This is a genomic window from Leucobacter fengyongliangi, from assembly GCF_052386045.1.
The window spans coordinates 113,927-171,597 of the sequence record NZ_CM126356.1; the positions used below are offsets into that span (position 1 = coordinate 113,927).

The 57,671-nt window shown below is 63.7% G+C and carries 46 protein-coding genes (2 of these 46 running past the window's edge); 35 read left to right on the plus strand and 11 right to left on the minus strand.

Features of this window, described 5'->3' with window-relative positions; translation table 11 throughout:
- From ACTNFK_RS00600 to ACTNFK_RS00615, 4 genes are all read left to right on the plus strand, one after another.
- Positions 1-761 carry the 3' portion of a thiamine pyrophosphate-dependent enzyme gene (locus tag ACTNFK_RS00600; protein WP_435936424.1) on the plus strand. 418 nt of this gene lie to the left of the window's left edge, so 761 of the gene's 1,179 nt are visible here — the last part of the coding sequence; the start codon falls outside the window, past its left edge; the stop codon is at positions 759-761.
- Positions 761-1,747 carry an alpha-ketoacid dehydrogenase subunit beta gene (locus ACTNFK_RS00605; protein ID WP_435936425.1) on the plus strand — a complete coding sequence of 329 codons (987 nt, stop codon included), beginning with the start codon at positions 761-763 and terminating at the stop codon, positions 1,745-1,747. Before ACTNFK_RS00600 ends, ACTNFK_RS00605 begins: the two co-directional genes overlap by 1 nt.
- 26 nt (positions 1,748-1,773) lie before the next feature.
- Complete coding sequence (locus tag ACTNFK_RS00610; RefSeq protein WP_435936427.1) at positions 1,774-3,135, plus strand: dihydrolipoamide acetyltransferase family protein; 1,362 nt, start codon at positions 1,774-1,776, stop codon at positions 3,133-3,135.
- Between the two features lie 258 nt (positions 3,136-3,393).
- The gene (locus ACTNFK_RS00615) at positions 3,394-4,590 is read left to right on the plus strand and encodes an NAD(P)-dependent malic enzyme (protein ID WP_433645386.1); all 1,197 of its coding nucleotides are present in this window, start codon (positions 3,394-3,396) and stop codon (positions 4,588-4,590) included.
- A 254-nt stretch (positions 4,591-4,844) separates the two neighbouring features.
- Here the strand turns inward: ACTNFK_RS00615 and katG are convergent, their stop codons facing one another.
- The 5 genes from katG to ACTNFK_RS00640 form a co-directional block, all read right to left on the minus strand.
- The gene (gene katG, locus ACTNFK_RS00620) at positions 4,845-7,100 is read right to left on the minus strand and encodes a catalase/peroxidase HPI (protein ID WP_435936428.1); all 2,256 of its coding nucleotides are present in this window, start codon (positions 7,098-7,100) and stop codon (positions 4,845-4,847) included.
- Positions 7,093-7,578, minus strand: coding sequence for a Fur family transcriptional regulator (locus ACTNFK_RS00625; RefSeq protein WP_435936429.1), 486 nt, complete (start codon positions 7,576-7,578; stop codon positions 7,093-7,095). Before ACTNFK_RS00625 ends, katG begins: the two co-directional genes overlap by 8 nt.
- Positions 7,579-7,643: 65 nt before the next feature.
- Positions 7,644-8,681, minus strand: a complete 1,038-nt coding sequence (locus ACTNFK_RS00630; protein ID WP_435936430.1) for a cation diffusion facilitator family transporter — start codon at positions 8,679-8,681, stop codon at positions 7,644-7,646.
- A gap of 10 nt (positions 8,682-8,691) precedes the next feature.
- On the minus strand, positions 8,692-11,079 hold the full coding sequence (locus ACTNFK_RS00635; RefSeq protein ID WP_435936526.1) for a heavy metal translocating P-type ATPase: 2,388 nt from the start codon (positions 11,077-11,079) through the stop codon (positions 8,692-8,694).
- A gap of 223 nt (positions 11,080-11,302) precedes the next feature.
- Positions 11,303-11,512 carry a heavy-metal-associated domain-containing protein gene (locus ACTNFK_RS00640; protein WP_433645383.1) on the minus strand — a complete coding sequence of 70 codons (210 nt, stop codon included), beginning with the start codon at positions 11,510-11,512 and terminating at the stop codon, positions 11,303-11,305.
- Between the two features lie 192 nt (positions 11,513-11,704).
- Here ACTNFK_RS00640 and ACTNFK_RS00645 point away from each other — a divergent pair, with 192 nt between their 5' ends.
- Positions 11,705-12,442: a maleylpyruvate isomerase family mycothiol-dependent enzyme gene (locus ACTNFK_RS00645; protein ID WP_435936431.1), complete on the plus strand. Its 738-nt coding sequence runs from the start codon at positions 11,705-11,707 to the stop codon at positions 12,440-12,442.
- 67 nt (positions 12,443-12,509) lie between these two features.
- A complete protein-coding gene (locus ACTNFK_RS00650) occupies positions 12,510-13,739 on the plus strand; it encodes a glycosyltransferase (RefSeq protein WP_435936432.1) in 1,230 nt (409 codons plus the stop codon).
- A gap of 235 nt (positions 13,740-13,974) precedes the next feature.
- Here ACTNFK_RS00650 and ACTNFK_RS00655 read toward each other — a convergent pair whose 3' ends face one another.
- Positions 13,975-15,351 (minus strand): amidase, encoded by a 1,377-nt coding sequence (locus ACTNFK_RS00655; protein ID WP_435936433.1) that lies wholly within the window; start codon positions 15,349-15,351, stop codon positions 13,975-13,977.
- A 240-nt stretch (positions 15,352-15,591) separates the two neighbouring features.
- On the opposite strand from ACTNFK_RS00655, the gene ACTNFK_RS00660 reads away from it, so the two are divergent.
- The 23 genes from ACTNFK_RS00660 (at position 15,592) to ACTNFK_RS00770 (ending at position 46,622) form a co-directional block, all read left to right on the plus strand.
- The gene (locus tag ACTNFK_RS00660; protein WP_435936435.1) at positions 15,592-16,755 is read left to right on the plus strand and encodes a metal ABC transporter substrate-binding protein; all 1,164 of its coding nucleotides are present in this window, start codon (positions 15,592-15,594) and stop codon (positions 16,753-16,755) included.
- A complete protein-coding gene (locus ACTNFK_RS00665; protein ID WP_435936436.1) occupies positions 16,752-17,558 on the plus strand; it encodes a metal ABC transporter ATP-binding protein in 807 nt (268 codons plus the stop codon). Before ACTNFK_RS00660 ends, ACTNFK_RS00665 begins: the two co-directional genes overlap by 4 nt.
- 2 nt (positions 17,559-17,560) lie before the next feature.
- The gene (locus ACTNFK_RS00670; protein ID WP_435936437.1) at positions 17,561-18,421 is read left to right on the plus strand and encodes a metal ABC transporter permease; all 861 of its coding nucleotides are present in this window, start codon (positions 17,561-17,563) and stop codon (positions 18,419-18,421) included.
- Complete coding sequence (locus tag ACTNFK_RS00675) at positions 18,418-19,245, plus strand: metal ABC transporter permease (RefSeq protein ID WP_435936438.1); 828 nt, start codon at positions 18,418-18,420, stop codon at positions 19,243-19,245. The genes ACTNFK_RS00670 and ACTNFK_RS00675 overlap by 4 nt, the downstream gene beginning before the upstream one ends.
- A 142-nt stretch (positions 19,246-19,387) precedes the next feature.
- Positions 19,388-19,801: a Fur family transcriptional regulator gene (locus ACTNFK_RS00680; protein ID WP_435936439.1), complete on the plus strand. Its 414-nt coding sequence runs from the start codon at positions 19,388-19,390 to the stop codon at positions 19,799-19,801.
- A 595-nt stretch (positions 19,802-20,396) separates the two neighbouring features.
- Positions 20,397-22,196 carry an AAA-type ATPase lid domain-containing protein gene (locus tag ACTNFK_RS00685; RefSeq protein WP_504925789.1) on the plus strand — a complete coding sequence of 600 codons (1,800 nt, stop codon included), beginning with the start codon at positions 20,397-20,399 and terminating at the stop codon, positions 22,194-22,196.
- A 221-nt stretch (positions 22,197-22,417) separates the two neighbouring features.
- Positions 22,418-23,365 carry a C-terminal binding protein gene (locus ACTNFK_RS00690; RefSeq protein ID WP_435936441.1) on the plus strand — a complete coding sequence of 316 codons (948 nt, stop codon included), beginning with the start codon at positions 22,418-22,420 and terminating at the stop codon, positions 23,363-23,365.
- An 18-nt stretch (positions 23,366-23,383) separates the two neighbouring features.
- Positions 23,384-24,664, plus strand: a complete 1,281-nt coding sequence (locus ACTNFK_RS00695; RefSeq protein ID WP_435936442.1) for an aspartate aminotransferase family protein — start codon at positions 23,384-23,386, stop codon at positions 24,662-24,664.
- 19 nt (positions 24,665-24,683) lie between these two features.
- On the plus strand, positions 24,684-25,577 hold the full coding sequence (locus tag ACTNFK_RS00700; protein WP_435936443.1) for a fumarylacetoacetate hydrolase family protein: 894 nt from the start codon (positions 24,684-24,686) through the stop codon (positions 25,575-25,577).
- Between the two features lie 51 nt (positions 25,578-25,628).
- On the plus strand, positions 25,629-27,710 hold the full coding sequence (locus tag ACTNFK_RS00705; RefSeq protein ID WP_435936445.1) for a hydantoinase/oxoprolinase family protein: 2,082 nt from the start codon (positions 25,629-25,631) through the stop codon (positions 27,708-27,710).
- Between the two features lies 1 nt (position 27,711).
- Positions 27,712-29,475, plus strand: a complete 1,764-nt coding sequence (locus ACTNFK_RS00710; protein ID WP_435936447.1) for a hydantoinase B/oxoprolinase family protein — start codon at positions 27,712-27,714, stop codon at positions 29,473-29,475.
- A gap of 181 nt (positions 29,476-29,656) precedes the next feature.
- Positions 29,657-30,799, plus strand: a complete 1,143-nt coding sequence (locus ACTNFK_RS00715) for a Gfo/Idh/MocA family protein (protein WP_435936448.1) — start codon at positions 29,657-29,659, stop codon at positions 30,797-30,799.
- Between the two features lie 63 nt (positions 30,800-30,862).
- Entirely contained in the window at positions 30,863-32,380 is a 1,518-nt protein-coding gene (locus ACTNFK_RS00720; protein WP_435936449.1) for a PucR family transcriptional regulator, read from the plus strand.
- A 106-nt stretch (positions 32,381-32,486) separates the two neighbouring features.
- Positions 32,487-34,433 (plus strand): 3D-(3,5/4)-trihydroxycyclohexane-1,2-dione acylhydrolase (decyclizing), encoded by a 1,947-nt coding sequence (gene iolD, locus ACTNFK_RS00725; RefSeq protein WP_435936450.1) that lies wholly within the window; start codon positions 32,487-32,489, stop codon positions 34,431-34,433.
- A gap of 111 nt (positions 34,434-34,544) precedes the next feature.
- Positions 34,545-35,915 carry an aldehyde dehydrogenase family protein gene (locus ACTNFK_RS00730; protein WP_435936451.1) on the plus strand — a complete coding sequence of 457 codons (1,371 nt, stop codon included), beginning with the start codon at positions 34,545-34,547 and terminating at the stop codon, positions 35,913-35,915.
- Positions 35,908-36,918 (plus strand): inositol 2-dehydrogenase, encoded by a 1,011-nt coding sequence (gene iolG, locus ACTNFK_RS00735; RefSeq protein WP_435936452.1) that lies wholly within the window; start codon positions 35,908-35,910, stop codon positions 36,916-36,918. The genes ACTNFK_RS00730 and iolG overlap by 8 nt, the downstream gene beginning before the upstream one ends.
- Before the next feature lie 153 nt (positions 36,919-37,071).
- Positions 37,072-37,836 carry an SDR family NAD(P)-dependent oxidoreductase gene (locus ACTNFK_RS00740; protein ID WP_435936453.1) on the plus strand — a complete coding sequence of 255 codons (765 nt, stop codon included), beginning with the start codon at positions 37,072-37,074 and terminating at the stop codon, positions 37,834-37,836.
- A 54-nt stretch (positions 37,837-37,890) separates the two neighbouring features.
- On the plus strand, positions 37,891-38,853 hold the full coding sequence (locus ACTNFK_RS00745) for a D-2-hydroxyacid dehydrogenase (protein ID WP_435936454.1): 963 nt from the start codon (positions 37,891-37,893) through the stop codon (positions 38,851-38,853).
- A gap of 130 nt (positions 38,854-38,983) precedes the next feature.
- Complete coding sequence (locus ACTNFK_RS00750) at positions 38,984-40,444, plus strand: APC family permease (RefSeq protein WP_435936455.1); 1,461 nt, start codon at positions 38,984-38,986, stop codon at positions 40,442-40,444.
- A gap of 203 nt (positions 40,445-40,647) precedes the next feature.
- A complete protein-coding gene (locus ACTNFK_RS00755) occupies positions 40,648-41,520 on the plus strand; it encodes an ATP-binding cassette domain-containing protein (RefSeq protein WP_435936456.1) in 873 nt (290 codons plus the stop codon).
- The gene (locus ACTNFK_RS00760; protein WP_435936457.1) at positions 41,517-42,509 is read left to right on the plus strand and encodes an ABC transporter permease; all 993 of its coding nucleotides are present in this window, start codon (positions 41,517-41,519) and stop codon (positions 42,507-42,509) included. Before ACTNFK_RS00755 ends, ACTNFK_RS00760 begins: the two co-directional genes overlap by 4 nt.
- A 45-nt stretch (positions 42,510-42,554) precedes the next feature.
- Complete coding sequence (locus ACTNFK_RS00765; protein ID WP_435936458.1) at positions 42,555-43,526, plus strand: sugar ABC transporter substrate-binding protein; 972 nt, start codon at positions 42,555-42,557, stop codon at positions 43,524-43,526.
- A gap of 129 nt (positions 43,527-43,655) precedes the next feature.
- Positions 43,656-46,622, plus strand: a complete 2,967-nt coding sequence (locus tag ACTNFK_RS00770) for an FAD-binding and (Fe-S)-binding domain-containing protein (RefSeq protein WP_435936459.1) — start codon at positions 43,656-43,658, stop codon at positions 46,620-46,622.
- Between the two features lie 121 nt (positions 46,623-46,743).
- Here the strand turns inward: ACTNFK_RS00770 and trpB are convergent, their stop codons facing one another.
- Both trpB and ACTNFK_RS00780 read right to left on the minus strand, forming a co-directional pair.
- Positions 46,744-47,931: a tryptophan synthase subunit beta gene (gene trpB, locus ACTNFK_RS00775; protein ID WP_435936460.1), complete on the minus strand. Its 1,188-nt coding sequence runs from the start codon at positions 47,929-47,931 to the stop codon at positions 46,744-46,746.
- Positions 47,932-48,071: 140 nt separating this feature from the next.
- Complete coding sequence (locus ACTNFK_RS00780; RefSeq protein WP_435936461.1) at positions 48,072-49,832, minus strand: IlvD/Edd family dehydratase; 1,761 nt, start codon at positions 49,830-49,832, stop codon at positions 48,072-48,074.
- Between the two features lie 235 nt (positions 49,833-50,067).
- Between ACTNFK_RS00780 and ACTNFK_RS00785 the strand changes: the two genes are divergently transcribed.
- Positions 50,068-51,252, plus strand: a complete 1,185-nt coding sequence (locus ACTNFK_RS00785) for a Gfo/Idh/MocA family protein (RefSeq protein ID WP_435936462.1) — start codon at positions 50,068-50,070, stop codon at positions 51,250-51,252.
- A 680-nt stretch (positions 51,253-51,932) separates the two neighbouring features.
- Here ACTNFK_RS00785 and ACTNFK_RS00790 read toward each other — a convergent pair.
- Positions 51,933-52,712 carry an SGNH/GDSL hydrolase family protein gene (locus ACTNFK_RS00790; protein WP_435936463.1) on the minus strand — a complete coding sequence of 260 codons (780 nt, stop codon included), beginning with the start codon at positions 52,710-52,712 and terminating at the stop codon, positions 51,933-51,935.
- A 235-nt stretch (positions 52,713-52,947) separates the two neighbouring features.
- On the opposite strand from ACTNFK_RS00790, the gene rpmB reads away from it, so the two are divergent.
- The 5 genes from rpmB (at position 52,948) to ACTNFK_RS00815 (ending at position 56,410) form a co-directional block, all read left to right on the plus strand.
- Complete coding sequence (rpmB, locus tag ACTNFK_RS00795) at positions 52,948-53,184, plus strand: 50S ribosomal protein L28 (protein WP_433645345.1); 237 nt, start codon at positions 52,948-52,950, stop codon at positions 53,182-53,184.
- Positions 53,184-53,351, plus strand: coding sequence for a 50S ribosomal protein L33 (gene rpmG, locus ACTNFK_RS00800; RefSeq protein ID WP_433645344.1), 168 nt, complete (start codon positions 53,184-53,186; stop codon positions 53,349-53,351). The genes rpmB and rpmG overlap by 1 nt, the downstream gene beginning before the upstream one ends.
- Positions 53,352-53,353: 2 nt before the next feature.
- Positions 53,354-53,659 carry a 30S ribosomal protein S14 gene (rpsN, locus tag ACTNFK_RS00805; RefSeq protein ID WP_435936464.1) on the plus strand — a complete coding sequence of 102 codons (306 nt, stop codon included), beginning with the start codon at positions 53,354-53,356 and terminating at the stop codon, positions 53,657-53,659.
- A 286-nt stretch (positions 53,660-53,945) separates the two neighbouring features.
- A complete protein-coding gene (locus tag ACTNFK_RS00810; RefSeq protein WP_433645342.1) occupies positions 53,946-54,224 on the plus strand; it encodes an HU family DNA-binding protein in 279 nt (92 codons plus the stop codon).
- A 191-nt stretch (positions 54,225-54,415) separates the two neighbouring features.
- A complete protein-coding gene (locus ACTNFK_RS00815; RefSeq protein WP_435936465.1) occupies positions 54,416-56,410 on the plus strand; it encodes a bifunctional copper resistance protein CopD/cytochrome c oxidase assembly protein in 1,995 nt (664 codons plus the stop codon).
- Positions 56,411-56,538: 128 nt separating this feature from the next.
- On the opposite strand, the gene dcd is transcribed toward ACTNFK_RS00815, so the two are convergent.
- Both dcd and ACTNFK_RS00825 read right to left on the minus strand, forming a co-directional pair.
- Positions 56,539-57,129, minus strand: a complete 591-nt coding sequence (gene dcd / locus ACTNFK_RS00820) for a dCTP deaminase (RefSeq protein WP_435936466.1) — start codon at positions 57,127-57,129, stop codon at positions 56,539-56,541.
- Positions 57,130-57,152: 23 nt separating this feature from the next.
- Positions 57,153-57,671, minus strand: partial view of a TetR/AcrR family transcriptional regulator gene (locus ACTNFK_RS00825; RefSeq protein ID WP_435936467.1) — the 3' portion only. 129 nt of this gene lie beyond the right edge of the window; only the last 519 of its 648 coding nucleotides appear in the window; the start codon falls outside the window, past its right edge — the gene reads right to left on this strand; its stop codon occupies positions 57,153-57,155.

Sequence of the window (57,671 nt, forward strand, 5' to 3'; positions counted from 1 at the left end):
ACTTCCACCTCTATACCCTGGTGCTCGGGGCACAGACCCAGCATGCGACCGGCATGGCCCTCGGTCAGCTGCTCGACGCGAAGCGACGCGCGGGCGACACGACCCTCGACCCCGGCGAGCCCGGCACCGCGACCGGCGAGGCCACGATGGTCTTCTACGGTGACGGCACCTCCAGCCAGGGTGACGCGAACGAATCGATGATCTTCGCCGCCAGCTACCAAACCCCCGAGGTCTTCGTGGTGCAGAACAACCAGTGGGCGATTTCGGTACCGGTCGCGCGGCAGAGCCGCACCCCGCTTTACCGGCGCGCACTGGGCTTCGGCCTGCGCAGCGTACAGATCGACGGCAACGATCCGCTCGCGGCCTTCGCGGTGGGCAATCGCTTCCTGCGCGAGGCACGTTCGGGCGGCGGGCCGGGCTACATCGAGGCCCTCACGTACCGCATCGGTGCCCACACCACGAGCGACGACCCCACTCGGTATCGGGAAGATGCCGAGCTTGTGGCATGGCAGAAGCGCGACCCGATCCACCGCTTTGAGAACTACCTGCGCGCACTTGGCGTCGAGGAGGAGTTCTTCACGCAGGTGCGCGCGGAGTCTGAGGTCGAGGCGAAGCGCATGCGTGAGGAGATTCTGCACCTCCCCGCGCCCGAGCCCCACACCATGTTTGCCCACGTCTATAGCGAGCCGCACCCACGCATCGACGAGCAGCGTGCCTGGCTCGAACACTACGAGGCGTCGTTTAGCGAGGGTGCGAAGTAATGCTGACTGAACGAGAAACCCTGCCGATCGCCCGCGCGATCAACGAAGGGCTGCGCGCCGCAATGGCCGCCGACGAGCACGTACTGCTGATGGGTGAAGACATCGGGCCCCTGGGCGGCGTGTTTCGCGTGACCGACGGGTTGCACCGGGAATTCGGATCCGCCCGCGTGCTCGACACCCCGCTCGCCGAATCGGGCATCGTCGGCAGCGCGATCGGCCTTGCCATGCGCGGATACCGCCCGGTGATCGAGATCCAGTTCGAGGGTTTCATTTTTCCCGCGTTCAACCAGATTGTCTCGCAGCTCGCGAAGATCACGAGTCGCCATGATGGCAAAATTTCGATGCCGATCGTGATCCGCGTGCCCTACGGCGGCCACATCGGCGCGATCGAGCACCATCAGGAAAGCCCTGAGGCGTACTTCGCGCACACCCCGGGCTTGCGCGTGGTCTCGCCGTCGAACGCGCACGACGCGTACTGGATGATTCAGCAGGCCATCCAGTCGAATGACCCGGTGCTCTTCTTCGAGCCCAAGGCAAAGTACTGGCAGAAGGGCGAGGTGGATCCCGCAGCCCCAGCCGCAGACCTGCACCGCACGCGCATTGCCCGCCCGGGCACCGACTGCACAGTAGTTGGCTTTGGTGCGATGGTGACGACCCTCTTGCAGGCCGCCGAGGTCGCGCAGGGGGAGGGCACGAGCCTTGAGGTTGTGGATCTGCGCAGCCTCTCCCCGATCGACTACGAACCGCTGCTCGCCTCGGTGCGCAAGACGGGGCGACTCGTGGTGGCGCAGGAGGCTTCGGCGAATGCGAGCCTCGGCAGCGAGATCGCCGCCTACGTGGGGGAGCACGCGTTCTACACGATGCAGGCGCCCGTGCTCAGGGTGAGCGGATACGACGTGCCGTTCCCGCCGGCGAAGCTCGAGGGCCTGTTCCTCCCCGACGCGGATCGCGTGCTTGAGGCCGTCGACCGCACCATGAACTACTAGATCGTGACCGAGCCGAAGGAGCCCCGATGACCGAGCAGTCGTTCCCACTTCCCGATGTGGGCGAGGGCCTGACCGAGGCAGAGATCGTGACCTGGATGGTTGCCCCCGGCGATACCGTCGAGCTTAACCAGGTGGTGTGCGAGATCGAGACCGCGAAGTCGCTGGTCGAGCTGCCATCGCCTTTTAGCGGCGTCGTGACGGAGTTGCTCGCCGAGATTGGGCAGACCGTGCCGGTGGGGGAGCCGATTATGCGGATCCGCGCCACGGGTGATGCCAATGCCGATGAACCCGATGATTCGGCTGATCTCGCCGCGGACGCCGAGGCTGAAGCCGAGACGCATGATGTGGTCGCCGATGCCGCCGCGAGCGTGGAGCGAGAAGGAAACGGCGCTGACGAAAGCGCTGGAGGTGCCGTGCTGGTCGGGTATGGTGCCGCCGGCGCGGTGAAGAGCCGGAGGCGCCGCGGAGGCGAGCCGCTTCTCAACGGTTCCCCGACGAAGCTCGCCCCGCTGCCGGTCGCCGAGGCCGCACCCGTGATCGCGAAGCCGCCGATCCGCAAGCTTGCGAAAGACCTCGGGGTGGATCTCACCCGGCTCACCGGTTCGGGTATCGCGGGAGAGATCCTGCGCGATGACGTGGTGCGCAACGCCACGGAGGCCACCCTGTTCCGCAACATCGTGACTCCCGACGCGCCCGCGGCGCGCGAGGAGCGGATCCCGCTGAAGGGGATGCGCAAGCTCACGGCGGAGGCGATGGTCGCGAGCGCCTTCGACGCGCCCCACGTGGGCGTGTTCACCGATGTCGACGCAACGCGCACGATGGAGTTCGTGAAGCGTCTCAAGACGTCGACCGACTTTGCGGGCACCAAGGTGTCACCACTGTTGATCTTTGCGAAGGCGATGCTGTGGGCGATCCGCCGTAATCCCGAAATCAACTCGACATTCACTGAGACCGAGATCATCCACCACCATTTCGTGAACCTCGGCATCGCAGCGACGACGCCGCGCGGGCTGATTGTGCCGAACATCAAAGAGGCGCAAGACATGAGCCTGCTTGAGCTCGCGCAGGCGATCGAGCAGCTCACGATCACCGCGCGCGACGGCCGCACGAAGCCCGCCGACATGCAGAATGGCACCATCACGATCACGAACATCGGGGTGTTCGGCATGGACTTCGGCACGCCGATTCTGAACCCCGGCGAGGTGGCGATCATGGCGATGGGCACGATCCGCCAGAAGCCGTGGGTGGTCGATGGTGAGGTGCGCCCGCGCATGGTGACGACGGTGGGTGGATCCTTCGACCACCGAGTCGTCGACGGTGATGTGATTTCACGATTCGTCGCCGACGTCGCCTCGGTGCTGGAGGAGCCCGCGCTGCTGCTCGACTGAGTAATATCGGGGTTCTTCGAGGCCAGTTTGCCGCAAAGTCGAAATATATTTGAAATTTTCTCGGTATTTTCGCTTTACGGGTGAAAATGGGCTGTATCGTCGTACCTAGAGGACGCGGTGACGCGGACTGATCCCGCTCCCCATGAACGGCCACAAGCCACTGAACATGTACGGCCACAGGCCAAGCGACGTCCTTGCCAGTATTGACGGCGCTCTCTGAGTAGCGCTGTCTTCGTGTTGCCCTAAAGGAGAATCTCCGTGTCATCAGCGACTTCCCACGCCACTGCGACCAACGGCCTGTCGCAGGCCCAGACCATCACCCGAGAAGAGATCTTCACCGCGCACCTCGGCGGCAAGCTCAGCGTCGAACTGACGCAGCCGCTCGAGGATCGCCGCGACCTCTCGATCGCGTATACGCCCGGTGTCGCGCAGGTGAGCGCGGCCATCGCCGAAGATCCGGCTCTGGCCGAGTCGCACACCTGGGCCTCGCGCCTGGTTGCCGTCGTCTCAGACGGTACCGCGGTGCTCGGGCTCGGCAACATTGGGGCAAGCGCGTCGCTGCCCGTCATGGAGGGGAAGAGCGCTCTGTTTAAGCGTTTTGCTGGGCTCAACTCCATTCCGATCGTGATCAATACGACCGATGTTGATGAGATTGTAGAGACCATCGTGCGGATCTCGCCGAGCTTCGGGGCAGTCAATCTTGAAGATATCTCTGCCCCACGCTGCTTTGAGGTTGAGCGTCGCCTCATCGAGGCCCTCGACATGCCCGTCATGCACGATGACCAGCACGGCACCGCCGTCGTGGTGCTGGCCGCGCTCACCAACGCGGTGAAGGTCGTGGACAAGCAGCTGCGCGATCTCCGCATCGTTATTTCGGGCGCGGGATCCGCTGGCATCGCGGTCGCCGAGATTCTGCTCGCGGTCGGGGTCACCGACCTGATCGTGATCGACTCGAAGGGCACGCTGCACACCGAGCGCGACGACATCGAGCACATGAAGCTCGACATGGCGCAGCGCTCGAACCCCCGCGGTGTCTCCGGTGGTACCGAGGCCGCGTTGGCCGGTGCCGACGTGTTCATCGGGGTTTCTTCGTCGCAGGTGCCGGAGGCGCATATCGCCTCGATGGCGGAGGGCTCGATCGTGTTTGCACTCTCGAACCCGAACCCTGAGATCGCGCCTGACGTGGCGCAGAAGCACGCCGCGGTCGTCGCCACGGGCCGCAGCGACTTCCCGAACCAGATCAACAACGTGCTCGCATTTCCCGGTATCTTCCGCGGGTCGCTCGACGCGGGCGCGCGTCGCATCACCACCGAAATGAAGCTGGCGGCGGCGCAGGCGATCGCCGATCAGGTTCCGAACCCGGCGTTCGACGAGATCGTGCCAAATCCCTTCGCGCCCGGTGTGGCCGAGGCCGTCGCCCGCGCCGTGATGGGTGCGGTACAGCCCGGCGCGTAGCGCCAACTCCTCAGCACTTCACGACCTCAGTGCCCCGCGAAGTAGGGCGCAAGTGGTGCCTTCGGCGCTGTCGAAGCAACCACTTGCGCCCACCGAAAGTCTGGGTGGATCGCGATTCACCCACACCCCCTTCTTGTAGGGCGCAAAGGGCTGCTTCATCAGAGATGAAAGCGCCGCTAACGCCCTCTCTGAAAGAGGGGGGCACAGGAATGGCCCGCCCCCGGAGGGACGGGCCATACTGCTTCGTGTGGAGACTACTGTAGGTCGAAGCGGTCGAGGTTTGCGACCTTGACCCACGCCGCAACGAAGTCCTGCACGAACTTCTCCTTGGCGTCATCGCTCGCGTAGACCTCTGCGAGGGCGCGCAGCTCGGAGTTCGAGCCGAACACCAGGTCGGCGCGGGTGCCGGTCCAGGTCTGCTCGCCGGTGGCGTCGTTCGTGGCCTGGAACGCCCGCGATTCGCCGTCGAGCGGCTTCCACGTGGTGTTCAGGTCGAGCAGGTTCACGAAGAAGTCGTTCGTGAGCTGCCCTGGGTTCTCGGTGAGCACGCCGTGCTCCGAGCCGTCCCAGTTCGCACCCAGCACGCGCAGACCGCCCACGAGCACCGTCATCTCGGGGGCCGAGAGGGTGAGGAGGTTGGCGCGATCCACCAGCAAGTGCTCGGCTGGCAGGCCCAAGCTGCGCTCACTCTCGTAGTTGCGGAAGCCGTCTGCGGCGGGCTCGAGGAAGCCGAACGACTCGACATCGGTCTGCTCCTGCGAGGCGTCGGTGCGGCCCGGGGTGAACGGCACGTCGATGGCGACACCGGCAGCCTTCGCGGCCTGTTTCACGCCGGCGTTGCCCGCGATGATCACGAGATCTGCGAACGAGACCTGCTTGCCCGCCGCGGCCTGCGCGTTGAACTCGGCCTGAATGCCCTCGAGCACGCCGATGACGCGGGCGAGCTGCTCGGGCCTGTTCACCTCCCAGCTGCGCTGGGGTTCCAGGCGGATCCGGCCGCCGTTTGCGCCACCGCGCTTGTCGCTGCCGCGGAACGAGGCAGCCGATGCCCAGGCGGCGGAGACCAGCTCGGCAACCGAGAGACCCGAGGCAACGACCTTCTGCTCAAGCGCCGCGACATCGGCCGCATCGATGAGCTCATAGTCGCGCGCCGGGATCGGATCCTGCCACAGCAGGTCTTCCGCCGGAACCTCGGGGCCCAGGTAGCGGGCCTTCGGGCCCAGGTCGCGGTGCGTGAGCTTGAACCAGGCGCGTGCGTACGCGTCGGTGAACGCCTCGTGATCGTCACGGAACTTCAGCGAGATCTCACGGTAAATCGGGTCTTCGCGCAGCGACAGGTCGGTGGTAAGCATGCGCGGCTCGCGACGGCTCTCGCCCTGCGCCATCGGCACCATGTCGGATCCGCCACCGTCTTGTGGGCGCCAGTGGAAGTGTCCACCCTCGCCCGTGGTGAGCTCCCACTCGTACGCGAAGAGGATGTGGAAGAACTCGTTGTCCCAGCGCGTCGGGTGGTAGGTCCAAGTGACCTCGAGGCCGCTGCCGATCGTGTCATTCCCGTTGCCGGAGCCGAAGTTGTTCTTCCAGCCCAGGCCCTGCTGCTCCATCGGGGAGGCCTCGGGGTCTGCTGCGACGTGTCCCTCCTCGGGCGCGGCGCCGTGCGTCTTCCCGAAGGTGTGGCCACCGGCGATCAGCGCGACGGTCTCTTCGTCGTCCATCGCCATGCGTGCGAAGGTCTCGCGGATCTGGTGCGCCGCGAGCAGCGGGTCTGGGTTTGCCCGCGGGCCCTCGGGATTGACATAGATGAGGCCCATCATCGTCGCGCCGAGCGGCTTCGCAAGCTCGCCACTCTCGTCGAGTCGGTCCTCGTCGCCGAGCCAGCTCTTCTCCGAGCCCCAGTACACGTCATCGTCCGGCTCCCACACGTCGGGGCGTCCGCCGGCGAAGCCGAAGGTGGGCATGCCCATTTCCTCGTGCGCGACGTTGCCCGCGAGGATCATCAGGTCACCCCACGACAGTGACTTGCCGTACTTCTTCTTCACGGGCCACAGCAGGCGGCGCGCCTTGTCGAGGTTCACGTTGTCGGGCCAGCTGTTCAGCGGCGCGAAGCGCTGCTGGCCGGTGCCACCGCCGCCGCGACCGTCGAACACGCGGTAGGTACCGGCGCTGTGCCACGCCATACGGATCATGAGGGGGCCGTAGTTGCCGAAGTCGGCTGGCCACCAGGGCTGCGAATCGGTGAGCACGCTCGCGATGTCGCGCTTCACTTCAGCGAGATCCAGGGCCTCGAACGCGGCCTTGTAGTCGAAGTCGCCGCCGAGCGGGTTCGCCACCTCGGGGTTCTTCGCGAGGATCTTCAGGTTCAGGCGGGTGGGCCACCATTCCTTATTGCCGGTACCGGGGCCGGTGCCCTTGGCTTTGCCGCTCGGGAAGGGCTGTTCCTTCGGGTTTGCGCCACCAGCGGCGTGGGCGCCACCGCTGTGATCGACGGGGCACTTGTCCATATCAGACATGCTGATCCTTTCGTTGGGAGTGAGTAGGTGAAGTCAATGGGCCTGCGTCGCACGCAGCGCAGATACCGCGGAACGTGACTGAGGCCTCGAGCACTCGCATACCGTGCGCGTCATGCGGCGTGAGGCACGGAGCTTCGCCGACGACACAGTCGACGTCTTCGATGCGGTGGCACACGATGCACTGCACGTGGTGATGATTGTCTGCCGTGCGTGTTTCATACAGTGCGCTGCCCGAATCGGGCGTGTCGATGCGCTGCAGGATGCCGTGCGTGGTCAAGTCGTGCGTGATGTTATGCACGGATTGGGTCGACATTGAGGGCAAATCGTGCGCAAGCGCGGTGTGGATCTGCGCGACGCTCGAGTGGGGGTGAGCCTCAATGTGCGCGAGTGCCGCGAGGCGGCCGGAGGTCACGCGCAGCCCTGCCTCGCGCAGGAGTTCGCTCCAGCGCTCGGGGGAGGTGGTCTCGAGGGGGTGCATCAGCCCCAGTCTATCCTATTTTGAGTGGATCAAATCTAAAAGTTCGCGAAGCCGACGCGCGCTGTTTACCGGTGACGGTGCGGGCCGGCGCGCCGGTGGCCCTCGGGTTCGAGCTGCAGGGTCGAGTGATCCACCCCAAAATGTTCGCGCAAGCACGCCTTCGCCTCGTCGAGCACCCCGTGCACCGGCTGATCGTCCCAGGTCTCGCCGGTGAGGGTGACGTGCGCCGACAGGGCGAGTACCCCGCTCGTGATCGTCCAGGCGTGGAGGTCGTGCACCTCGACGACACCGGGAATCGCGCACAGGTGGGTGCGGATCTGTTCGGTATCGACCCCGCGCGGGGTGGCCTCGAGCAGTACCTCGACGACGTCGCGCAGGAGGCTCAAGGCGCGCGGCAGAATCAGAACGGCGATCAGGATCGACGCGGCCTGATCCGCCCATACCCAACCGGTGCCCCAGATAATGAGGGCGGCCACAATCACCGCGACCGAGCCCAGCAGGTCGCCGAGCACCTCGAGATACGCGCCCCGCACGTTGAGGTTCTGCTTCTGCCCCTTCCGCAGGATGAGAAGCGACACTAGGTTCGCGACCGCACCGATGACCGCGGCAATGAGCATGATGCCGGGATCCACCTCGACCGGCTGCCCCAGGCGACGCAGCGCCTCGACAAGTACCACCACCGACACGACGCACAGGATTAGGCCGTTGACGAGCGCCGCGAGCACCTCGACGCGCAGATAGCCGAAGGTGCGGGCGGCCGTGGCGGGCAACGCTGCGAGGTAGCTGGCACCGAGCGCGATCGCCACCCCCGCGGAGTCCGTGAGCATGTGCGCGGCATCGGCCAGCAGCGAGAGCGACCCGGAGAGCAGCGACCCGATGACCTGCACCGCCACCACCGTGAGCGTGACCACGAGCACGATCACAAATCGGCGCCGGTGGAACTCGCTCGCGGTGGAAATGGGAAGCGCGTGGGCGGCTCCGTGCGTATGCCCGCGGTGCCGGGGTGGATGCTCGGGTGAATCCGGGTGGTCAGCGCTAAAGCCGGGCGCGCATGCGTTCGAGGCGTCGGGGCGCTCTCTTGCCCCGTCCTCGTTGCCGGTCACATCGGCCAACTCAGGAACTCGCCGTTGGCTCGCTGGAGGCACTCCGGAAGCGCCGCAGCAGCAGGCTGTTGCCCACCACGAACACGCTCGAGAACGCCATCGCGGCCCCGGCGATCATCGGGTTCAACAGGCCCAGGGCAGCAAGCGGAATCGCCGCGACGTTGTAAGCAAACGCCCAAAACAGATTGCCCTTGATCGTGCCGAGGGTTCGGCGCGAGAGGCGGATCGCGTCGCTCGCGCTCCGCAAATCCCCGCGCACCAGGGTGATGTCGGCGGCCTCGATGGCCGCGTCGGTGCCGGTACCCATCGCCATGCCAAGATCAGCCTGAGCGAGCGCCGCCGCGTCGTTCACCCCGTCGCCGACCATCGCAACCACGCGGCCCTCGGCCTGGAGTGCCTTGATCACGTCAACCTTGTCGGCTGGCATCACCTCCGCGGTGACCCGTGAGATCCCGACCTCGCTGGCGATCTGCTCAGCGACCGCGCGATTGTCGCCGGTGAGCAGCATCGGTTCCAGCCCCAACGCCTGAAACTGGCGGATCGCCTCAGCACTCGAGGGCTTCACGGTGTCGGCAACCGCGACCACTCCGCGCATCCGCCCGTCCCAGGCGGCGATGACGGCGGTCTTGCCCTCCCGCTCGAGGCGCTCCTTTTCCGCCAGAAGCTCGGGGTCTGCCGGGATCGCCCACTCGGTGAGGAGCGACGCGCGGCCGACGAGCACCGCGATGCCCTCGATGACGCCCGTGACTCCCGTGCCTGCGACGTTGCGGAACGATTCAACGGGGGGCAGATCCACCGGGGAAATCTGCAACTCTTTGGCGGCGTCACGCGCGATCGCCTGCGCAATGGGGTGCTCGGAGGCGAGTTCGAGCGCGCCCACCAGACGAAGCAGTTCGGCGCGATCCACACCCGTCGCGGGCACCACATCGGTGAGGGTCATCTTGCCGCTCGTGATGGTGCCGGTCTTGTCGAGCACGATCGTGTCGACGCGTCTGGTCGATTCGAGTACCTCGGGGCCCTTGATGAGGATGCCGAGCTGTGCGCCTCGGCCCGTGCCAACGAGAAGCGCGGTCGGGGTCGCGAGCCCCAGGGCGCACGGGCAGGCGATGATGAGCACCGCGACCGCCGCGGTGAACGCGCTCGCCGCGGGGTTGCCGAGTAGCAGCCAGACGACGAGGGTGACGATCGCGAGGCCGATGACGATGGGCACGAAGACGCCCGAAATGCGGTCGGCGAGGCGTTGCACCTCGGCCTTCCCCGACTGCGCATCCTCGACGAGCTTCGCCATCTGCGCGAGCTGGGTGTCGCTGCCCACGCGTGTCGCCCGCACGACGATGCGGCCGCTGGTGCTGACGGTGCCGCCCGCGACCGCGTCGCCGGGTGCCGCCTCGACGGGCACCGACTCGCCGGTGAGCATCGAGGCGTCGATCGCGGAGTGACCCTCGGCGATGACGCCGTCGGTGGCGATTTTCTCGCCGGGGCGCGCAACGAAGTAGTCGCCCACACTGAGCGCCTCAATCGGAACGCGAACCCCGGTGGCGGGGAATGCGAGGCCTGAGCCTTCGGTGGATTCGTTGGCGGCGGATCCGGCTGCGCCTGCGACGCTCTCTGCCGGAGCCGAGCTCGGCCGCACCACCTCCACGTCCTTCGCACCCAGTTCGAGCAACGCCCGGAGGGCGGCACCCGCGGTGCGCTTCGAGCGTTTCTCGAAGTAGCGCCCGGCGAGCAGGAACGTGGTGACGCCCGCGGCGACCTCGAGATAGATGTTGCCCGCACCGTCGCTCGGCTGCACGGTCAGTTCGAAGGCGTGCGTCATGCCGGGCATGCCCGCGTGCCCGAAGAACAGCGCAAACAGCGACCACAGGAAGGCGGCGCTGACCCCCACGGAGACGAGGGTATCCATGGTGGTGGCACCGTGCCGGAGGTTGATCCACGCGGCCCGATGGAACGGCCAGGCCGCCCACACGACCACCGGCGCGGTCAGGGTGAGCATCGCCCACTGCCAATAGGTGAACTGCAGCGCCGGGATCATCGAGATCAGGATCACCGGGACCGACAGCCAGATTGAGCCGATGAGCCGCTGCCGGAGGGAGGTGAGCTCGGGGTCTGGGGGGTCTTGGGGTGTGCGGGGGTCACCCTCCTCGTAAGTTGACAGTAGATGTTCTTTACCAGCGTTGTTTGGGACATCTACTGTCACATTGCGGTGCGCAGTCGCCTTCGGCTTGGGCAGCTGGGCGGTGTAGCCGGTCTTCTCGACCTCGGCGATGAGGAGCTGCGGGTCGAAGCCCGTGGGCACCTGAACGCGCGCTTTCTCGGTCGCGTAGTTCACCGCGGCCTCGACGCCGTCAAGTTTGTTCAGCTTCTTTTCAATACGCAGCGCGCACGAGGCGCAGGTCATTCCGCCGATCTCGAGTTCGACGCTCGGGGCCGGGGTCGGGGTCGGTGCGGGTGAGGGTGCGGTTGCCACGGTGGGCCTTCGATCTCTGGGTACGGGTGGTGCGGGGCTGGGGCGTTACTGGTCGGGTGGACGGTTTCGCGAGCTTCGACTGCCGCCAAGGTCGCGAAGTTGTCCACTGCGTGCAGGGCTGCAGGGCTGCAGGGCTGCAGGGCAGCGGGGTGGATCAGGCTCGCTCGGCGGCGTACCCGGCCTCGTCAACCGCGGCGAGCACCGCGGCATCATCGACGGGCGCGTCGCTCGTGACGGCAAGGTGGCCGGTCGTGGCGTCGACCTCGATGCTCGTTACGCCCTCAATCTGACCCACCTCCTCGCGGATCGCCCGCTCGCAGTGGCCGCAGGTCATCCCGGTGACGGTGTATTCGGTGGTGGTCATGGAGTGCTCCATTCAGTTGTTCAAGCGCGTCGTCGTGTGCCCCGCGGCAGCGATCTCGTGTTCGATGCATCCAGACTCTCTCGGATGAGAGAGGATCCACATACCCACCTGGGGGAACTATCGGCTGAAACGCCAAACTGTTGAACCATATTCCCTCCTTCGAGACCGCACACCCCCAGTAGGCTCCTGCGTATGGAAGCGCGGATTGGGAATGAGATCGACGCGATCGACGCGCTTGAGGCTGCGATCGCCAGATTCACCGGACTGCTCTCACAGGCGAGCGGAGAAGAAGAGGTTCCGACCTGTCCGGGGTGGAACGTGCGCGACCTCGTTATTCACCTGGGCACGATTCATCGTTGGGCCGCGGCGATAGTGCTCAGTGGTCAGATGGCACGTAAGCCCCGCCCAATCGTTCGTGGGGGACTCGCGCACTGGTATTCGGGGGCCAGTTCAGCGCTCGTTGCCGCGCTGAAAGCGGTCGAACCAGACGAACCTGTTCCGAATTTCGGCACGATCGATGAGACCGCGGCTTTCTGGGTGCGCCGACAGCTGCACGAAGTGATTGTGCACACCTGTGATCTTGCGATGGCGTGTGCCGGGGCTGAACCCGAGGTCGAGCTACCTGCTGAGCTCGCGGCCGATGGCATCGATGAGCTGCTGACGGTCTTCTTTCGGCGATTGGTGGCGAACGGGTCACCGCCTCATGTGCGCGAGAATATCCGCATCACTGCAACAGATATCGGAACCACTTGGGTTGTGGGCCCAGGCGAGATACCCGAGTTGCTCCCCACAGGCACCGCGGCAGACGCGACGATTGAGGGCACTGCTCAAGATCTCTACTTCGCCCTGTGGGGGCGCACCCCCATTGACAGGCTTGACATTCAGGGTGAGGCCGCTCTGGCGCTTCTCGACGGTCCGACCAGCCTCTAGCTCCGCGCCCCCCGAACCAGCCCACCACCCACCCCGCAACCGGTCAGCGCTGCGGTACGGTCGAAGGATGGAAAACGCCTCGCTGCGCATCGCCTTCGTGGTGCTGCACACCTCGCCGCTCGATGAGCCCGGCACCAAAGACGCGGGTGGCATGAACGTCGTGATTCGCGCGCAGACTGCTGAGCTGGCGCGCCTCGGGCACCAGGTGCAGATCGTCACGCGTCGCAGCTCGCCCGAGCTACCCGCGGAGGTCGCTCTTGCTCCCGGACTCACGGTGCATCACCTGGACGTGGGGCCCGCGCGACTGCTCGCGAAGGGGGAGCACGAGGTGCTGATTACGCCGTTCGGCGAGGCGTTGGCTGCCCACCTAGTGGATCACCCGGCCGACCTCCTCCACGCCGAACACTGGTATTCAGGCCTTGCGGCCCTGCCCGTCGCGCGATCCACTGGTGTGCCATTGGTGCAGAGCTACCACAGCATCGCGGCGCCCGAGACGACCCCGCTGACCGACGGGGAACGACCGGAGGCGCCCGGCAGGTTGGCCGGCGAGCAGCTGTTGGCGCGCGAGGCCGACCTGGTGGTGACCGTGAGCCGGGCCGAGCGGGCGACGGTGCTCGGGCGACTCGGCGGTGATCCCGGTCGTGTGCGGGTGGTCGAACCCGGGGTTGATACCGAGGTGTTTCGGCCCTGCACCGATCGCGAGCGCGCAGAGGGCAGCGAGTGGATCGCGCACGGCGGCCTGCCCGAGGTGCTCGTCGCGGGCAGATTGCACCCGCTGAAGGGGTTCGACTTGGCCATCGCTGCCGTGGCGGCAATCGCGCCCGAGCGGCGGCCCTCGTTGCGCATCGTTGGGGCGCCGCCGCCCGACGGCGATGCTTACGTGCGGCTGCTGCACCAGGCGGTGGCGGACGCGGGCATGCTGGCCACGACCTCCTTCGATGGGGCGCTGCACCGCGGCGTGCTTGCCGAGCGGCTGCGACACGCGACCCTGGTGCTCATTCCCTCACATTCTGAAACGTTTGGGTTGGTGGCGCTTGAGGCCGCCGCCTCGGGGATCCCCGTGATCGCGCGGGCAGCCGGCGGGTTGCGCGAGGCTGTGCTCGATGGTGAAACCGGGCTGCTCGTCGACAGCGACGAACCGGGTGTCTGGGCGGCCGAGATTGACGCGCTGCTTCGCGACCACGATCGCATTGATCGGCTGGGCCGCGTCGCACGCGCGAGCGCACTCACTCGCTCCTGGCGTGCCTCGACCGAAGCCCTCGTCGCGGTTTATCGCGAGCTTCTCGCGCGGGATTGAAGGGCAGCTTCTGATCCCTCGCCGATCCATCCGCGACGGCTTTGCCGTCGCTCCCGCCAGACCCCGCCAGGCTCGGGGCTCAGAAGCTGCCCTTCAATCTCGAGAAGTGAACGCTATTCCACCGCTCGGCCAGACTCTCACCGCAATCGGGCAGTAGTGGTCGCCTCGGATCGGGCAGTAGTGGTCGCCTCGGATCGGGCAGCGCAGGCGACACCTACTGGCCGATTGCGGGGGTTTAGCGCATGAGCTGTTCGGCGAGTTGCAACAGCTGCGCCTCACTTCCGGGGCGACCGATGAGTTGCACCCCCATGGGGAGCCCGGCGGCGGTCCAATGGGTCGGTGCGGTGACCGCGGGCACCCCGGCAACGTTCACCATCGAGGTCTGCGGCGCCCACTGGCACTGCAGTCGGTAGTCGCCCTCTGGCCCGAGGGCGGTAAACGCCCCCAGCGCTGGTGGCAGCGTGGCGAGTGCCGGAGTGAGTACCGCGTCGTAGCGCGCCCACTGCCGGGTCGCGCTCGCCGCAAACGAGCGGAGGCCCTCTACGGCCACGCCGAGCGCCTCGGGGGAGGTGCGGCGCGCGCGTTCGAGGAACATGCGTGCGAGATCCCCGAGCAGTTCCTCGGCACCGGGCGCAAACTCGATGCGCCCGAGACCCGCGGTCCACACGGTCGTGAAGGCCTCCGGGTACTGCGGTTCGTGGTGGATCGCCGCCGCCTCGACGTGGTGACCGGCTGCCTCGAGCGCCGTGGCCGCGGCCGCGACGGCAGCATGCGCCTCGGGCGAGAAGCCGATCTCGATCCATTCTTCGAAGGGCGAGGCGAAACTCACTCCGATGCGCAGGCCGCGCAGCTCCTCCGCGCGGTCCACCGCGGCGAGGGTCGGCTCGCCGTGCCCTCCCAGGATCGCGTCGAAGAACAGGGCCGCGTCGCGTCCAGTTCGCGCGATCGGGCCTGACACGCCCATCGTCGGCGCCCCCGCGGGGTCTGTCGCGCCCCGGTGACGATCCGTGGGCACCACGCCCCGCCCGGGTTTCAGCCCAACGAGGCCGCAAGCCGCGGCTGGGATGCGGATCGATCCGCCCGCATCGCTGCCGATGGCCGCCGGAATGAGCCCAGCGGCGATAGCGGCGGCGGTGCCGCCGCTGGATCCACCCGCCGTCAGTGACGTGTCGAACGGGTTCGCGGCAGGCGCGGCCACCGAGTTTTCCGAATACGCCGCGATGCCGAACTCGGGCACCTGAGTCTTGCCCAGAGTGATGGCACCGGCGGCGCGCACCGTCGCCGCGATCGGGTCATCGCTGTCGGCGAGCCGGTGCGGTACGGCGCGCGAACCGTGGGTGGTCGCGAAGCCGAGCACGTCAACCAGGTCTTTGTGGGCGGTCGGCAGGCCGGTGAGCGGCGGCAGGTCGCGGGGGTCGGCAGCGGCGTGCATCCGCGCATCCGCCCGGGCCGCGTCCGCGAGCGCGAGCTCTGCGTTTACGCTGACGAACGCACCAAGATCAGGCCGCTCGGCGATGCGCGCGAGCGCAGCCTCGGCGAGCTCCGTGGCGGTGACCTCTCGGCGGCGGAGCGCGTCACGCAGGTCGAGTGCGGTTGGTTCGGTGAGGGGCACGACTCCAGCGTAGGCTCAACAGCCGACTTCGCCGGTTCGCGGCCTGCCTGTGTGGCTCAGTCGAGCCCTTCAGCGGGTGTAGCCCGCCCGCGACGAGTACCTCGGACAGGCTGCCGTGCGCGATCCACTCGCTGCCTCTCCGCACGTCCGATCCACCTTGTTGCGAACAGTTCTCATTAGGGATATAGTGAGACTCGTTCTCATTAAGACAGGCCGACGTGGCCACTGGAAAGGTTCCCCGTGAACACCGCAGATTCTCGCACCGCTCGCCCGGCTCGCCGGGGCGCGCTCACCGCCGTTTCCCTCGCCGCGGCAGCCGCGCTCGCCCTCGCCGGCTGCACGAGCGGACCTGGTGACTCCGGTGCCGAAAGCGAGACCGGCACCCTCCGCGTGGTGACCACCACCACGCAGCTCACCGATTTTGCGGGCCAGGTTGGCGGAGATGACATCACGCTCACCGGCCTGCTCACGGCGGGTGCCTCGGCCCATCACTTCGACCCCTCGCCGGCTGACCTGCTCGAGCTCGGGCGTGCCGACGTGCTCATTGTGAACGGGGTCGACCTCGAGACCTTCATTGACAGCGCAGTGGAGTCGTCAGGGTTCGACGGCACGATCATCGTGGCGGGCGAGGGCGTCGATCTGCACGAGGCGGAGGAGATCACCGCCGAGGGTCTGGGCGGTGACCATGATCACGCGGCGGATGCCACGGGCGGTGACGACGGTTCCCAGGCTGCCGACGACCACGACCACGATGGCGACGGCGAACCGGATCACGCGGCGGAGGAGCACCCCGCCGAGCCGGCCGAGGAGTCGCACGATGGTCACGATCACGGCGACATCAACCCACACCTCTGGACCTCACCGCAGTATGCTGCCGACATGGTGAATCAAATCGCAGAGGGCCTGGCTGCGGCCGATCCCGAGCGCGCCGAGCTCTTCACCGAGAATGCCGCCGCCTACACCGAGCGACTCGACGCACTCGATGAGTGGATCGCCGCACAGTTCGCCCGCGTGCCCGAGGCGGATCGCGTGCTCGTGAGTGGCCACGACTCACTGCGCTACTACCTGCACGACTATGACATCGCGTTCGCCGGCTCGATCCTGCCGTCGTTCGAAGACAACGCCGAGCCGAGCGCCGCGCAGATCGACGAGCTCGTCGCAAGCATCACGGAGCATGGGGCGAAGGCCGTCTTCGTCGAATCATCGATGAGCCCGAAGCTCGCGCAGACCATCGCCCAGGAGGCCGGGGTCACCGTGGTCGACGAGGAATCGCTCTTCGCGGATTCGCTCGGGGCGCCCGGGAGCGGAGCCGAGACGTACATCGACGCTACGATTCACAACACCCGCGTGATCCTGGAAGCGTGGGGCGTCACTCCCGACGAGCTACCGTCGGAGCTGCAATGATCTCATCCCTGAGCACCTCCGTTACCCCCGCCGTCGCCCTGCGCGGAGCCGCCTTCGGCTACGCAGGGCGCACGCGTGTTTCTGACCTGACCCTTGACATTCCCAGTGGATCAGCCGTCGCGCTGATCGGGCCCAACGGTTCGGGCAAGTCGACGCTTCTGCGCGGCATCCTCGGCCTCGCCGAGCTCACCGCCGGTGAGATCGAGGTACTCGGTACCGACCCGGTGCGGGCCCGCAAACACATCGGCACCCTCCCGCAGGCCGACAGCCGCGATGCCGAACTCCCAGTTACCCTCCGCCAGGTCGTGACCATGGGGCTGTACCGCAGCCTCGGCCCGATCCGCCCCGTCGGGCGCGCGGGCCGGGCGGCCGTCGACCACGCCCTCGAACGCGTCGCGCTTTCGGCCCTCGCCGGTCAGCGCTTCGGCGAGCTCTCAGGCGGGCAGCAGCAGCGCGGCATTCTGGCCCGGGCGCTGGCCTCCGATCCACAATTGTTGCTGCTCGACGAACCGTTTAATGGGCTGGATCGCGAAAACCGCGACACGCTGCTCGAACTGGTGCGGGAGCTGCGCGCCGAGGGGCGCACCGTGATTGTGTCGACGCACGACCTCGAGATCGCCCAGGAGGCGTGCACCCACGTGCTACTGCTCGCCACCGGCCACAAACCCGGCCAGCCCGGGCACCCGGCCGCGTTCGGCCCGCTCGACGAGGCCCTCACCCTCGAGGCCGTGAAGCACGCGTTCCAAGACACCACCGTCGAACTCGACCAGCACACCATCACCACCACCCGCGAGACGGAGTAGCCGTGGAGTTCGGCTTCTTCGAGGCGTTCCAGCTGCCGTTCATGGCGCGCGGGCTCGCCACCGTGGTCGTGCTCTCGATCGCTGCCGGGGTGGTCGGCCTCGGAATCAGCCTGCGCGAGCTGGAGTTTGTGAGCGACGGCTTGGTGCACGCGGTGTTTCCGGGGCTCGTGGTGGGGGCCGCGATCGGCGGCACAGCAGGCCTGCTGCCCGGCGCGGTGATCGCGGCGCTTGCCGCAGCGGTGCTGTTTACCGTGCTCGAACGGCGCGGAGGGCTGGGTGCCGACGCGTCGATCGCGGTCGTGCTGACGGGCCTCTTCAGCCTCGGTGTGGTGTTGGTCTCACGCCAGGAGGGGTACGTCTCGCAGCTGCAGGAACTCCTCTTTGGGCGACTCCTCACGGTCACCGAGGCGCAGTTCTGGCAGACGGTGGTGGTCGCGATCGCAGCGGTCGCGGTGATGCTGCTAACGGCGCGCGCGCAGCTCTTTCGCGCCTTTGACCCCGCTGGCTTCGAGGCCGCGGGGTTCCGCACCCTTCGCACTGACCTCGCGCTGGGGGTTTCGGTCGCCCTCCTCGTCGTCGCCGGCGTGCAGGCACTCGGCGTGCTCATGGTGATTGCGCTGCTCACAGTGCCGATGGCTGCCGCACGGTTGCTGACTCCGCGCTTCGCGCTGCTCGTGCCGATCGCGATCCTGGTGCCCCTGGTCGCCGGCATCGCCGGACTGTGGCTGTCGTTCACCTGGTCGGTCGATGCCGGCGCAACCGTGTCTCCCGGGGCCGTGGTCGTGCTCCTCCTGGTCGCGATCTACGGTCTGGCCGCGATGGCACGCTTCGCATTCGCCGGTGGATCGCGAGGCCGCGCATGAACTACTTCGCCCTCGCTGCACTCGAGATCACGCTGCTCGGCCTGCTTTCCGGCGTGGTCGGCACCCTGATTGTGCTGCGTCGCCGCTCGTTCTTCGCGGTGGCGCTCAGCCACGCGACCTTCCCCGGCGGTGTCGTCTTCGCCCTGGTCGGCTGGAACCTCCTGATCGGGCAGGCGCTGTTTGCCGGCCTGCTCGTGCTCATCATGACGCTCCTCGCGCGGATCCCGGGGCAGGGAAAGCAGGTGGCGAGCGGGGTCGTGCTCTCCTTCGGTTTCGCGCTCGGCACGCTCCTCGCGAGCCTCAATCCCGGGTTGGGGGTGCCGGTTGAGGCGCTCCTCGTGGGCTCGCCGCTGGCCGTGACGACCGCCGATGTCACGGCCACGGCGGTGGTGCTAGTGCTCGCGCTGCTCGTGATGCTCGTCGCAGGGCGCGGGGTGCTGCTGCACACCTTCGACCCGGTCGGATTCGCCGCGGCGGGCTTCCGCGCGTGGCCGGTGGAGCTCGTGGTGACCGGGGTCGTCGCGGCGGGGGTGGTGGTCGCGATGCCCGCGGTGGGTGCGATTCTCGGCGTGGCGATCCTCGTCGCACCCGCCGCGACCGCGCGGATCCTCGCGCCGAATCTGTGGCTGATTCCGCCGATCGCGGCATTCATCGGCATCGCCTCGGGCCTTGCCGGGCTCTGGGTCTCACGCGAGTTCGATGTCGCCGCGGGCGGCGCGATCGGGCTTGTGACCACTGGCGTCTTCTTGCTCGCATTTGTTGCACAGTGGATCACGGCGCGTTCGCGCCGCACCCGTCGGTCCGCCGCGACCGAGGTCAGGTGAAGTGGAAGCACGCACCGCAGCCGGGCAGTACTTGTCGCTTGCCGAGTTCGAGCGACAAGTGCTGCCCGAATGCGGAGGGAAGGCACCCGGATTCGGGGCAAGCAGGTAGCCTCGGAGGAGTAAACGGAGAGGTGACTGGTTCATGACGCAGGAAACCCAGCCCAAACGCAATACCTGGCAGCGCGAGGCGGTGCGTGCGGCGCTCGCCGAGGTGCGCGGCTTTGTCAGTGCCCAGCAGTTGCATCAGAGCCTGCGCGAGGCGGGATCCACCATCGGTCTTGCGACTGTTTACCGGGCGCTTGCCGGCCTTGCCGAATCAGGCGAGGCTGACTCGCTGCAGTCTCCCGACGGCGAGAACCTGTTTCGCTCGTGCGCGATGGAGGGCCACCACCACCACCTCATTTGCCGTCGCTGCGGCGACACCCGGGAGCTTGCGGCGAGCGTCGTGGAGGAGTGGTCGAGCCGGGTGGGTGCTGAGCATGGTTTCACCGACATCGAGCATGTGGTGGATCTCTTTGGGGTGTGCTTGAAATGCCAGCAGGGAACCGCTCCGTAGGTTGCTTGCGGCGCGGCTACTGCCGAGGCCCATTCACTGGGACTTCAACTCGTGACAGACCTTATTCCTTCTCGCATCGTTGAAGCGCAGGTATGGGGGAGGAAACGAATCGAAATGAATGCTCCCGCACAGTTACGCAAGAGTCTTAGTCGATGCGCTTGTTTTCGATATCGTCGACTTCCTGGTTTTCCAGGTTTACGATGTTGTTTTCTGGCCTGCGTGTCGCCGGCCAGAAAAGCTTCTCTACTTAGTTCAGGTTCCCTCCACGTGTGGCACAGACTAAGAAACGTAGCCGAAGCAGATCTTCATGCATCAGGGTGTCTAGGTGCCCTCCGGACTGGTGCCGTGGAGGTGGATTGAGGCCTCCAGCTGATGGAAGTTCCGGCGCACCCCGGCCAAGAGACCTCGACATGCACCAGGCATTTCTTCCAGCCAATGTGGCCCGTTGTGCCTCATCAATAGGTGGACTGAGTTTTGGATGTACTGATAATTCCGATGTCCTGTTTTCGATTTTTTGAGACAGTTAGTCAAAAGATTTCTGTGTTACTTTGGTCGCACATTCCGACATTCAGTGTGGAGAATCAGGAGGTCCGAGATGACTGGTCATGCTGTTGCTTCGTCCCGACGTGTCGAAGAGTTCCGGATCGCGGATCGAGCACGAGATTTGATCCTTGAGGCCTTGGATGCCGACGTGTCTGGACTGAGACCAATGATTGCTCGATCGTGGTACCGGAGCCGAGCCGCGGGCGTGGATGGATCAGCTAACCGTGGGCTGTTCGATGACGGTCGAGTTGACGAGCACACGCTCGGAGCCGCGGAGCCGCACTTGCGCAAACTCGACGAGGTGGCTTCCGATCTCGGAGGCTACGTGAGCCTTACGGCGCCCAACGGTGCACTGATCCATCCGAGTTTCCTCCGCGCTGATGATAGTTTTCCGGAGGGCTATTCGTTACTCGAAGAAAACTGTGGCAGCAACGGCGAGGGCCTGGCGCTAGAGGAAGGGCGTGGAGTCTGGCTCGCGCCCGAGGAGCACTTTCGAGAAGACATGCGGGGAAACTGGTGCTTCGGATCACTGATCCGGGATCCGTTTCACAACCGGGTTCGTGCCGTTGTGGGTCTCACGTTTCCGGAAGCACGAGTATTACAGATCGATCCAGGATCGACGTTACTGATGCTTGAGGGGGTCTCGTCGAGAATCGAACAGGACATCGCGACCCGCACTTCCTCTAGGGAGCGCGCGCTTCTCGACGAGTACTTGACCGTGACGCGGCGGCGCGGAGACACGCCCATCATTGCGATGGACGGTAAGAATTCGCTCATGAATGCCGCCGCGACATCGCGTCTGCAAGAGAACGATCTGGCGATCGTGGAAGGCTACGCGAAGTCGGTCATGTCCTCCGGTCGTTCCAGCACTGCGAACGTGACGCTCCGTGGGCTCGGATCGGCTGAGCTCACGCTGACTGCAGTGCAGCTTTCGGGCGCGAGTGTTGGAGCCATCGTGACGGTTAGGCCTCGTGTCGAGCAACGCCGCCTGCGACGTTCTGTGGCCGTTGCTGGCGAAGAGACACCGGTGCAAGAGTCGTTCACGCTCGCTCAGTTGCGACAGCGACTTGTTGGCGCGAGTCATGAGTTCGAGACTACGCTCTCCTTGGCGGCCCGTGCCGTCGAACAGTCACGGTCCGTGGTAGTGATCGGAGAAGCTGGGACTGGCAAGCGTCGACTGGCTGGAGCAATTGCCGCGCTCCGCGGAAGCAGCGTCTTCGTCGATGCCCGCAACCGGAGCAGCTCGTTGCCGCTAACCGAAGAGGTTGCTCAGGCCCTTGGGGCCAGCCCAGACACGCTTGTGATCGGGCACGCGGATGAACTAAGTCAGCTCGAAGGCATCGAAATTGTTCGGACACTCGGTGGGCATCCGATATCAACGGTGATTCTGACCGCGAATCGATCGACCCCCACCACTATTCGCATTGCAGAGTTCAGTGGCGCACTCGAGCTCGAGATTGCGCCGCTTCGTAATCGTCGTGAGGACATCCCGCTCCTCGCGCAGGCCTTTGCGGCAGACTTCGGAGAGAAGACCCTGTCGCGGAAAATGCTCTCCGCTCTGATGAACGCCGACTGGGAGCGAAACGTTCAGCAATTGCGCTCTATTGTAATCAACGCTCTGGAGAGATCACGTGGTGGTGAGGCGACCATGGACGACCTGCCGAGTTCGTTCCAACGGGTCGCTTCTATGGGTCGGTTGTCGAGGCTTGAGGAAGCAGAGTACAGCGAGTTGAGTAACGCTCTGCGCGAGGCGAAAGGGAATCGTCGGCTTGCAGCCTCAATGCTCCAGATAGGTCGCTCGACACTCTATCGGCGGATGGACTTCTTCCGGAGCCGGGGGCTCGACCTCTAGCTCAGGGACGACCAGCCGCAGGTGCGGCGCACTTCAAGGGCTTACCGCTGAGACCGTTCACTCCACGGTCTCAGCGGTAAGCCCTTTTTTGATGCGTCAGCGTGTATCGATCTGGGACGTTTTGAGCGAGTCTCCGAGCAGTGGAATGGTCACACAACGCAGGCGAGAATCGATTCGGCTGCGGACCTCAACCGTCAAAGACGAGAACAGGATTGTTGCACATGAACCGCGAAGGACAGGGGACCATCCTGGTCGCTCCCCACCACTTCCCCGACCTTGAACGGGAGCACGCGCTCGCAAAGGAGTTCGACTATGAACTGATCGCAGCGAGCGATGTCGAGGAGTTCCGCAATGGTCTCGCCGACGCCGAAATCGTGATGATCACTCCCTACGCGAAATTAACGGCGAGCGATTTTCCGAAGATGCAGCAGTGCAAGGCGGTGATCCGATACGGAATTGGGTACGACAACATCGACATCGATGCTGCATCTGCAGCTAATATCCCTGTTTCGATCGTGCCTGGCACCGCCTCTGAAGAGGTTGCCTCGCATGCCTTCTCAATGGGCTTGGCCCTGGCGCGTCGGCTTCCCGCCGGCGACGCTGCTATCCGTGACTTCGCCTGGGGCGGCATCATCGGGTACGACACCCCCGTTCTTTCCCAGCTCGAGGTCGGCATAGTCGGCCTTGGACGCATCGGCCAGCACGTCGCGCGGATGTACGCCGCGGTCGGAGCTCAGGTGCGCGCATACGATCCGTTCGTCACAGAGAGTGAGTTCGATCTCGCCGATCTCGATGACCTTCTTGCAGGCTCTGACGTGGTCTCGCTCCATCTCCCGCTGACCGACGACACGTGGAATCTCATCAATGGCGCCGCGCTCGAACGCATGCGCCGCGGAACTGTCATTGTCAACGTGTCGCGGGGTGGGCTAGTGGACGAAGCTGCGTTGGCTGAAGCGTTGATCAGTGGTCACGTAGCCGGTGCGGGGATCGACACCTTCGCTCAGGAGCCGCTCGACGCTGATCATCCCCTTCGAAAGGCACCCAACACGATTCTTACGCCGCATATCGCTTGGCGCTCGAACCGTTCGACGGGTGCGTTGCAGGAGGGTGCTGTAGAGCGGGTACGACTTGCGCTCACCGGCCAGCCGCTGATCGATCTCGTGAACTAAGACAGGAGAGACTCCAACGTGAATACGAACACTGCCACCGAGCGCGTCACGCATGTGACGCTCGCTGAAGATCCTCACTTGCGACGCGGGCCCCGTGGCTTTCCCCTGCTGCCGGGTGGATACGGCCGATCAACCTACTTCACCGGTGAGCCGAGTCCCTATGCCATCCGCGGGTCGGGATTCCGGGTCTGGGACGATCGTGGGCGCGAGCTCATCGACGCGAACAACAACTTCACCTCGTTGATTCACGGCAACGCCCACCCTGAGATCACCGAAGCCGCGGTGAAGGCGCTGTCGGCGGGCGCGAGCTGGGGGATCCCGAATCTCTGGGAGTGGGAACTCGCGGACCTGCTACTCAAGAGGCTGCCGTCACTCGATCAGGTGCGTTTTACGAACTCAGGCACCGAAGCCGTGATGTCGGCGCTCCGAATTGCACGCGCTGCGACTGGCCGTGAAAAGGTCATCGTGACAAAGGGTGGTTATCACGGGACGTCGGACGTCGCACTGGTTCCCGGTGGCCCATCGTACACCAAGGGTGTGCCGCAGGGGGTGATCGACGATGTAACCGCTGTGCCATTGAATGACATCGAGTTCCTGACTCAGGCGGTCGAATCAGCTCCGAACGCATATGCGGCGATAATTTTGGATCTGCTGCCGAACCGTGCCGGTCTGATCGGCATTACGGAAGACTTCGTGCGCGCCGCGCGCGAGCTTGCGACGAGGCATGGTGTTGTGCTCATTATCGACGAGACCATTAGCCTGCGGCTGGGGCACGCCGGCTTGAGCGGTGAGTACGGTGTCGAACCCGATCTGCTCACCACTGGAAAGCTCATCGGTGGCGGCTTCCCTGTGGGAGCAGTCGCGGGTCTCGGTGAGCTCATGGCCGAGGTCGATCCCACCCGGCCGGGAAATCTGCCGCACGGGGGCACCTTCTCAGGCAACCCGGTCAGCATGGCAGCTGGCGCTGCTGCGCTGCGACTGTACCCGGATGAGCAGGTGCAGCGTCTCAACCGCATCGGTGACCATGTGCGCACGGCAGTCAGTGAGCGCATCGCCGACGCAGGATGGGAGGTTCGCGGTCGCGGGTCCCTGCTCCGTGCTGTTCCGGCTGGCGCACAGAAGGTGGCCGAGGATCTGCAGCACCGCCTCTGGTGGGCGACATACGAGCGCGGACTGCTCGGGTCCCCGGCGAACCTTCTCTCTCTCTCGACCGCGATGGACGAGAACGTTGGTGCCGACATCGCCGATCGACTCGCCGACGCTGTGAACTCTGTAGCCGCCGGCACCGACCGCGCCTGACCGAAAAGAAGCGACAGCAATGAAACTTGTCTCATACAACCATCCCTACGGACCCCGGGGTGGAGTTCTGATCGGCGACGAGGTGTACGACCTTGAACAGCTCCTGGCCGACACCGAAGTCGCTGATCGAGGCGCACCGCCCTCCGTGAAGGAGTTCCTCACGCTGTACGGCGACTGTCTACCCGAAATCGGCAAGGTGTTCGCAGGTGCCGGCGAGACTGCGGTCGGCGCACTCGTGGGCACTGTGGCCGAGGCCGGCCTTATCGGCCCAGTGACGGACCCAGCGAAGGTGCTCTGTGTCGGGCTCAACTACAAGGACCACGTCGCTGAGACCGGACGTGCATTGCCCGATTACCCCGATGTCTTCACCAAGTTCGCATCGACCCTCATCGGCCCGTTCGATGAGATCGGCGGCGTTGACGTGAGCGAAAAGCTCGACTTCGAGGGTGAGGTCGCCATCGTGATCGGGCGACGCGCATCACGCGTCAGCGAAGCAGAGGCGCTTGAGTACGTCGCGGGGCTTGCTCCGCTCAACGATGTTTCCGCACGCGATCTCCAATTCCGGGGCACTCAGTGGACACCCGGTAAGGCCGTTGACGGATCAACCCCGTGGGGCCCGGCCCTGGTCACGCTCGACGAGATCGGCGACCCGCAGACGCTCGAGCTCGTTACCCGAGTCAATGACATCGAGATGCAGCGCTCGAATACGCGCCATCAGATCTTCCCGATCGCCACGATCGTCTCGTACATCTCGGGGTTCCTTACCCTCGAACCCGGTGACGTGATCGCAACTGGCACCCCACAGGGGATTGGTGCCAAGCGCACCCCGCCTGTCTGGATTGCCCCGGGCGACACCGTCGAGATCGAAGTCGAGCGCGTGGGCACGCTGCGAAACCGGGTTGCTGCAGTTTGATCCGTCTCCGGATTCTCCTTTATTCCTCCTCCATAAGAAAGCACACACATCATGAGTCAAGTTCTTACGGGCGCCGACGAGGCGCGATACCGAATCGCCGTCGACACGGGCGGCACCTTCACCGACGTGGTCGTCGGCTCGAGCAATGGCAGTATGGCCGTCGGTAAGGCGCTCACCACCTACGATCGCGTCTTCACGGGATTCGAGGCATCCGTGCGCCGGGCCGCCGAGTCCGTTGGGTGGGACGGAGATACCGTGCTGCGCAACGCCGACGTCATCGTCTACGGTACGACGCACGCAACCAATGCCGTGCTCACCGGGAAGGTCGCGAAAACGGCCCTGCTCACCACAACAGGTTTCGGGGACACCCTGCTGCTCCGCGAGGGCGGACGCCGCGAAGCGTTCGATTCGAAGGCCGCGTACCCGCCGGCCTACATTCCCCGCAACCAGACCTTTGAGATCCTGGAGCGACTGTCGGCGGAGGGCGAGGTACTCGTCCCGCTCGACGAGGAGCGCACCCGAGAGGTACTGCGCGGGCTCGCCACAGACGGCACCGAGGCCATCGCAGTGAGCTTCCTGTGGTCAATCATCAACGACGTGCATGAGCGTCGCGTCGCCGAGCTAATCGAGGAAGAACTGCCAGGCATCCCTTACACGCTCTCCAACGAAGCAAACCCGACGATCCGTGAGTATCGCCGCACTTCGGCCGCAGCGATCGACGCTTCGCTGAAGCCATTGATGGCGGATCACCTGGGTAAACTGCGAGTCGACCTCGTCGAATACGGATTCGCTGGCGACCTGCTCGTCGTTACCTCGGAGGGTGCCGTGCTGGATGTCGCCGACGTCTTGAATCGACCGGTGCTGTTGCTGAACTCTGGCCCGTCGATGGCCCCGCTGGTCGGCGCTGCCGCGGCACCTGATAACGACACCGTCGTGGTGTGTGACATGGGCGGGACCACCTTCGATGTGTCGCTGGTCGAAAACGGCATCGTGCGCCATACTCGCGAGGCATGGCTCGGGGAACCCTTCGTTGGTCACCTCACCGGTCTTTCCTCTGTCGCAGTCACGAGCATCGGTGCCGGCGGCGGCAGCATTGCCTGGATCGACGCCGGAGGGCTGCTACGTGTCGGACCACAGAGCGCGCGAAGCACACCCGGTCCGGCGGCCTACGGCCGCGGCGGCGAAGAGCCGACCGTCACAGATGCGTGCGTCGCGCTCGGTTACCTCGATGCCCAGGGGTTCGAGGGCGGGTTCACGCTTGACCGTACCGCTGCGACTCGCGCAATCGACAGCCGCATCTCCAATGCGCTGGGTCGTGACACGCTGCAGTCCGCCCAGGCAATTCTCGATGTCTCAGCGAATCATATGGCCACTGCCATTCGTCAGTCCTCGCTCGAACAGGGTGTTGATCCGCGCGGTGCGTTGATTGTGGCCGGCGGAGGTGCGGGAGCGATGGTCGCCGCGGCCATCGGTGCTCTACTGGAAGCGGATACTGTGTTGATCCCGGCAACCGCTGGAGTGCTTGCCGCTTATGGAGCGCATCGGGCTCCGATCGCGACGGAATTCCTCTCACCGCTGCACAACGACACCCGAACGTTCGATGTGAACTCTGCATCGACCGCTCTGGATGATCTTTCGGGTAAGGCCGCCGTGTTTGCTGAGCGGTTCAGCGGAACTGACGCGTTGATCTCATACTTCGTCGATGCCCGGTACCCCGGCCAGGCCTGGGATCTCCGGGTTATGCTCGATTCCGCACCGTCACCGGTGTCCGCGGCTGAAGTCGTCGAGCAGGCGTTTCACGTCGAGCACGATCGCCGCAACGGGACGCACGACCCCGACAGCCGCGTCGAAATCATCACTTGGGGTGTCCGCGTCGAGATCCCGCGTCCCGAACTCGTTGCGCCGCCTGGCTCCCAAGGCTCCTCGCCCGAAGTGCACCGCACCGACGACATCGTGTTCGGTGGAAAGCCGCATGCCACAGCGCGCTACCGCGGCGTTACCCTGAGCCCCGGTGACCGGATCATCGGACCCGCCGTCATCGATCAGCCGACGACCACCATTGTGGTGCCGCCTGAGTGGGATGCCGAACTCGACGACCGATCCAACATCTACCTCACCCGTAAGGAGGCGTGACATGACACGCGAATTCGACCCGGTGAAGCTCTCTGTTCTCGCCAACGCATTTGACGGCATCGTCCGTGAAATGACGAGTGGGCTGCTTCGCTCCGCACGATCCTCAGTGATCAACACGGCGCGCGATTTCTCGTGCGCAGTGCTCACAGCCGATAATCAGCTGCTGGCTGCTGCGGAAGGCGTGCCTGTGCACGTGTTCGGCGCGGGCCCGCTCGGTGAGGACATGGTGGAACTGCACGACGACATCCGCGAGGGTGATGCGTTTCTCCATAACGACCCGTATCGCGGTAATTCGCACGCCGCCGACCACTGCATTCTCGTGCCGATCTTCGTCGGGGGGCGGCACCTGTTCACGGCGGTGACGAAGGCCCACCAGGCGGACTGCGGTAACTCTCTGCCGACCACCTTCTTCGCGACAGCCCGCGACGTGTATGAGGAGGGGGCGCTCATTTTCCCATGCGTGCGCGTGCAGCGCGACTACAACGACATCGACGACATCGTGCGCATGTGCCGTGCACGGATCCGTGTGCCGGATCAGTGGTATGGCGACTACCTCGCTTCGGTGGGCGCATCGCGCATCGCAGAGCGACGCATCCAGGAACTCGCCGAGAAGTTCGGTGCCGAAGACCTCGTCGATTTCGTCGACGCATGGTTTAACTATTCGGAGCGCCTCGCCCAGTCGACGATCGAGACCCTCCCGGCCGTTGAGCTTTACGGCTCGACCGCTCACGACCCGTTTCCCGGCACCGGGCCCGACGGGGTGCCGTTGCAGGCTACTATCACGGTGCGTCCCAAGGAGGGGCGCATCTCGATTGACCTGCGCGACAACCCGGATAATCTTCCCAACGGGCTGAACCTGACGCGGGCGACGGCTACGGGAGCTGCACTCGCTGGAATCCTCTCGGGGCTGCCGGAAAACCTTCCAAGCAACGCCGGTACCTTCCGGCGCATCGAGGTACAGTTGCGAGACGGCTGCGCGGTCGGGGTGCCGAAGCACCCGTTCTCCTGCTCGTCGGGAACGACCAACCTCGCGGATCGAGTGGTGAACTTGGTCCAGGCGGCGTTCGCGCAGATCGATGACGGGTACGGCGCCGCGGAAGGTGCGGCGGGTCAGGCTCCTGCGAAGTCGGTTATTTCGGGTATTGACGGGCGCAATGGCAACGCCTATGTTAATCAGATTCTCGTCGGCGGCGTAGGCGGCCCGGCGACTCCGTTCGTCGATGGCTGGCCCACCTACCAGAGGCCGGTCTGCGGGGCGCTCTTGTACCACGACAGCGTCGAGGTCGATGAGCAGCGTTACCCGATCCTGGTGCATGAGCGTGCGCTCGTACCTGATACCGGTGGTGCCGGTCGCCAGCGCGGCGGCCTGGCGACGCGAGTGGTAATTGAAGCACGGGACGAGGAGGTGACGCTGACCTACGGCATCGAGGGCAGACTGAACCCGCCGCAGGGTGTGCGCGGCGGGCACGGCGGCTCCGTACCGGAGGCGTGGGTCATCGACGCCGTGTCAGGTAATCGTAAGGAGATTCCGGTGGTCGGACGCTACGATCTGCGTCGCGGTGAGAGGGTCGTCTCGATCACTCCGGGCGGCGGTGGCTATGGAGATCCTCTAGAGCGCGAGCCCCAAGCAGTGCTCACAGATGTCGAGGATTTGCGCGTGACTCCTGAAGCGGCCCGTGAAGTCTACGGCGTCGTGATTGCGGATGGCGCAGTCGACAGCACCGCTACGATCGCCCACCGACGCGACCTGCTGGGCGCTCGCTGACCGAGTGTCTCAGAACGGGACACGGCTTTCGCGGACTCTTCTGAGATTGTAGTAACACTGAACGGGCGGACCGCTGCGGTTCGCCCGTTCGAGTCTTCGGGCAGTGACCAAAACTTCGCCCTCCCATCGAGCCCTCGCACGGCGTGCGGCTCACCGAGAAATGTGACTGACGGAGAGAATTATGGAACCCATTCGAGTCGGCATCATCGGTGTCGGAAACGTTCTGAACCAGTACCTTGACAAGATCGGCGTTCACCCCGAAGTTGACATCGTGGCACTGGCCGACGTAAACGAGGCTGCGGTCACCGCACGGGCCAAAGAGTATGGCGTGCGGAAGGCCCTCAGCCCTGATCAACTGCTCGCCGATCCCGAGATCGAGCTCGTGCTCAACCTCACTCCGCCGAAACTACACGCGCCGGTAAGTTTGCAGGCCATCGCGGCGGGAAAGCATGTGCTGTCGGAGAAACCATTCGCCACTTCGCTCGAAGAGGCGCAGCAGATTCTCGACGCTGCGAAGGTGGCCGGTGTATATGCGGGATCGGCACCCACAACGTTCTTGGGCTCGGGAGCACAGACCAGCCGCAAGCTGATCGATGACGGCTGGATCGGCGAGCCCGTTGCCGCCTTCGGCTCCTTCGTGAACCGTGGCTACGAGCACTGGCACCCTAACGTCGACCCGTTCTATAGCCCCGGTGCGGGCCCGATGCTCGATATCGGACCCTATCTGATCACGAACCTGGTGAATATCTTTGGCCCGGTGCGACGCATTTCGGCATCTGCCGCGAAGTCGTCCGAAACTCGGCCGCGCCCCGATGGAGCCGGCGGGTATGAGGGTGAAATCGCGATCCAGACGCCGACGCACATCTCGGGGTCGATCGATTTCGAATCAGGTGCTGTGGCCACGGTGGTCGTGAGTTGGGATGTGTGGAACCACAACCTCCCGCACTTCGAGATCTACGGTACCGGGGGCTCGATCGCGGCACCCAACCCAGATCATTTCGATGGTGCGCCGGTGCTCCGACGTGGGGAACCTCGCGACCTGGCGCTCGACATGACACCCCCAGGCGGCGGAGATTGGCGCGAGACCGCGCTGACGCATCGCGATGATGCCTATCGCGGTATTGGACTCGCCGAGTTCGGGCATGCCATTCGTGCTGGTATTGAGCCCCGCACGGCTGGGGCTTTTGCCTACCATGTGCTCGAAGTGTTGCTCGCGTTCGAACAGTCGTCTCAGGATGGCCGTCACATCGAGATTGCGAGTACGTGCAAGCGTCCGCGCCCTCTGCCGTCGGTAGGCCCGCACGAGCCGTATCGATTCGACTGAAATGACCGATGCGCCCTGGCTCCTGCCGGGGCGCATCGGTCTCTCAAAGATGAGAGGTTGCCGATGCAGCAGCGATCGACCACACCCCGGGTGGACCGAGGGCAACTGACCGTCGCGGACTTGGTCTCGATGCCGCACCTCGGCCTGGAACTCGTCGCGGGCGCCGCCGGACTCGGGCGGCGGGTGCAGTGGACACATACCTCCGAGCTCGAAGATCCGGGCCCGTGGCTCGAGGGCGGTGAGCTGCTAATCGTCAACGGATTCGGGATCCCCGAGGACGGCCCCGGACAGACGGAGTACGTTCGCCGACTTGCGCAGCACCGTCTCGCGGGCATCGCGGTGAGCGTCCGCGCCCCTGACTTCACCCCAGAAATGCTCGCGGTCGCCGACGAGCTCGGTTTCCCTGTCCTGAAGATTCCAAGACAGGTACCCTTTATCGAGCTCTCTTATCTCGTCGCCAATGCGAGTGAGCGTTCCGCGCGGGACCGGCTCGCCCGACATCTCCGCATCTTCGAGACCCTGCGCCTGAGAAACACCATCGACAGCGATGTGCCGGGTATATATCGCCAGCTTGAGCAGATTTCGGGCTACCGGCTCGCTCTGATATCGCCTGCGGGACAGGCTCTGCTCGATAACTGGCCGTGGGTGCCGGAGATCGAATGGGGAGATGCGCTGCACGCGACCGATCTGCGCGTGTTGCCGGGCGGCTACTTGGTGCCGCTTTTCGTTGGGGATCGGGCTACCGCGTATCTCGTCGGGATCGAGCACGAGGAACATTACCCTGAGGGACTCGCTGCGCTCCAGCACGTCAGCACGCTCGCCGCTCTCGACGCGATCGAAGATCAGCGTCGGCGTGAAACCGCGCACCGTGCAGGGGGGTCGGCCCTAGCGCGCGCTCTGGAAGCAGGTGCCTCGCACGCGGACGTGGAACGCAGGCTGCATGATGCCGGTCTCGTGCGCGACACCCCATTCCGCGTGGTGGCCTTCGGGCGAATTCCCAACCCCCTGCCTGAGACGCGCGCGCGGGACTGGCTTGCGGATCGTCGGATCCGGCACGCCATCCTGTGGCAGGATCAGCTCATCGGAGTGGTTCAGTGCACTGATGATCAGCTTGCCGAGCTCGGTGCTGCGCTCAACGTTTCGATTGGGGCGAGCCCGACGAGCACCGCGTTCTCGGATATACCGCGATTGCTGCGGCAGGCGCGATGGTCGCAAAGCCTCGCTGTTGATTCAAATCGACCCGAAGTCGTCTTCACTGAAATGCAGCTTGGGCTGGTGCGTTGGTTGAACCCCGACTCCTCCACCATGGAGCGTCTTGCCGAAGACACACTCCGCCCAATTCTCGAGCACGATAAGTCACAGGGGTCCGAGCTCTTCCACACCCTCGCTGTTTACTTCCGGCAGAATGGGCGCATGCGCGCGACGGCAGGGGCGCTGTTCGTACACGAGCACACCCTGCGATACCGGTTGAACAGGATCGAGCAACTCACCGGGAGAGACCTTAAGAATATGCGTGAGTCCTTTGAGCTATGGCTCGCGGTCGAGGCGCAGGCATTAATCGTGCGAGACACCGACAATTAAGTCCGGTATCAAAGTGGGACACTTCCCTGCCACAGTCCGATGGGAACCTAATCCGGTACGCGGCGACCCCGGTCGCCGAACCCGTTTCGAACTTTGAGGAGACCCCATGAGCAGCATGGCCGCTGCCGTTGCAGGTATTGGTGACCCGAAGGCGCCTGTGCGGCGTCGAACCGTCGCCCAGGCGATTATCGAGTACCTCCAGGTGCAGTACACCGAGCTTGACGGAGAACGTCGTCGTCTTATTCCCGGGATGTACGGCATCTTCGGTCACGGCAATTCCGTCGGCTTGGCGCAAGGCATCGACGAGTACGGGGTCGACTTCCCGCACTATCCCGGCAAGAACGAGCAAAACATGGTGCACGCCGCCATCGGGTTTGCAAAGGCCTCGAATCGAGCGGCGACGCTCGCGTGTACCGCGTCTGCAGGTCCCGGTTCCACGAATATGGTGAGTGGTGCGGCAACGGCGACGACGAATCGTCTGCCTGTCTTGATCTTTCCCGCCGACATCATCAACAATCGCTTTGGCGATCCGGTCCTCCAGCAGATCGAACACCCGATCGAGCGCGATGTCTCCGCGAACGATTGCTTCCGCCCCGTGAGTCGATACTTCGATCGAATCACCCACCCCGGCCAGTTGCTCTCGACGCTTCCCGAGGCAATGCGTGTGCTGACCGATCCCGTAGAAACGGGTGCGGTAGTGGTCTGCCTCCCGCAAGACATCCAGGGTGCGGAGTTCGACTTCCCCGAGGCGTTCTTCACTCCGCGCGTGTGGCACATTCGTCGCCGCTCCGCTGTGGAGGAGGAGCTGGCCGGGGCGGCCGAGATTATCGCCGCGTCGCAGCGTCCGGTTATCGTGGCCGGTGGCGGTGTGCGGTACTCGAGTGCGCAGTCGACGCTCGCCGAGTTCAGCGATCGATTCGGCATTCCCGTCGTCGAGACGTATGCCGGAAAGGGTGCCGGGCCCGTCGGTGCGCTCGGTCTGGGTGGTCTCGGTGTGACCGGCACGGTTGGCAGTAACCAGATCGCAGGACAGGCTGACTGCGTTATCACAGTAGGTACCCGTTTGCAGGATTTCATCACAGCGTCACACTCGATTTTCCGCCACCCCGACGTGCAGATCGTGAACCTGAACGTTGGTGCATTCGACGCACACAAGATGGGATCGTTCCCGGTGATCGGTGACGCCAAGCGCTCACTGCTCGCACTGCATGAGCGGCTCGCCGACGTGGGCTTCGCGCCAATCAACTCATACGCGCATGAGATCGCCGCGGCCCAGGAAGAGACCCGGAAAGTGCGGGAGCACGATCTCCAGGACTTCCCGGACGAGAGGATGAGCCAGGCCCAGGTGATCGACGTGCTTAATAAGCGCATTACCGCTCAGGACGCACTAGTGCTTGGTTCCGGCGGCGTCGTCGAAGGTATTCACAAGGCGTGGGATCCCTCCAATGGTGCGGAGATCCACTTCGAGTACGCGAACTCATGCATGGGACATGAGATTCCGGCCGGTCTCGGGTATCGTTTGGCGCAGCAGAATAGCGATGGCGAGGTGTACGTGCTGATCGGCGACGGCACCTACTTGATGCAGCCGACGGAGCTTGTGACCGCGGTCCAAGAGCACCAGAAGATTATTGTCATCGTGATCGATAATCGCGGGCATCAGTGCATTTGGCCACTTCAGGCGGCAAAGGGCGGCGGGAGGGAATTCGGCACGCAGCTCCGAGAGCGCAACCCGGTCTCGGGACGTCTCGACGGCCCGATCGTCGACATCGATATCGCGGCGAACGCTGCGAGCATGGGTGCCGCAGCCTGGTCGACCGAGACGATCGAGGAATTCGCCGCAGCGCTCGAAGAGGCTCAGGCCGTCACGGGCCCTGCTGTGATCGTCGCGAACGTTGAGCAGTTCCGCTATCTCTCGGGCAACGGTGCGTTCTGGGATGTCGGGGTGCCCCTCACCTCACAGCGCGAAGTGACCCGCGCGGGCGTGGCGAAGCACCTCGTCGGGCGCGAGCGACAGCGGTACTTCGGCGCAACAGTCGCCCCCAGCGAGCGCTGATTCTCCGTAGTCACTGAGACGACGGGCGGGATATCCACAGGATCCTGCCCGTCTCTTGCATCAGGCGCCGGATGGCGGTTACCAGAAGTTCAACGAAGAAGGAGAGACATCATGGGAGCATTCGCGGTCATTAATCCCGCGACCGGTGAGACCCTGGCCGAGTATCCTGCGGCAACAGATGCACAGGTTGACGCGGGCATCGCCGCCGCCGATGGCGCCTATCGGGGGTGGTCTCGCACGAGTACGCTCGAGGAGCGCACTGCTGCTGCGGCTCGACTTGCCGATCTCTTCCAGGAGCGTGCGGAGGAGTTCGCCGAGATAATCAACCGAGAAATGGGTAAGCCCCTTGCGCAGGGCGTTGGAGAGGTAAAGTTCTCAAGCGCGATCACTTCGGCATACGCACAGAAGGCTGCCGATTGGCTCGCAGACGAAATTCTGCCTGTTGACGACGGGCTACGCACCTTCTTGCGCTATCAGGGCATCGGCGTTCTTCTCGGGGTCATGCCCTGGAACTTCCCGGTCTACCAGGTGGTGCGCTTTGCTGTCCCGAATCTGATCCTGGGGAATACCGTACTCCTGCGACATGCCTCCCAGTGCCCGGAATCCGCGTTGGCATTGGAACGCATCTTCCGCGATGCGGGATTCCCCGAAGGCGCATACGTGAACCTTTTTGCCACCCACGACCAAATCGGCGAGATCATCGCAGATGATCGCGTGCAAGGCGTGTCGCTGACTGGCTCTGAGCGAGCGGGTGCGGCCGTGGCCGCGCAGGCGGGCAAGCACCTCAAGAAGTGCGTGCTCGAACTGGGGGGCGCCGATGTGTTCCTTGTGCTCGATACTAACGATCTCGATTACGCGGTCGAGCACGCCGTGCGGGGACGCATGGACAACAGCGGCCAGAGCTGCACTGGGTCGAAGCGCATCGTGGTGCTCGACGAGTATTTCGACGAGTTCTCCGAGAAATTTGCGCGTGCCCTCAGCGCTCAGACTTACGAAGCCGGAGACTTCGGCCCCCTGTCCTCCAGATCGGCGACCCGCGAACTCGCGGACCTCGTAAACGGCGCGGTCGATCAAGGGGCCGAGATACTGGTCGGGGACGGAAAACCGCAGGGCAACGTCTTCACCCCGACTATTCTCACGCGCATCACACCCGCGATGGATGTCTACAGTCAAGAGCTTTTCGGACCGGTCGCTCAGCTGTATCGGGTGAGCAGTGACGACGAGGCGATCGCACTGGCGAATTCGTCCCCCTTCGGTCTTGGCTCGGTGATCATCTGCGACGATCTGGATCGCGCCGAGCAAGTTGGCTCGCACCTCGACGTTGGCATGGTGTTCATCGGTGCAACGGGGTTGAGTGCTGCGGATGTGCCGTTCGGTGGGGTGAAGAGGTCGGGATATGGGCGCGAGCTGGGGCAGGCCGGGCTACTTGAGTTCGCCAACAAGAAGCTGTTCCGCTTTGCCGGGGGTGCCCAGGATGAGTAGCGTGTTGCGCATCGCGCTCATCGGGACCGGGCGCATCGGAAAGGTGCACGCGTCGAATATCGCTTCGTGTGCTGAGACAGAACTCACTGTGGTCGCGGATCCTATGGTCGAGAGCGCCCAGGACGTCGCGCGAAGATTCGGCGGCACGGCGACTGCCGACCCGCTGGCGGCCGTGGACAGTGAGTTGGTGGACGCAGTCGTGGTCGCGTCGCCCACGCCCACTCACATTGAACTGATCGAGGCATGCATTGACCGAGGCATTCCCGTGCTATCGGAAAAGCCAATCGACCTGGACATGGGACGCGTCGAGGCACTACGCCCACGAGTCGAGCGAGCCACGAGTCCTGTGGCCATCGGCTTCAACCAACGCTTTGACCCTGCAATAGCTGAGGTGCATCGACGGGTTGGCGCTGGCGAGATCGGGCCGATCGAGCATCTCGCCATCACGAGCCGCGATCCGGGGCCCCCGCCGCCGGCATACATCGCGGTTTCAGGGGGCATTTTCCGCGACATGACGATCCACGATTTCGATCTCGCGCGCTTCTTCGTGGGAGAGATAAAGGAGGTGACGGCGGTCGGGTCGTGTCTCTTCGATCTGAGTGCGCGCGAGCATGACGACTTCGACACCGCGGCCGTGACGCTCAAGGCGCGTACCGGTGCGATTGTGACGATCACGAACTCTCGGCACAGCGCCTACGGATACGACCAGCGCATCGAGGCTTTCGGTGGCGGGGGCCTCTTGAGTGTCGAGAACGTACCAGCGAGTCACGTGACCGTCTCGAATTCATCTCAAGCTGCAGCGCATCGCCCCTACGTTGAGCAGTTCCTCGAGCGCTATGCCCGCGCCTACGCAAACGAACTCGACGCATTCGTCGCGTGGGTGCGCACCGGGGAATCAAGTAGCCCGACGTTTGAGGATGGGCGGGCGGCTCAGGTGATTGCGGAGGCCGCCCTCCGGTCCGCTCGCGCGGGCCGCACCGTGAATACGGACGAGATCAGCTGAACCAGTCGCGCAGATTCCCGTGGCACCGACATCGGGACGCATGCCTATCTGTCGAGATCTGGGTCATGTCCCGATCTGGAACAGCGTCTGTTGGCAGCGAATTGCTCTACTTGAGCAACAGTCATTCTTGAACAGCAAGGAAACGGCAAGACGATGGATCGACGATCAGCCAAGATTCAGATCGAGGGAGCACGCGTGCTCATTACCGGAGCATCCTCCGGTGTCGGCGAAGCAACCGCCAGGCTGTTCAGCGCCCGCGGCGCGAACGTGGCGCTTCTCGGGCGTCACGTATCGGATCTGGAACGGGTGCAATCACTGATCGGGGGGACCTCGATCGCTCTTTCGGTCGACGTCTCGGATGAGGAGAGTGTGAAAACTGCGGTGCAACGTGCGGGGAGCCACCTCGACGGCCTCGATGTTGTGGTCAATGCTGCGGGGATCGCGGCACCCGCTAAGGTAGAACTCATCACCGGCGACGCGTGGCGGTCTGTGATTGACACGAACCTCTCGGGAGCCTTCTACGTGTCACGCGAAGCCATTCCTCATCTGCGCGAGTCGGGCGGCTGTATTGTCAATGTTGCCTCCGATCTCGCGACGATGGGAGCAGCGGGACTCGTGCATTACTGCGCCTCGAAGGCTGGCGTTGTCGGCCTTACTCGAGGTCTCGCTGCAGAACTCGCGCCCCGAATCCGCGTGAATGCTGTGTGCCCTGGGCCGATCGACACACCCATGATGCAACGAGCGTTGAACGAATCTCCAGATCCCGGGCGCGCGCTGCGTGAGAAGGAGCTCAGCGTGCCGCTGGAACGGCTTGCCTCACCCGAGGAGATCGCGAAGTCGATCTACTTCCTCGCGATCGACGGCACCTTCGCCACAGGTGCTGCACTGAGCGTCGATGGCGGAACTTCAGCCATATAGGACGATCGCACGCACGCGCGATCGGATGTCAATGCAGAACGAAGGAGAAATACCATGTCTCAACCACGTGCGATTGTGATCGTGCCCGAAGGTCGTCCGGTGCCGCCACTTGAATCGTTCGCGGATGAGGCCGAAGTCACTGTCGTCAGGACGGCTGAGGAGTTTCGGGCGGCCCAGCCCGGCACCGAGATTCTCTTCCTAAATGATTTCCGCACGAAACTTCTCCGCGAGGTCGGCCCTGGGGACTTGAAATGGATACACACGTCGAGCATCGGCGTTGACGTGCTTCTGACGCCCGAAATCGTTGACAGTGACATTGTCGTGAGCAATTCGCGCGGGGTGTGCGAGCGGCCTATCGCCGAATGGATCCTCGGTGTCATCATTATGTTCGCAAAAGATCTGCGCCGCACGGTCGAACTCCAACTCGAACGCACATGGCTCCACCGCGAAACGGAACCCATTCTAGGCCGCAGGGTGCTCGTCGTCGGTCCCGGTCCGGTAGGTCAGGAGACTGTGCTTCTGCTGCGGGGAGCCGGCATGGAGGTGACGGTCGTTGGCCGTACAGCCCGCACGGATAACCGACTTGGAAGGATCCACGCCTTCTCGGAACTCGACGACTTGCTCGGCAATGTCGACGATGTCGTGCTTACAATGCCATTGACAGAGGAAACCCGGGGCCTGTTCAACAGTGAGCGCTTCGCGCGCCTGCGGGAGGGCGCGCGCCTAGTGAACGTCGGACGAGGTGCCGCTATCGTGGAGGCGGATCTGCTGGAGGCCATCGATTCCGGGCATCTCGCGGGGGCGGCCCTCGACGTGTTCGAGCAAGAGCCACTGCCCGTGGATCACCCATTCTGGTCGCGACCCACGATTCTCGTGTCCCCACATGCTTCAGGCGACCTCGTAGGTTGGCGCGGGCGCGTCGCGGAGTGCTTCGCCACCAACCTGCGCAAGTGGAAGGCAGACGAGCCGCTGAACGACATTGTCAACCTGAAGCAGATGGGTGCCACCCGGAGCTGACTGAACTGCGAACACGAATGGGCCAGGTGTACGACTTGGGCCCATTGGTGTTCCATGCTGGAAAATTTCACCGTGGGGAACCGGATTTACAGTTACTCTGCAAGCAACATCGTTCAATGACGAGGATTACATGACAAGCGCAACACAGCATCCGACGGTCACCGCAGAGCAGACACCGAAGCAGCGCCTCAGCGGCAGTATGGGAGTAGGGGAGCTCGTGATGAGCGTGCTCGCCTTCTCGTCCCCGCTCACCACCGTCGCCGGATTCATTCCGGTGCTTCTGATCTTCAGCGGGCACAGCGCGCCTGGAATCTACCTGCTGCTTACGATGATGCTCCTCATCTTCTCAGTCGGGTTCGTGCGGATGAGCCGCAGCGTTGACAATCCCGGTGGCTTCTACTCATTTGTGACGGCCGGCCTTGGAAAGCCGGCCGGTCTCGGCGGTGCACTCCTCGCGCTCTTCGGCTACCTGTTTATCGGATTCTTCGCTCCGTCGCTCTTCGCACTCACGCTGCAGGGATTCGTGGTAAACACTTTCAACGGACCCAGCATCCCTTGGTACTGGCTCGCGCTCGCTATCATCGCGACCACAACATTCTTCGCCTATAACCGCATCGATCTCTCTGCGAAGGTGCTCACGATCGTGATGGTGCTGGAGGTCTTGGTCGTATTGACATTCAACGTGTTCTCCTTCGTGAACAACGCCGGAAACGCGACGCACGATGCTGGCTTCACCCTGCCCTGGATCACCGATGCTGGTCTCGGGCTCGCGCTACTCTTCGCCGTCGGCAACTTCCTCGGTTTCGAAGCTACAGTCATCTATCGCGAAGAAGTCAAGAATCCGGAACGCACCATCCCCCGGGCCACGTATCTCGCCGTCGTCGGCATCGGACTCTTCTATGCCCTCGCGGCCTGGGCGTACATCGCATTTCTCGGAAGCGATTCCGCGCAGGCCGCGGCCGAGGCGAACACGGTCAATCTCTTTGGTGACGCAGTGACCAGCCTGATCGGCAGGACATTCGCAGACATCGCAGTGGTCCTGCTGATTACCTCGATCCTCGCGTCGATGCTCTCGATCCAGAACATCGCTGCGCGCTACAGTTTCTCGCTCGCCGTCGATCGCGTGCTTCCGGCGAGGCTGGGCAAGGTCCACGCCAAGCACAAGTCCCCACACATCTCAGCACTTTCGGTTGGACTACTCTGGGCCGCCGCGATCGTCCTCTTCGCCGTGTTAGGGGTACCTCCTGAGAATCTGTATCCTGTGGCGAGCGGAAGCGGCACTTTTTCCGTTCTCCTACTTCTCTTTATCACCAGCATCGCGGTCTTTGTCTACTTCGTCGGCCGGCATCGTGCCCAGCCAGAGTCCATCTGGAAGACACTTGTTGCGCCGGCGATCAGCGCGCTTTTCCTGGGATTGATCACCTACCTAGCCATTACCAACTACTCCGACCTGATCGATGGATCAATTGTGCTGACGGTGATCTTCATGTCATTCACGTTTGCGCTCTTCCTCGGTGGGATCACCTACGCTCTATTCTTGCGGCGCCGGAAGCCGGATGTGTACGCGCGGTTAGGCCGCCAGAGCCTGTAGTAGTTCAACCACAGCAGTACCCCCGGGAAGCTCCATGCCTCTCGGGGGTACTGCTGTGTGCTGGAGCGATGTTGATGCACGGTGTCTCAAAGCGGTACAAAGTGAATCGCCGGTGACAATCGATAGTTGAATAACCGCGGATGTAGTGCCGGAGACGGCAACAAATCAGCGGAGCCAGAGATCCCATCAACGACGAGGATGACATGACTGACGCACCCTCAGCGACCACTCCGCTGGTCGCCCTCAACAATATTCAGAAGACCTTCGGGGCGGTTACCGCGCTCCGAGGTGTGAGTATTGATGTGTTGCCCGGAGAAACCTTCGCCCTCCTAGGCGACAATGCCGCCGGCAAGTCGACGCTTATGAAAGTGCTCACGGGCGTGTACCAACCTGATCACGGCACCATACGCATGGATGGCGCGACGGTCTCCTTTCCAACCCCGGCAGTGTCGCGATCCGCCGGTATCGAGATGGTGTATCAGGACTTCGCCTTGGCAGACAACCTTGATGTACGCACGAATATCTTCTTGGGGCGCGAGCCGCAGAAGAATATCATTGGGCCGCTGGTCCGAGTGATCGACAAAAAGAAGATGGAGCGTGAGACAAACCGAGTCCTGGATCGTCTCGACATCCCCATCAATCCTCGGCTCAAGGTGAAGCGGCTTTCGGGCGGCCAGCGACAGGCAGTTGCAATCGGCCGTGCTCTCGCATTCGACGCCAAGCTCATCATCATGGATGAGCCGACGGCGAACCTCTCGGTTGCAAAGGTCGACAAGCTCATTGAGGTGACGCAAAAGCTCAAAGATCTCGGTATTGCCGTGATCATCATCACACACCGACTCGACGAAGCATTCGCGGTCGCCGACCGTTGCGCCGTTATGCGCCAGGGAGAAGTGGTCGGTCGATTCCGCATGGATCAGGTGACCGAGTCCGAGATAGCACATTTGATCTCGCAGGGAACACTCGACGGTTATGAAGCCGCTCCGACCGAGGTGCCTCAGGAACGCCGTCGCATAGGCAGTACCTCGACCTCCAACAGCACAGTACAGGTTCCGACTATTGGGAGCGACGCATGAACACCAACACGGTCGCAGTCATGCTGCGAAAAACGAACCAGGACGGCCCGTCATCTGCGGTTCGCATCAAGCACTTCTTTGGCGATTATGGAATCCTCGTAATCTTTGCTGCTGTGCTGATCTTCCTCTCGATTGCCGCACCAAACTTCCTGACTCTAGATAATCTTGTCAACGTCGTGCGCCAGTCATCGATCATCGGCATCATCGCGCTCGGCATGACGTTCATCATGATCACCGCCGGAATCGATCTTTCGGTCGGATCGGTCGTGGGCCTCGCGGGCATGGTCTTCGCGATACTCGCACCCTCAAGCGGCACTGCGCTCTGGATCCCTCTGTTGGCAGGACTCGGCACCGGTCTGCTCGTTGGCTTCCTCAGCGCCGCGCTGGTGGTGTGGGGAAAGATCCTCCCGTTCCTGGCAACACTGGCCACAATGGCCATCGCTCGTACCGCAGCGCTCGTCATCACCGACGGTCAAGTGGTCTCGGGCTTGAGCGGCCCCGCGGAGTGGCTCGGTTCCGGGTTTGTCGGCCCCATCCCGGTTCCTGTGATCATCTTTATCATCGCCGCGCTGATCTGCGACTTCGTGCTCAGCCGAACAAAATTTGGGTCGCACGTCTACGCAATTGGCGGCAACGAGGAGTCGTCGAAGAAAGTCGGTATCTCCGTGAGCCGGGTGCTCTTCACGGTATACCTCATCGGTGGCGGTCTTGCCGCGCTCGGCGGACTTGTTTTGACTGCACGGTTGGACGGGGCCGCTCCGACGGCGGGACTCACCTACGAACTGCAGGTGATTGCTGCAGTGGTTATTGGTGGGACCAGTCTCTTCGGCGGCGTGGGCACGATCCGAGGCACCGTGATCGGCGTACTGCTTCTTGGTGTTGTAATGAACGGCATGAACCTGCTGGGGGTCTCGAGCTATTACCAGCAGGGTGTCCAAGGACTCATCCTCGCCCTTGCTGTTCTGCTGAACCGGTGGAAGTCCGATTAACACCAGTCCAATCTCCCGCAAAAACCATTTTCGAAAGGAAAACTCATGAATATTCGACGACGCATATCCGCAGCAGCGGCTCTGTTCGCCGCCTCCGCCCTCGTTCTCACGGGATGCTCGAGTGGGGGCACCGACTCCGGAGCGGCCTCCGGTGCCGACGAGCAGTTTGACATTGGTGTCGTAGTGCTTGACCTGCAGGATCCGGATCTGGCACACATGGTCGAGGCCATGGAGGGTGCAGCGCAGGAGGAGGGTGTGAAGCTCCACATCGCTGACTCCAAGAAGGATGTCGCGAGCGAGCTCACTCAGGTCGAAGACCTGCTGACCCGCCAGGTTGACGCAGTGATAATGCAGCCCCTCGACGGGGAGGCGAGCCAGAACGCGGCCAATCGAGTCATCGAGGCAGGCGTGCCGCTATTCATCCTCTCTACTGAGTTTGCAGAGGGGGCCGATGTCAAGTACGAGAGCTACATCGGGGTGGACGATACCCTCGCAGGTGTGATGCAGGCGGAGTACTTGAACGAGCAGCTCCCTGACGGAGGAAACATTGTGTTCGCCGCGGGTATCTACGGCGCTTCGTGGACGGACCGCCGCAAGTCCGGCTTCGATAGTACGATCAACGACAACTTCACCATCGTTGCTGAGTTCCAGGCGAAGGGCAGTCGGGACGAGGGGATGCGCAACATGGAGGATACTCTTCAGCGCTTCGGACCTGGAGAGATTGATGCCGTTGTCGCAAACAACGACGAGATGGCCATTGGCGCGGCCTCAGCGATCAAGGATGCTGGTCGCACCGGAGAGATTGCAGAGGTCATTGGCGTAGACGGGACCCCCCCAGCGGTTGCTGCGATTGAAGCCGGCGATATGACGGCGACGGTGCGTCAAGATTCTGCAGGCCAGGGTGAGAAGGCAGTGCAAGTTGTGCACCTGTTCCTAAAGGGAGACAAGGTCGAGAACCGCTACACTCTCCCCTTCACGCTGATCACGAAGGAGAACGTTGCGGAGTTTGCTGAGTAACCTCTAACAACTCCCTGGTGGGACTATGCACCCCTGCAAATAGCAGGGGTGCATAGTCCATTTTTGGGACATATCACGGACTACCGGCGCTGAATAGAATTCGGGAGAAGGCGGCGATTGGGGTTAAGCATGTCGAATCTGACGATTGCAGCAGCGGGCACGGAACCACTGTTAGCTGAACTTCGGGATAGCGGCATTGAGGTCGATAACTCGCCTCGCCGCCGCTCCGAGTACTCTTTTGATGCATCGAACTATCGCATTCGACCGCAAGCTGTTGTCTTTCCGCGAACCGTCGATCAGATAAAGTCCGTGCTGCGCGCGGCGCGGTCTTTCGGTGCACCGGTGACGACCCGCGGTGGCGGAACTTCGATGGCGGGCAATGCCGTCGGACGCGGTTTGATTATCGACCTCTCGCGCCACTTCACTGAGGTCGGTGAAATCGATGTCGACGACCGGTCAGTGTGGGTCGGCAGCGGAGTCGTCTTGGGCGAGCTTCGCACATTGGTGGAACGCTCGACCGATGGCAGTCTGACCTTCGCACCGGATCCCTCATCGCTCAGTCGTGCCACCATCGGCGGTTCCATCGGTAATGACGCGTGCGGAAACCACTCGGTCGCCTATGGTCGCATGACGCAACACGTTCGCGAGGTCGAAGTGGTGACGTTCGAGGGTGCACACCTGCGCCTGACGCGAGGGGGCATCGCCGCGGTGGACTTGCAGGACGTGCCGTCAGTCGTTCGAGCAGCGCAGCTGGAGACTGAGCTCCGCGCTCTGACGCAGGCGAATCTCGCTGCCCTACGCATTGAGCTGCAGACGATTCCACGGCAGGTTTCGGGCTACCATCTCGGGCACTTGCTGCCTGAAGAGGGATTCGACGTCGCTGCTGCGCTCGCCGGGAGTGAAGGCACGGTCGCGGTCATCACACGAGCGCGGGTCGCGCTCGTGCCCAGACCGAAAACGACGGCGCTGCTGTGTCTCGGGTATGCCAGTACCATCGATTCTGCCCGCGACGTGATGGAGATTCTCGCCAGTAAGCCCACCGCAGTTGAGGGCCTCGATCGATCGATCGTTGAGATTATGCGCCATCGACGTGGCTCGGAGAGCTTGGACGGACTTCCCCGTGGTGAAGCGTTCTTGATGGTTGAGTTCTCTGCGGACAACGCTGAGGAGGCACGGGAGCAGTGCGTGCAGTTGCTCGACACGCTGAATCTCCACGGGCGCGTGACTGATGCCGCAGTGGTCACAGACGCCGTCGCCCGAGCGAAGCTCTGGCGTGTGCGTGAGGACGGCGCCGGGCTTTCGTCTCGTCGCGTCGACGGTGTGCAGACGTGGCCGGGGTGGGAGGATTCTGCAGTGGCACCGGAACGCCTCGCCGACTACCTTTCAGAGCTGTTGCCGCTCGTAGAAAAGTACAAGTATTCGGCGTTCATGTACGGTCATTTTGGGGCCGGCTGCGTGCACATGCGATTGGACTACGACTTGCGCACCGACCGCGGACTGGGAGATTTCGAAGCCTTCATCAGGGAAGCCGCGGAGCTCGTTGTCGCACATGGCGGATCACTCTCGGGTGAACATGGCGACGGACGGGCAAGGAGTGAACTGCTCAGCGTGATGTATTCGCCCGAGATAATCGATTTGTTTGCCAGGTTCAAGCGGATCTGGGATCCCGAGAACCTGCTGAACCCAGGAATCATCGTTGACCCCAACGGTTTCACTGAGGCACTCGCGCTCGCGGGCACGCCCGCTCCGGGGCAGACGTTTGGTGAGCCGACGTTCATTACCGAGACTGTAACGATGGGGCTGTCGATTCAATCGCATACAAAGCTCCCGCTGGCCAGTCCGTATGTCGGAAATGCCCACGCGTGCATCGGAGTCGGCCGATGCCGGGCGACGAGCGGTGGTTTCATGTGTCCGAGCTATCGGGCAACGAAAGACGAGAAGGACAGTACGCGAGGTCGCGCGCGTGTGCTGCAGGAGCTGACAAGAGCGAACCAGAACAGTCTCGATGGGTGGTCCTCAGCTGAGGTCCGCGAAGCGCTGGACCTCTGCCTGTCCTGTAAAGCATGCTCGAGTGATTGCCCCACGGGCGTTGATATCGCGGAGGCAAAATCCGAGCTCATCGACGAGCACTACCGAGGGCACATCCGGCCCTTCACGCACTACTCGATCGGTTGGCTCCCGCGCTGGCTCCCGCTGATCGGCTGGTTCTCGAGGATCGCTAATCTTGGGGCGCGAATGGGTGTGATGCGACGTTTCGCCGATCGGCTCGGAGTGAGCGCCCGGCGCCGGTTGCCGGCGTTCAAGTCACGCGGTGAAATCCGGAGACATCTCGGCGAAGCGGCGTTCGATTCGGCAGGCGAGATCCTCATTTTTGCCGACAGCTTCACTAAGGCTTTCCGCCCGGAGGCGATCCCGGCGGCGGCACGAGTGCTCGGAAACACGGGACGCACCGTCGGTTGCACAGCCGATGCCTGTTGCGGCCTCACCTGGATCTCAACTGGTCAGCGCGACGGCGCGCGACGGCACCTGGCGCGATTGATCCGGAGATTCGATGACGGGACCGATCGCGATATCGTGGTGCTTGAACCCAGTTGTGCAGCGGCCATTCGTGATGAGGGACCCAAGATGGTCGGCGGGGACGCAGCGGATCGTGTCGCAGCTCGTGTTCGCTCGTTCTCGGTTGCGGTCGATGAGGCCGTGCAGCGCGGATGGAAGCCCACAATGCCAGCGCCGGCATCGGTCGTCTTGCAGACCCACTGCCACGAGCACGCAGTCTTCGGGTCGGGAGCCCAGAAACGTGTGTTGGATGCCTGGGGCGTGTCGAGTATCGTGGAATCGTCATCGTGTTGCGGAGTCGCGGGTAACTTCGGCTTCGAATCGGAGCACTTTGATATGTCGATGCAGGTGGCCGAGCACTCGATGGTTCCGGCGCTGCGCCAAGCCCCGGATCACGCCCTCGTGCTTACCGACGGGTTCAGCTGCACCATGCAAGTCTCTCAGATCGATCCGGATCTTTCAGGGCAGCACTTGGCGCTCGCGCTCGATCCCGCGCGCACCGAAACCGAAATCGTGAAGGAAGTTGACGGAAGAAAATAAGTGAATCTCACGTCGAAGTGCAACTGCAGGTTGGGGCCTTTGCGATCGGAGCGCGCCTTAGCGTCCCAACTTTCCGATAGGGGTGATCCACTCGTCGCTAGGCGGCCCGTTAAGGTGAGTCTCAGGCTAACGAGAACCAGTCGTCCACTGTTTGCATGTCTTTGTCGCCGCGGCCGGAGAGGCACACGACGAGGTCGTGACCAGAGCCAAGTTCGCGGGCCACGGTGAATGCTCCCGCGACCGCGTGCGCCGACTCGATAGCGGGGATGATGCCCTCGGTGCGGCTGAGAAGCCACAGTGCCTCCATGGCTTCAGTGTCGGTGACCGGGCGATAGGTAACCCGACCGTTATCGTGCAGCCAGGCGTGGGCGGGCCCGACTCCGGGGTAATCGAGACCGGCAGAGATCGAATGCGAGTCGAGTGTCTGCCCATCGTTATCCTGTAGCAGGTACGAGTGTGCTCCGTGAAGGACGCCCGGTCGTCCCCGGGTCAACGTCGCCGCGTGACGGGGGGTGTCTACCCCATCTCCGGCCGCCTCGAAGCCGTATAGAGTGACATCGGCATCGTCGAGAAACGCTTCGAACATGCCGATCGAGTTGGAGCCGCCGCCGACGCAGGCGGCGATCGCGTCAGGTAGGCGCCCACGGCGGGAGAGTATCTGAGACCGGGTCTCATCCCCGATGACGCGCTGGAAATCGCGAACCATCGTTGGGAATGGATGCGGGCCTGCGGCAGTGCCGAACACATAGTTCGTATCGGCTGCCGTCGCCACCCAGTCTCGATACGCTTCGTTGATTGCATCGCGCAAGGTTGCGGTGCCGGTGGTCACAGGAATGACGGTGGCGCCGAGGAATCTCATACGGGCGACGTTAAGCGACTGACGTTCGACATCGACCGCACCCATGTACACCACGCATTCGATGCCGAGTAAAGCCGCGGCAGTCGCTGTCGCGACTCCATGCTGGCCCGCCCCAGTTTCTGCGATGACGCGAGGCTTGCCCTGCCTCTGCGCGAGTAGCACCTGGCCGATGGCATTGTTGATCTTGTGGCTCCCAGTGTGATTGAGGTCTTCGCGCTTCAGTAGAATCGTGGCCCCACCGATGTGCTCCGAGAGACGCCGGGCCTCGGTAAGTGCAGTGGGACGGCCCGAGTAGTTGCGAAAGAGCTCTATCAGCTGATGTTGGAACGCAGGGTCTTCGCGGGCGGCACTGTACTCTGCAGCAAGGGTATCGATGGCGGCAACCAGCGATTCAGCGACGAAGCGTCCGCCGTATTTGCCGAAGAACGGACCCACAGTTCCCTGCAACATCGCGCGGACCTCTTTCTTTCTGCCATGGACGGCATGCCAACTCAATTGGGTGCCCGAAGTGCCGTTTCACATGAAATAGAAGCGAGTCTTGTCCAGGCTGCGTCGTGTCAGACACTTGTCCGGCACGAGCGGGCACCTGGCTACCAGCCGCCTTGCCAACCGCTCAATAGGCCGTAGGGAAGTCGCTGGGGCTCCTCATTCGGGATCGCCTGCAAGAAATCGAAGTCGCACCCCTCGTCGGCCTGCGTCACGTGGTCGACGAAGAGTCGACCGTAGCCGCGATTGTACTTCCGCTCGGGCAACTGCAGTTCGGCAAGTCGATGCTCAAGCTCCTCAACTGGAATGTCGAGATCCAGACGCTGGGTCGAGACATCGAGAACGATGGGATCTCCGTCGCGCACGACCGCCAACGGGCCGCCGGCTGCAGCTTCCGGCGAGACGTGCAAGATCGTTGTCCCAAACGCCGTTCCGCTCATCCGGGCGTCTGAAATGCGCACGACATCGCGAATTCCGCGCTTCAAGAGCTTCTCGGGAATGGGGAGCATGCCCCACTCCGGCATCCCCGGGGCACCAGCCGGACCGCAGTTGCGCAGCACGAGTACAGAGTCCTCGGTGATGTCGAGGTCAGGATCGTCTATGCGATTCCCCAGGTCATAGATGTCATCGAAGACCACCGCAGGGCCCCGGTGAGTGAGCAACTCTGGACTCGCGGCGCTGCGCTTGATTACCGCTCCCCTCGGAGCCAGCGATCCACGAACCACCGCAATACCGCCAGACGAATCGAACGGCGTCTCGAGCTTCGAGATCACGACACCATCAGGCTCCGGTGCGTTTGAGAAGCCAGCTGCGAGCGATTCTCCGGTGACCGTTATCGCGTCACCATTCAGCAAGGGGGAGAGTTCCTTCAGTACCGCACCAATGCCACCTGCGTTGAAGAGTTGCTGTACAAGATACTCACCCGAGGGTCGAACATTCACGATGCGAGGGGTTCGCTCCGAGATCTGATGGAATCGATCGAGATCTAGATCGTATCCAACGCGTCGGGCGAGGGCCAGCAGGTGCAACACTGCGTTGGTTGAGCCGCCGACGGCCATGAGGAGGGTGATCGCGTTATCGAAGGCATCCGGGGTCAGGATTTCGCTCGGTCGGGGTCCTCCGGTGAGCGCCATTTCCACGGCGCGGCGGCCGGTTTCTTCCGCGGCCTGGGCTCGCCTGGCGTGGACAGCGGGGATTGCTGCCGTCGATGGTAAGCACATGCCGAGTGCCTCAGTGATCGAGGTCATCGTCGAGGCGGTTCCCATCTCGCTGCAGTGGCCCGCCGTTGGTTTCGCGGATGCCTCCAGCTCATCGAAGTCCGCTTGCGTAATGCGGCCGGCGCGCAATTCGTCAGCATACTTCCATGTGTCTGTTCCAACTCCAAGTTGCTTGCCTCGGAAGACAGCGGGTTCTTGCGGCCCGCCGGTCAGCATGATCGCAGGGATGTCCGCGCTCGCCGCACCCATGAGCTGTGCAGGCACGGTCTTGTCGCAGCCGCCGAGCATCACGATCGCATCCAACGGGTATGCCCGGATCGATTCCTCGACATCCATCGCCATGAGGTTACGGAACTGCATGGCCGAAGGTTTCATCAGGCTTTCGCCCAGCGAGATGGTCGGGAACTCGAGTGGCAACCCGCCAGCCATCAGCACTCCGCGCTTCACTGAGTCGGCCAAGAGCTTGAAATGGATGTTGCAGTTCACGAGTTCGGACCAGGAATTCGCGATTCCGATAACAGGGCGATCCTTGATCGCAAAGCTCGAGAACCCTTCTGCTTGAATCGCCGTGCGATGCACAAAGCCCGTCAGATCGTGGGGTGCGAACCAACGCGCACTTCGGAGGGCAGCCTGGGATGTGTCGTCCATCTGGATACTTTTCCTTCTCCTGTAGGTGAGAAGACGAATGCTTCGGAAGGCCCGAAATCATGTTCGAACTCCATTGTCAGCATTGCGTCGGCGAATGCTATTTAGTACACCAAGAGCACGGCGACACAACCTGTTCCACATTGAGACAACCGAGTGCGGTCGCACCAGTCGTAACCTGGCGCAAGCGTCGTTGGAGTAACGTCGCATCACTGAACTTGATGACGAAGGAGTCGACATGGCGAACAGCGAGCGAATTGGAGTCGGTCTGATTTCAGTCGGTTGGATGGGGCGTCTGCACGCGCGAGCGTATCTCGCGACGCGTCAGTTCTTCCCGGAGCTCGAACGCTACCCCGAATTGGTGATTGCTGCCGATCCTGATGCGTCGGGCAGGGAGCATGCTGCGGGTGCCCTCGGGTTTCGTGAAACCACCGTGGACTATCACGAACTGCTCGCACACCCTGAAGTTGACGTTGTTTCGATCTGCGCTCCGAACTTCTTGCACCACGAGATTGCACTCGCTGCGATCGCAGCGGGCAAGCCATTCTGGATTGAAAAGCCGATGGGCATCAGCGCCATGCAGTCTCGCGAGATTGCCCAGGGGGCTGCGGCCGCCGGCCTGATCACCGCGGTTGGGTTCAACTACCGCCACGCACCCGCCGTCGCCGAAGCCCGGAGGCTTGTGAGGAGCGGCAAACTCGGAAGGATCACGAATGTGCAGATGCGGTTGCTCACGAGCTACGCCTCCGACCCCCAGCAAGTCTTTACATGGCGGTATGAGAAGGAGCGCGCCGGAACCGGAGTGCTTGGCGACGTGCTTTCGCACGGTTTCGACCTTGCGCAGTTCGTGGTCGGTCGGGTCGAGTCTATTAGCGCGCTCACTGAGACCTTCATCCAGCAGCGACCGCTTCCGGCTGGCGCATCCGCGAACAGCTTTGCGAAGGGAGAAGCTTCGACGACATTGCGTGATGTGGAGAACGAGGACTATGCCGCGGCGCTCGCTAGATTCGAGAATGGCGCGGTGGGGTACTTCGAGTCCACTCGTGTGGCAATCGGCCCTCACGCGGAGTTCATCCTGGAAGTTTATGGCACGCAGGGGTCCTTGCGTTGGAACTTCGAGCGCATGAACCAGCTCGAAGTGGCGACTGATCTTCGCGGCTACCAGACCGTGCTGACGGATACTAGCTTCGGGGAGTTTGGTCGGTTCCAGCCGAACGCTGGCCCGGGAATCGGGTTCAACGATCTTAAGACGGTTGAAGCCGCATTGTTCATCCGATCCGTGATCGAGAACGAGCAGTTGGCTCCGTCAGTTGCAGATGGATGGTCGACATCTGAACTCGTGGACGCATCAGTGCGCAGTGCCGAGTCGGGCGCTTGGGTGCGGATTCCTGCGGTGGACGGCGTCACCACTTTCGACCGGTAGCTTTTCCTTGTGCTAGTGGGAAATACGCGCGGCTCGATTGCTTCAGCACCGTATAGAAGTGATCGTGCCACGCCGGAAGTACCGACGCAGTGACGTGCTTCACCGAGTGTGTGGATGAAGCACTAGACACCGAGGTACAAGGAGGCGATGGTGTGAGTGGGTTGTGTAAGGGCTCCAGTGGGACCTGGATCCGGGGCGCGCGATCGTCGACACGATCAGCGAAAACGCCGCACTGGGCGCGCTCGTGATCGACGGTTGGCCCTTTGCGCTGGAGAATGTGAACTTACCCCGCGTGGGCGCACTCGTCTACCGCAAGGAGACATTCGAGGATTCTGTGTTGGCTGGAGCGGAACTGGGCAACCCTGCTCTCGGGGTTGTTTGGTTGGCCAATAAGTTCTCTGCACACGGGCAGGCCCCAGATGCGGGAGAGGTCAATCTCTCCGGGATCTTTTGCTAAACCGACGTGGGCGAATTGCGGCGAGTGTGGTGGAGGAGTGGTCGAGCCGGGTGGGTGCCGAGCATGGTTTCACCGACATCGAGCATGTGGTGGATCTCTTTGGGGTCTGCTTGAAATGCCAGCAGGGAACCGCTCCGTAGGTTGCTTGCGGCGAGGGTACTGCCGCGGCCCAGGGAGCGTAGCGCGGGGTGGCAAGCTGTCGACTGCGCCCACGTACCTCAGCCTAGGTGCGGGGTTCGACCCATTCCCACGTCGGGAACTTCGCGGTGCGACCGTCGCCACTTGAGCGGCCGGTGAGACGGCGTGTGATCCAGGGCAGCACGTGCTCGCGGGCGTAGCGAAGCTCCTCGCGGCGCGTGGGGGTCGGGATCGGGTCGGCGTCGAGGATCCAGTCGGTGGGATTCGCGTACCCGAGCGTGCGGAGCACATTCGCTGCGACTCGCGCGTGACCGACGGGTGCGAGGTGGAGGCGGTCGTGCGACCAGTATTCACGGCGCGCGAGCACCGGGTCGCTCCAGTTGTCGCAGAAGCGAATGCCGAGGGCCTCGGCGAGGACGCCCGCCGCCCGGGTCATCTGATCGCCCTTTACCTTGACCTGGGCGCCGCGCGGGATGCCGATGGTCGGATTTGCGCCGGCGAGCAGCAGCGGTTCGGCGCCCGCCTCACGGATGCGGATCAGCGCGCGCTCGGTCTCGGCGACGATCCACGGCACGTCGGTGCCGGGGCGCAGCATGTCGTTGCCGCCGCCGTTGAAGCTCACGAGCGTGGGCTCCAGCGCGAGTGCAGCTTCGAGCTGCTCGCCGATGATGGGGGCAAGCAGCCGACCCCGAATCGCGAAATTCGCATACTGGATCGGCTCACCGGTCGCATCCGCGAGCCCCTGAGCCACGAGATCGGCCCATCCGCGCACGCGCCCACCCGGCAACTCGTCACCGACACCCTCGGTGAAGCTGTCGCCAATCGCGACGTACCTGATTGCTGCCCGGGGTTCTGCGTCTGCCACGCCCTCAGCCTACGCCCCGGGCGTGCGGAGTCCAGGCGGGTCGCCGATCCGCCCCCAACATCAGTGCACCCGAAACCCGTGATAGAGTGGATCTTTGGCTGTGCAAAGTCCCATTGCGCAGACCGTGCGGAAGCCGCGCTGCGGGTTCGACGAGAGTCGGAACTGAACAGGCGATCCGCGCAGACAAGAAATCTTGGGTGAGGCCGTCCGGTCTCACGGTATGAGAGGAATCACCATGGCAGCAGTGTGCCAGGTGACCGGAGCCGTTCCCGGCTTTGGTCACAGCATCTCACACTCGCACCGACGCACCAAGCGTCGGTTCGATCCGAACATTCAGAAGAAGACCTACTACGTGGCCTCACTTGGCCGCAAGGTGACCCTCACCCTGTCGGTGAAGGGCATCAAGATGATCGATGCTCGAGGCATCGAGTCCGTGGTCGCTGACCTGCAGAAGCGTGGGGTGAAGATCTAATGGCTAAGCAGCAGGACGTACGTCCGATCATCAAGCTCCGTTCGACGGCTGGAACCGGTTACACCTATGTGACCAAGAAGAACCGTCGCAACACTCCCGACCGTATCGTGCTCAAGAAGTATGACCCGGTTATTCGTAAGCACGTTGAGTTCCGAGAGGAGCGTTAATCATGGCCAAGAAGAGCATGATCGCGAAGAACAAGCAGCGCCAGGTTATCGTTGCCCGCTACGCGGAGAAGCGCCTGGAACTGAAGAAGGCCCTGGTTGATCCCAACGGCACCGACGAGAGCCGTGAGGCTGCTCGCGTGGGCCTGCAGAAGCTGCCCCGCAACGCGTCGCCAGTGCGCGTGCGTGGCCGCGACGTTATTGATGGCCGCCCCCGTGGCTTGCTGTCGAAGTTCGGCGTGAGCCGTGTTCGCTTCCGCGACATGGCGCACCGCGGCGAACTGCCCGGCATCACGAAGTCGAGCTGGTAGCAGCTCGACCGAGTGCATCTGGGCGCGCAAGCGGTCAGGTGAGTCGGCAAGTACCGCTTGAGAACGGGCGTTGATCCTTCGGGGTCTGCGCCCGTTCTTGTTTTCTCTGGCGCGGCGGTCGCTGTGAGCGAAATTTGCCACGAGAATCTATGAAAATCCGCGTAATTCCGCCACATTCGCTCAATTCTGGGGTAGATTCGTACGCGATCACCCGATCGGCCCCGTTTTGCGGGGTTCAACTGGAATTCAGGGGCAGGCTCGTCCGGGCCCCCTGGGAGGACACAACATGTCACTGAACAAGACTGAGCTCGTCGCAAAGGTTGCCGCTGAAACTGGCCAGAGCCAGGCTGCCGTTTCCGCAGTTCTCGACGGCCTGTTCGCCGCCGTTGCTGAGACCGTTGCTGATGGCGGCAAGGTTTCGATCCCCGGTTGGCTCTCGTTCGAGACCGCAACCACCGCTGCTCGCACCGGCCGCAACCCGCGCACCGGTGAGACCATTGAGATCGCCGCTGGCAAGCGCGTGAAGGTCTCGGTTGGCAGCAAGCTGAAGGCTGCAGTCAAGTAGTTCTCACACACTTCTTCGAATCCCCCGGGGCCCGCATGGGCGACCGGGGGATTCGCGGTTTTGGGCACGGGGCAGCGCTGGGGTGGACGACATCGCAGGGCTTCGGGCTCGTGAAGCGTGCGGTCTTGTCCACTCGAGGGGCGAGACCGCACGCCGTTCCTGAAGTACCGGGGGCGTAGGCTTGAGGAATCATGCCTCGATCCCTGCGCGTTCTCGCGCCCGCCGTGCTGCTCGCCGCGACACTCGCCGCACTGCTTGTGGCCCTCGCCATCGGCGGGGCAGCCGCGGAGCGCACCCTGGCCGACCCCGGTGCGGTCGTGAGATTCGGCTTGCCCATGGCCCGCACGTTGGTGAACATCAGCGTGGCGGGTCTCATTGGCTCCCTCGTGATGGCAGTCTGGGCCCTGTCTACCGATAAGCCCGAGGGGCGGCTCGCGCTCGACCTCGCCGCGGGTAGTGCGGCCGTGCTCACGGTGGCGAGTGCCGCCACGCTCATCTTCACCTATGTTGATGTCTCGGGGCTTGCCTTTTCGGGCGACGAGACATTTGGTGCCGGGCTCGCGCAGTTCGTCACCGAGATTGAGCTCGGCCAGTTGTGGCTGATCCAACTGTTGTTGGCGGCGGCGACCACCGTGCTGTGTTTCGCGGTGCGCGACCGCCGCTGGGCGCTGCTCACCCTCGTCGCGGCGCTCGCCACGACGATCCCGCTTGCACAGCAGGGCCACGCGGCGGGAGCCTCGGGGCATGCTCAGGCAGTCAACTCCCTGCTGGTGCACCTGGTGGGCGCGTCGGTCTGGCTTGGCGGCCTCATCACGCTGGTGTTTCTGGCGAAGGCAGTGGATCGCGCGCGCCTCGCCACGCTCGTCGCGCGCTACTCGACGCTTGCGCTCCTCGCCTTCATCGGAGTCGCGGCTTCCGGAGTGGTCAGTGCGTGGCTGCGGATCGGTTCGACCGCCGACCTCTTCGGAACGGGTTACGGCCAGATCGTGCTGCTGAAGGTCTGTGCGCTCGGCGTGCTGGGAATCTTCGGTGTGCTGTGGCGGCAGCGCCTCATCGGCCGCATCGCTGGGCCCTCGGGTGCGCGGGTCTTCGCCTGGTTCGTGGTCGCAGAACTCGCGTTCATGGGGCTCGCTAGCGGCCTCGCGGGTGCCCTCGGCCGCACGGCGACCCCGGTAGCACTCGAGTCGGCGCGGGCAACCGGGGCGGTCACCGTTTCGCCAGCCGAGTGGCTCACGGGCGATCCACTGCCACCCGAACTCACCCCGATGAGCTACCTCACCGAATGGAAATTCGACCTCCTGTGGGCGCTCGTGTGCGCGTTCGGCGTGATGCTCTATGTGGCCGGCGCGATCCGCCTCGCCCGCCGTGGTGACAAGTGGCCGATCGGTCGCTCCATCGCCTGGGTCGCCGGGCTTGCGATCCTGTTCTACACAACCAACGGCCCGTTCAACGCCTACGAGGCCTACCTGTTCAGCGTGCACATGCTCGCGCACATGCTGCTCACGATGCTGATTCCGTTGGCCCTCGTGCTCGGGGCCCCGATTACGTTGGCCTTGCGCGCGACGCGCAAACGCACGGATGGCTCGTGGGGTGGCCGCGAGTGGATCATGTGGGCCGTGCAGACCCCGTACTCGAAGGTCATCACGCACCCGGCGGTGGCAGCCGTCGTGTTCGCCGGCTCGCTGTGGGTGTTCTACTTCTCACCTATCTTCCGCTGGACGATGGAGACGCACCTCGGTCACCAGTGGATGATCGTGCACTTCCTCATTTCGGGGTACCTGTTCTCGCTCTCGATGATCGGCATCGACCCGGTGCCCTACCGTTTCCCGTACCCGATGCGAATTGTCACCCTCTTCGCAACCATGGCATCCCACGCGTTCTTCGGGGTGACGATTATGACGGGTAATGCGCTCATGCTCTCGGACTGGTTTGGCGCGATGGGTCGCACCTGGGGTGCCACCCCGCTTGAGGATCAGAACCTCGGCGGCGGGATCGCCTGGGGCATTGGCGAGTTGCCGACGCTCGCGCTCGCGCTGATCGTCGCGGTGCAGTGGTCGCTGAACGATGACAAGGTGCAGAAGCGGAAGGATCGCGCGGCGGATCGCTCGGGAGATGCGGAGCTGAACGCCTACAACGAGATGCTGTCGTCACAAGCACAGCGCGATGCCCGCACTCGTCGAATCTAGGACTCGCGGCTGCCCTCTTCGGTGCGGGTGACGTCTGGCACGGCGGCGCCAGCGCAGATTTCGAAGAACGCTACGCGTCTTTCTCTGAGAAACTGGCGCTGTAGCGCCAGCGCAGATTTCTGGAAACGCTATGCGTTTCCCTCTGAGAAATCTGCGCGGTGGAAATTGAGGTGGGAGCGGGAGGCCGTCGGTCCCCGCTGCCCGAGATACCGCGAGAACGTGGCGCCGGCGCCGTAGGGGCGATCCGCCGGTGACGAAAGCCGGAAGAAGCACAGCTGCCCGATCTTCATTCCCGGCCACAGCCTGATTGGCAGGGTCGCGACGTTCGAGAGTTCGAGGGTGACGTGCCCCTCGAAGCCGGGGTCAATGAATCCTGCGGTCGAGTGGGTGAGGAGGCCGAGTCTGCCGAGTGAACTCTTGCCCTCGAGCCTGGCGGCGATGTCGTCGGGCAGGCCGACCGTTTCATAGGTGGATCCGAGCACGAACTCACCGGGGTGCAGGATGAACCCCTCGGAGGGGTCAACCTCGATCAGTCGGGTGAGGTCAGGCTGGTCTTCTGCGGGGTCGATCACGGCATATTTGTGGTTGTCGAACAAGCGGAAGTACCGGTCGAGGCGCACGTCGACGCTCGAGGGTTGCACCATCTCGGGTTCGGTCGGCGAGAGGCTGATGCGGCCGGAGGCAAGCTCGGCAGTGATGTCGCGATCTGAAAGCAGCACGGCACCAGTCTAGAACGTGTCGGCTATGCGGGCAGCGGCTCAGTGATCGCGAAGAGTAGTTCGGCGAGGCGCCAGCCGAGTTCGCCGAGGCCCTCGGGCGCGTCGGGCCCGGCGATCGCCGTGATCGTCAGAGCGCGCTCGTGCACCCCGCCGAGCACGGCGACCGCGTGATCCGCTGGCAACGTGAAGCGACGCCCGGCTGCGCCGAGCAAGGGCTCGACCAGTTGCGCGAGCTGGCCGCGAAAGCGCTCCATGAAATCGACATAGCCCGGCGCGATCGATGGGTCGCGCATGGCAAGCAGCAGGAATTCGGTCTCGAGGGCGAACCACGCGGGCTCCTCCCCGGTCGGCGCGAAGTACTCTTCGATGAGCTTCGTCGTCGCGTCGAGGGTGATGGGCGCCTCGTTGCTTCCGAGGAGCGGCGCGAGCAATGCCGAATTCTCCTGCAGCCGCACGGCTCGCCGTTCGTACTGGTCGGCTAGCACCGCGAGGAAGAGCTGCTCCTTGCTGTCGAAGTTTGAGTAGAACGCGCCGCGGGTGAA

Excerpts from the sequence above, each read along its gene's own strand:
- ACTNFK_RS00605 (WP_435936425.1), top strand. The coding sequence starts at position 761 with ATGCTGACTGAACGAGAAACCCTGCCGATCGCCCGCGCGATCAACGAA.
- ACTNFK_RS00610 (WP_435936427.1), top strand. The coding sequence starts at position 1,774 with ATGACCGAGCAGTCGTTCCCACTTCCCGATGTGGGCGAGGGCCTGACC.
- katG (WP_435936428.1), bottom strand. The coding sequence starts at position 7,100 with ATGTCTGATATGGACAAGTGCCCCGTCGATCACAGCGGTGGCGCCCAC.
- ACTNFK_RS00625 (WP_435936429.1), bottom strand. The coding sequence starts at position 7,578 with ATGCACCCCCTCGAGACCACCTCCCCCGAGCGCTGGAGCGAACTCCTG.
- ACTNFK_RS00635 (WP_435936526.1), bottom strand. The coding sequence starts at position 11,079 with ATGACCTGCGCCTCGTGCGCGCTGCGTATTGAAAAGAAGCTGAACAAA.
- ACTNFK_RS00640 (WP_433645383.1), bottom strand. The coding sequence starts at position 11,512 with ATGACCACCACCGAATACACCGTCACCGGGATGACCTGCGGCCACTGC.
- ACTNFK_RS00645 (WP_435936431.1), top strand. The coding sequence starts at position 11,705 with ATGGAAGCGCGGATTGGGAATGAGATCGACGCGATCGACGCGCTTGAG.
- ACTNFK_RS00650 (WP_435936432.1), top strand. The coding sequence starts at position 12,510 with ATGGAAAACGCCTCGCTGCGCATCGCCTTCGTGGTGCTGCACACCTCG.
- ACTNFK_RS00665 (WP_435936436.1), top strand. The coding sequence starts at position 16,752 with ATGATCTCATCCCTGAGCACCTCCGTTACCCCCGCCGTCGCCCTGCGC.
- ACTNFK_RS00675 (WP_435936438.1), top strand. The coding sequence starts at position 18,418 with ATGAACTACTTCGCCCTCGCTGCACTCGAGATCACGCTGCTCGGCCTG.
- ACTNFK_RS00680 (WP_435936439.1), top strand. The coding sequence starts at position 19,388 with ATGACGCAGGAAACCCAGCCCAAACGCAATACCTGGCAGCGCGAGGCG.
- ACTNFK_RS00685 (WP_504925789.1), top strand. The coding sequence starts at position 20,397 with ATGACTGGTCATGCTGTTGCTTCGTCCCGACGTGTCGAAGAGTTCCGG.
- ACTNFK_RS00690 (WP_435936441.1), top strand. The coding sequence starts at position 22,418 with ATGAACCGCGAAGGACAGGGGACCATCCTGGTCGCTCCCCACCACTTC.
- ACTNFK_RS00700 (WP_435936443.1), top strand. The coding sequence starts at position 24,684 with ATGAAACTTGTCTCATACAACCATCCCTACGGACCCCGGGGTGGAGTT.
- ACTNFK_RS00705 (WP_435936445.1), top strand. The coding sequence starts at position 25,629 with ATGAGTCAAGTTCTTACGGGCGCCGACGAGGCGCGATACCGAATCGCC.
- ACTNFK_RS00710 (WP_435936447.1), top strand. The coding sequence starts at position 27,712 with ATGACACGCGAATTCGACCCGGTGAAGCTCTCTGTTCTCGCCAACGCA.
- ACTNFK_RS00715 (WP_435936448.1), top strand. The coding sequence starts at position 29,657 with ATGGAACCCATTCGAGTCGGCATCATCGGTGTCGGAAACGTTCTGAAC.
- ACTNFK_RS00720 (WP_435936449.1), top strand. The coding sequence starts at position 30,863 with ATGCAGCAGCGATCGACCACACCCCGGGTGGACCGAGGGCAACTGACC.
- iolD (WP_435936450.1), top strand. The coding sequence starts at position 32,487 with ATGAGCAGCATGGCCGCTGCCGTTGCAGGTATTGGTGACCCGAAGGCG.
- ACTNFK_RS00730 (WP_435936451.1), top strand. The coding sequence starts at position 34,545 with ATGGGAGCATTCGCGGTCATTAATCCCGCGACCGGTGAGACCCTGGCC.
- iolG (WP_435936452.1), top strand. The coding sequence starts at position 35,908 with ATGAGTAGCGTGTTGCGCATCGCGCTCATCGGGACCGGGCGCATCGGA.
- ACTNFK_RS00740 (WP_435936453.1), top strand. The coding sequence starts at position 37,072 with ATGGATCGACGATCAGCCAAGATTCAGATCGAGGGAGCACGCGTGCTC.
- ACTNFK_RS00745 (WP_435936454.1), top strand. The coding sequence starts at position 37,891 with ATGTCTCAACCACGTGCGATTGTGATCGTGCCCGAAGGTCGTCCGGTG.
- ACTNFK_RS00750 (WP_435936455.1), top strand. The coding sequence starts at position 38,984 with ATGACAAGCGCAACACAGCATCCGACGGTCACCGCAGAGCAGACACCG.
- ACTNFK_RS00755 (WP_435936456.1), top strand. The coding sequence starts at position 40,648 with ATGACTGACGCACCCTCAGCGACCACTCCGCTGGTCGCCCTCAACAAT.
- ACTNFK_RS00760 (WP_435936457.1), top strand. The coding sequence starts at position 41,517 with ATGAACACCAACACGGTCGCAGTCATGCTGCGAAAAACGAACCAGGAC.
- ACTNFK_RS00765 (WP_435936458.1), top strand. The coding sequence starts at position 42,555 with ATGAATATTCGACGACGCATATCCGCAGCAGCGGCTCTGTTCGCCGCC.
- ACTNFK_RS00770 (WP_435936459.1), top strand. The coding sequence starts at position 43,656 with ATGTCGAATCTGACGATTGCAGCAGCGGGCACGGAACCACTGTTAGCT.
- trpB (WP_435936460.1), bottom strand. The coding sequence starts at position 47,931 with ATGTTGCAGGGAACTGTGGGTCCGTTCTTCGGCAAATACGGCGGACGC.
- ACTNFK_RS00780 (WP_435936461.1), bottom strand. The coding sequence starts at position 49,832 with ATGGACGACACATCCCAGGCTGCCCTCCGAAGTGCGCGTTGGTTCGCA.
- ACTNFK_RS00785 (WP_435936462.1), top strand. The coding sequence starts at position 50,068 with ATGGCGAACAGCGAGCGAATTGGAGTCGGTCTGATTTCAGTCGGTTGG.
- rpmB (WP_433645345.1), top strand. The coding sequence starts at position 52,948 with ATGGCAGCAGTGTGCCAGGTGACCGGAGCCGTTCCCGGCTTTGGTCAC.
- rpmG (WP_433645344.1), top strand. The coding sequence starts at position 53,184 with ATGGCTAAGCAGCAGGACGTACGTCCGATCATCAAGCTCCGTTCGACG.
- rpsN (WP_435936464.1), top strand. The coding sequence starts at position 53,354 with ATGGCCAAGAAGAGCATGATCGCGAAGAACAAGCAGCGCCAGGTTATC.
- ACTNFK_RS00810 (WP_433645342.1), top strand. The coding sequence starts at position 53,946 with ATGTCACTGAACAAGACTGAGCTCGTCGCAAAGGTTGCCGCTGAAACT.
- ACTNFK_RS00815 (WP_435936465.1), top strand. The coding sequence starts at position 54,416 with ATGCCTCGATCCCTGCGCGTTCTCGCGCCCGCCGTGCTGCTCGCCGCG.